Origin of the sequence: Agromyces hippuratus, assembly GCF_013410355.1 — a bacterium.
Classification (GTDB): domain Bacteria; phylum Actinomycetota; class Actinomycetes; order Actinomycetales; family Microbacteriaceae; genus Agromyces; species Agromyces hippuratus.
The window spans coordinates 112,534-170,204 of sequence record NZ_JACCFI010000001.1 but is presented as its reverse complement, the minus strand read 5'-3'; the positions used below and the strand labels follow the sequence as shown (position 1 = coordinate 170,204).

General features: G+C 70.4%; 49 protein-coding genes (2 of these 49 only partly in view). 10 read left to right on the top strand and 39 right to left on the bottom strand.

From position 1 onward, the window contains the following. On the bottom strand, positions 1–243 hold the 5' portion of the coding sequence (locus tag BJY17_RS00750; RefSeq protein WP_179549685.1) for an OsmC family protein. 240 nt of this gene lie to the left of the window's left edge; the window shows 243 of its 483 coding nt (coding positions 1–243); the start codon lies at positions 241–243; its stop codon lies beyond the left edge, outside the window. A gap of 82 nt (positions 244–325) precedes the next feature. Between BJY17_RS00750 and gabT the strand changes: the two genes are divergently transcribed. After that, positions 326–1,702, top strand: a complete 1,377-nt coding sequence (gabT, locus tag BJY17_RS00745) for a 4-aminobutyrate--2-oxoglutarate transaminase (RefSeq protein ID WP_179549684.1) — start codon at positions 326–328, stop codon at positions 1,700–1,702. A 5-nt stretch (positions 1,703–1,707) separates the two neighbouring features. Continuing rightward, positions 1,708–2,697, top strand: coding sequence for an asparaginase (locus BJY17_RS00740; protein ID WP_179549683.1), 990 nt, complete (start codon positions 1,708–1,710; stop codon positions 2,695–2,697). 121 nt (positions 2,698–2,818) lie between these two features. Here BJY17_RS00740 and BJY17_RS00735 read toward each other — a convergent pair whose 3' ends face one another. The 13 genes from BJY17_RS00735 to BJY17_RS00675 form a co-directional block, all read right to left on the bottom strand. Continuing rightward, entirely contained in the window at positions 2,819–3,634 is an 816-nt protein-coding gene (locus BJY17_RS00735; RefSeq protein WP_179552645.1) for an ABC transporter permease, read from the bottom strand. An 80-nt stretch (positions 3,635–3,714) separates the two neighbouring features. Continuing rightward, positions 3,715–4,626, bottom strand: a complete 912-nt coding sequence (locus BJY17_RS00730) for an ABC transporter permease (protein ID WP_179549682.1) — start codon at positions 4,624–4,626, stop codon at positions 3,715–3,717. A gap of 2 nt (positions 4,627–4,628) precedes the next feature. Beyond that, complete coding sequence (locus BJY17_RS00725; RefSeq protein WP_179549681.1) at positions 4,629–5,828, bottom strand: ABC transporter ATP-binding protein; 1,200 nt, start codon at positions 5,826–5,828, stop codon at positions 4,629–4,631. Between the two features lie 2 nt (positions 5,829–5,830). After that, entirely contained in the window at positions 5,831–7,045 is a 1,215-nt protein-coding gene (locus tag BJY17_RS00720) for an ABC transporter substrate-binding protein (protein ID WP_322789711.1), read from the bottom strand. Positions 7,046–7,194: 149 nt separating this feature from the next. Next, on the bottom strand, positions 7,195–10,206 hold the full coding sequence (locus BJY17_RS00715) for an FtsK/SpoIIIE domain-containing protein (RefSeq protein ID WP_179549680.1): 3,012 nt from the start codon (positions 10,204–10,206) through the stop codon (positions 7,195–7,197). Between the two features lie 119 nt (positions 10,207–10,325). Beyond that, positions 10,326–10,937, bottom strand: coding sequence for a zinc-ribbon domain-containing protein (locus tag BJY17_RS00710; protein WP_179549679.1), 612 nt, complete (start codon positions 10,935–10,937; stop codon positions 10,326–10,328). Then, positions 10,934–13,282 (bottom strand): transglutaminase family protein, encoded by a 2,349-nt coding sequence (locus BJY17_RS00705; RefSeq protein WP_179549678.1) that lies wholly within the window; start codon positions 13,280–13,282, stop codon positions 10,934–10,936. The genes BJY17_RS00710 and BJY17_RS00705 overlap by 4 nt, the downstream gene beginning before the upstream one ends. Continuing rightward, entirely contained in the window at positions 13,279–14,601 is a 1,323-nt protein-coding gene (locus BJY17_RS00700) for a DUF58 domain-containing protein (protein ID WP_322789710.1), read from the bottom strand. Before BJY17_RS00700 ends, BJY17_RS00705 begins: the two co-directional genes overlap by 4 nt. Next, positions 14,598–15,569 carry an AAA family ATPase gene (locus tag BJY17_RS00695; RefSeq protein WP_179549677.1) on the bottom strand — a complete coding sequence of 324 codons (972 nt, stop codon included), beginning with the start codon at positions 15,567–15,569 and terminating at the stop codon, positions 14,598–14,600. The genes BJY17_RS00700 and BJY17_RS00695 overlap by 4 nt, the downstream gene beginning before the upstream one ends. A 12-nt stretch (positions 15,570–15,581) precedes the next feature. Continuing rightward, positions 15,582–21,473, bottom strand: coding sequence for an Ig-like domain-containing protein (locus BJY17_RS00690; RefSeq protein WP_179549676.1), 5,892 nt, complete (start codon positions 21,471–21,473; stop codon positions 15,582–15,584). After that, positions 21,470–22,891 carry a serine/threonine-protein kinase gene (locus tag BJY17_RS00685; RefSeq protein WP_179549675.1) on the bottom strand — a complete coding sequence of 474 codons (1,422 nt, stop codon included), beginning with the start codon at positions 22,889–22,891 and terminating at the stop codon, positions 21,470–21,472. Before BJY17_RS00685 ends, BJY17_RS00690 begins: the two co-directional genes overlap by 4 nt. A gap of 133 nt (positions 22,892–23,024) precedes the next feature. Next, complete coding sequence (locus tag BJY17_RS00680) at positions 23,025–23,852, bottom strand: PP2C family protein-serine/threonine phosphatase (RefSeq protein ID WP_179549674.1); 828 nt, start codon at positions 23,850–23,852, stop codon at positions 23,025–23,027. Between the two features lie 25 nt (positions 23,853–23,877). Further along, positions 23,878–24,921, bottom strand: coding sequence for an FHA domain-containing protein (locus tag BJY17_RS00675; RefSeq protein ID WP_179549673.1), 1,044 nt, complete (start codon positions 24,919–24,921; stop codon positions 23,878–23,880). A gap of 235 nt (positions 24,922–25,156) precedes the next feature. Here BJY17_RS00675 and BJY17_RS00670 point away from each other — a divergent pair, with 235 nt between their 5' ends. Genes BJY17_RS00670 through BJY17_RS00660 form a run of 3 tightly spaced genes read left to right on the top strand, consistent with a single transcriptional unit; the run spans position 25,157 to position 28,511 of the window. Further along, on the top strand, positions 25,157–25,639 hold the full coding sequence (locus BJY17_RS00670; RefSeq protein WP_179549672.1) for an Lrp/AsnC family transcriptional regulator: 483 nt from the start codon (positions 25,157–25,159) through the stop codon (positions 25,637–25,639). Between the two features lie 32 nt (positions 25,640–25,671). After that, positions 25,672–27,060: an aspartate aminotransferase family protein gene (locus BJY17_RS00665; protein WP_376866301.1), complete on the top strand. Its 1,389-nt coding sequence runs from the start codon at positions 25,672–25,674 to the stop codon at positions 27,058–27,060. Positions 27,061–27,113: 53 nt separating this feature from the next. Further along, on the top strand, positions 27,114–28,511 hold the full coding sequence (locus BJY17_RS00660) for an NAD(P)/FAD-dependent oxidoreductase (protein ID WP_322789709.1): 1,398 nt from the start codon (positions 27,114–27,116) through the stop codon (positions 28,509–28,511). On the opposite strand, the gene BJY17_RS00655 is transcribed toward BJY17_RS00660, so the two are convergent. Beyond that, positions 28,498–29,643 (bottom strand): DUF4192 family protein, encoded by a 1,146-nt coding sequence (locus tag BJY17_RS00655; RefSeq protein ID WP_179549669.1) that lies wholly within the window; start codon positions 29,641–29,643, stop codon positions 28,498–28,500. The two genes, BJY17_RS00660 and BJY17_RS00655, sit on opposite strands and share 14 nt — an antisense overlap. 189 nt (positions 29,644–29,832) lie before the next feature. Here BJY17_RS00655 and BJY17_RS00650 point away from each other — a divergent pair, with 189 nt between their 5' ends. After that, positions 29,833–30,324 (top strand): methylated-DNA--[protein]-cysteine S-methyltransferase, encoded by a 492-nt coding sequence (locus tag BJY17_RS00650; RefSeq protein WP_179549668.1) that lies wholly within the window; start codon positions 29,833–29,835, stop codon positions 30,322–30,324. 5 nt (positions 30,325–30,329) lie between these two features. Next, positions 30,330–30,920 carry a DNA-3-methyladenine glycosylase I gene (locus tag BJY17_RS00645; RefSeq protein WP_179552642.1) on the top strand — a complete coding sequence of 197 codons (591 nt, stop codon included), beginning with the start codon at positions 30,330–30,332 and terminating at the stop codon, positions 30,918–30,920. A 24-nt stretch (positions 30,921–30,944) separates the two neighbouring features. Here BJY17_RS00645 and BJY17_RS00640 read toward each other — a convergent pair whose 3' ends face one another. From BJY17_RS00640 to BJY17_RS00570, 15 genes are all read right to left on the bottom strand, one after another. Next, complete coding sequence (locus BJY17_RS00640; protein WP_179549667.1) at positions 30,945–31,706, bottom strand: YaaA family protein; 762 nt, start codon at positions 31,704–31,706, stop codon at positions 30,945–30,947. Continuing rightward, positions 31,706–32,278 (bottom strand): AAA family ATPase, encoded by a 573-nt coding sequence (locus tag BJY17_RS00635; RefSeq protein ID WP_179549666.1) that lies wholly within the window; start codon positions 32,276–32,278, stop codon positions 31,706–31,708. Before BJY17_RS00635 ends, BJY17_RS00640 begins: the two co-directional genes overlap by 1 nt. A 10-nt stretch (positions 32,279–32,288) precedes the next feature. Then, entirely contained in the window at positions 32,289–32,549 is a 261-nt protein-coding gene (locus BJY17_RS00630; RefSeq protein ID WP_074261262.1) for a F0F1 ATP synthase subunit epsilon, read from the bottom strand. Positions 32,550–32,551: 2 nt separating this feature from the next. Next, on the bottom strand, positions 32,552–34,015 hold the full coding sequence (atpD, locus tag BJY17_RS00625; RefSeq protein ID WP_179549665.1) for a F0F1 ATP synthase subunit beta: 1,464 nt from the start codon (positions 34,013–34,015) through the stop codon (positions 32,552–32,554). A 23-nt stretch (positions 34,016–34,038) separates the two neighbouring features. Further along, a complete protein-coding gene (locus BJY17_RS00620) occupies positions 34,039–34,950 on the bottom strand; it encodes a F0F1 ATP synthase subunit gamma (RefSeq protein ID WP_179549664.1) in 912 nt (303 codons plus the stop codon). 94 nt (positions 34,951–35,044) lie between these two features. Further along, the gene (gene atpA, locus BJY17_RS00615; RefSeq protein WP_179549663.1) at positions 35,045–36,685 is read right to left on the bottom strand and encodes a F0F1 ATP synthase subunit alpha; all 1,641 of its coding nucleotides are present in this window, start codon (positions 36,683–36,685) and stop codon (positions 35,045–35,047) included. Positions 36,686–36,762: 77 nt separating this feature from the next. Then, entirely contained in the window at positions 36,763–37,557 is a 795-nt protein-coding gene (locus BJY17_RS00610) for a F0F1 ATP synthase subunit delta (protein WP_179549662.1), read from the bottom strand. A 3-nt stretch (positions 37,558–37,560) separates the two neighbouring features. After that, complete coding sequence (locus BJY17_RS00605; protein ID WP_179549661.1) at positions 37,561–38,124, bottom strand: F0F1 ATP synthase subunit B; 564 nt, start codon at positions 38,122–38,124, stop codon at positions 37,561–37,563. A gap of 28 nt (positions 38,125–38,152) precedes the next feature. Continuing rightward, positions 38,153–38,386, bottom strand: coding sequence for an ATP synthase F0 subunit C (atpE, locus tag BJY17_RS00600; RefSeq protein WP_022888426.1), 234 nt, complete (start codon positions 38,384–38,386; stop codon positions 38,153–38,155). A gap of 45 nt (positions 38,387–38,431) precedes the next feature. Continuing rightward, positions 38,432–39,211 carry a F0F1 ATP synthase subunit A gene (atpB, locus tag BJY17_RS00595; RefSeq protein WP_246303627.1) on the bottom strand — a complete coding sequence of 260 codons (780 nt, stop codon included), beginning with the start codon at positions 39,209–39,211 and terminating at the stop codon, positions 38,432–38,434. A gap of 181 nt (positions 39,212–39,392) precedes the next feature. Further along, positions 39,393–39,869, bottom strand: coding sequence for a hypothetical protein (locus BJY17_RS00590; protein WP_179549659.1), 477 nt, complete (start codon positions 39,867–39,869; stop codon positions 39,393–39,395). After that, the gene (locus BJY17_RS00585) at positions 39,866–41,167 is read right to left on the bottom strand and encodes an MraY family glycosyltransferase (RefSeq protein ID WP_179549658.1); all 1,302 of its coding nucleotides are present in this window, start codon (positions 41,165–41,167) and stop codon (positions 39,866–39,868) included. Before BJY17_RS00585 ends, BJY17_RS00590 begins: the two co-directional genes overlap by 4 nt. Beyond that, on the bottom strand, positions 41,164–41,958 hold the full coding sequence (locus BJY17_RS00580; protein ID WP_179549657.1) for an L-threonylcarbamoyladenylate synthase: 795 nt from the start codon (positions 41,956–41,958) through the stop codon (positions 41,164–41,166). Before BJY17_RS00580 ends, BJY17_RS00585 begins: the two co-directional genes overlap by 4 nt. 125 nt (positions 41,959–42,083) lie before the next feature. Continuing rightward, a complete protein-coding gene (locus BJY17_RS00575; protein WP_179549656.1) occupies positions 42,084–42,920 on the bottom strand; it encodes an ABC transporter permease in 837 nt (278 codons plus the stop codon). A gap of 5 nt (positions 42,921–42,925) precedes the next feature. Continuing rightward, positions 42,926–43,834 carry an ATP-binding cassette domain-containing protein gene (locus tag BJY17_RS00570; protein ID WP_322789708.1) on the bottom strand — a complete coding sequence of 303 codons (909 nt, stop codon included), beginning with the start codon at positions 43,832–43,834 and terminating at the stop codon, positions 42,926–42,928. 132 nt (positions 43,835–43,966) lie between these two features. Here BJY17_RS00570 and BJY17_RS00565 point away from each other — a divergent pair, with 132 nt between their 5' ends. After that, a complete protein-coding gene (locus tag BJY17_RS00565; protein WP_322789707.1) occupies positions 43,967–44,986 on the top strand; it encodes a TetR/AcrR family transcriptional regulator in 1,020 nt (339 codons plus the stop codon). 47 nt (positions 44,987–45,033) lie between these two features. On the opposite strand, the gene prmC is transcribed toward BJY17_RS00565, so the two are convergent. Next, entirely contained in the window at positions 45,034–45,918 is an 885-nt protein-coding gene (gene prmC, locus BJY17_RS00560; protein ID WP_179549654.1) for a peptide chain release factor N(5)-glutamine methyltransferase, read from the bottom strand. 86 nt (positions 45,919–46,004) lie between these two features. Between prmC and cysK the strand changes: the two genes are divergently transcribed. Together cysK and epsC are read left to right on the top strand one after the other, a co-directional pair. Beyond that, positions 46,005–46,940 (top strand): cysteine synthase A, encoded by a 936-nt coding sequence (gene cysK, locus BJY17_RS00555; protein ID WP_179549653.1) that lies wholly within the window; start codon positions 46,005–46,007, stop codon positions 46,938–46,940. An 86-nt stretch (positions 46,941–47,026) separates the two neighbouring features. Beyond that, a complete protein-coding gene (gene epsC, locus BJY17_RS00550) occupies positions 47,027–47,605 on the top strand; it encodes a serine O-acetyltransferase EpsC (protein ID WP_179549652.1) in 579 nt (192 codons plus the stop codon). A 98-nt stretch (positions 47,606–47,703) separates the two neighbouring features. On the opposite strand, the gene prfA is transcribed toward epsC, so the two are convergent. The 8 genes from prfA to BJY17_RS00510 all read right to left on the bottom strand — a co-directional run. Further along, complete coding sequence (gene prfA / locus BJY17_RS00545) at positions 47,704–48,780, bottom strand: peptide chain release factor 1 (protein WP_074261274.1); 1,077 nt, start codon at positions 48,778–48,780, stop codon at positions 47,704–47,706. 7 nt (positions 48,781–48,787) lie between these two features. Further along, the gene (gene rho / locus BJY17_RS00540) at positions 48,788–50,974 is read right to left on the bottom strand and encodes a transcription termination factor Rho (protein WP_179549651.1); all 2,187 of its coding nucleotides are present in this window, start codon (positions 50,972–50,974) and stop codon (positions 48,788–48,790) included. 429 nt (positions 50,975–51,403) lie between these two features. Further along, positions 51,404–52,372, bottom strand: a complete 969-nt coding sequence (gene thrB, locus BJY17_RS00535) for a homoserine kinase (RefSeq protein WP_179549650.1) — start codon at positions 52,370–52,372, stop codon at positions 51,404–51,406. Beyond that, complete coding sequence (thrC, locus tag BJY17_RS00530) at positions 52,369–53,469, bottom strand: threonine synthase (RefSeq protein WP_322789706.1); 1,101 nt, start codon at positions 53,467–53,469, stop codon at positions 52,369–52,371. Before thrC ends, thrB begins: the two co-directional genes overlap by 4 nt. Further along, positions 53,466–54,776, bottom strand: coding sequence for a homoserine dehydrogenase (locus BJY17_RS00525; RefSeq protein WP_179549649.1), 1,311 nt, complete (start codon positions 54,774–54,776; stop codon positions 53,466–53,468). Before BJY17_RS00525 ends, thrC begins: the two co-directional genes overlap by 4 nt. Continuing rightward, positions 54,773–56,197: a diaminopimelate decarboxylase gene (lysA, locus tag BJY17_RS00520; protein ID WP_179549648.1), complete on the bottom strand. Its 1,425-nt coding sequence runs from the start codon at positions 56,195–56,197 to the stop codon at positions 54,773–54,775. Before lysA ends, BJY17_RS00525 begins: the two co-directional genes overlap by 4 nt. Before the next feature lie 211 nt (positions 56,198–56,408). Further along, positions 56,409–57,458: an LmeA family phospholipid-binding protein gene (locus tag BJY17_RS00515; RefSeq protein ID WP_179549647.1), complete on the bottom strand. Its 1,050-nt coding sequence runs from the start codon at positions 57,456–57,458 to the stop codon at positions 56,409–56,411. A gap of 26 nt (positions 57,459–57,484) precedes the next feature. Next, a protein-coding gene (locus BJY17_RS00510; protein ID WP_179549646.1) for an arginine--tRNA ligase crosses the window boundary here: on the bottom strand, positions 57,485–57,671 show its 3' portion. It continues 1,487 nt past the right edge of the window; only the last 187 of its 1,674 coding nucleotides appear in the window; the start codon falls outside the window, past its right edge — the gene reads right to left on this strand; it ends in the stop codon at positions 57,485–57,487.

Genomic DNA, 57,671 nt, shown 5'->3' with positions numbered 1-57,671 from the left:
ATTCGTCGCGACGTGCAGGTACGAGAGCATGTGGCACTCGCCGAGCGCCGCGAGCAGCAGTTCCTCGGGGTTCCAGCGCTCACGGTCGCCGTGGAACGTGCGGTCGCTCGACCCGGCGATCTCGTGCAGCTTGCCGGGCGCTCGGACGACGTGCCGCCGGCCGTAGTCGCGGTAGCCCGAGGTGCCGGTCCCGCGGTCGCCCTGCCACTCGACCTCGATCTCGTACCGGTGTTCGCCGAGCATGCTTCCTCCGACCCTGCGCGCCACCCGCGCCATCCGATTCTGCCCGATGCCGGTCGTGACGCGGCGATAAGGTGGAGGCACCATGACTGATACCCGCATCGACGCCCAGACAGCCGCCGCCCCGGTCTACACCGTGCCGCAGGAGCGCAAGATCGTGACCGCCGTTCCCGGTCCGAAGTCGCAGGAGCTGCAGGCCCGACGATCGAAGGTCGTCTCGGCCGGTGTCTCGTCCGCCCTTCCCGTCTACATCGAGCGCGCGAACGGCGCCATCCTCGTCGACGTCGACGGCAACCAGTTCGTCGACTTCGGCGCCGGCATCGGCGTGACGACGATCGGCCACACCGAGCAGCGCGTCGTCGCCGCCGCGGCCGACCAGCTGCAGGACGTCATCCACACGCTCTTCACGATCACCCCCTACGAGGAGTACGTGCGCGTCGCCGAACTCCTCGCCGAGCACACCCCGGGCAACTGGGAGAAGAAGAGCGTGCTCGTCAACTCGGGCGCCGAGGCCGTCGAGAACGGCGTCAAGATCGCGCGAAAGCACACCGGCCGTCGTGCCGTCGCCGTGCTCGACCACGCCTACCACGGTCGCACCAACCTCACGATGGCGATGAACTACAAGGCGATGCCCTACGCGACCGGCTTCGGCCCGCTCGCCGGCGACGTCTACCACGCGCCGAACTCGTACCCCTACCGCGACGGGCTGTCGGGCGAAGACGCCGCGGCCCGCACGATCGCCTACCTCGAGAAGGTCGTCGGGGCGAGCGACCTCGCCTGCCTCGTCGTCGAGCCCATCCAGGGCGAGGGCGGCTTCATGGTTCCCGCCGACGGATTCCTGCCGACGCTGCAGACCTGGTGCACCGAGCACGGAGTCGTCATGATCGCCGACGAGATCCAGTCGGGCATGGCCCGCACCGGCCGCTACTACGCGAGCGAGCACTTCGGCTGGGAGCCCGACGTCGTGCTCTCGGCGAAGGGCATCGCCGGCGGGCTCCCCCTCGCCGCGGTCACCGGCCGCGCCGAGATCATGGACGCCTCGCAGCCCGGCGGGCTCGGCGGCACCTTCGGCGGCAACCCCGTCGCGTGCGCCGCGGCGATCGCCGTGTTCGAGTCGATCGAGGAGCACGACCTCCTCGCCGAGGGGCAGCGCATCGAGGCGACGTTCCGCGCCGGGCTCGAGAAGCTCGCCGCGCGCTACGACGTCATCGGCGAGATCCGCGGCAAGGGCGCGATGATCGCCATCGAGCTCGTGCAGCCGGGCACCGGCCAGACCACGAAGGCCCCGAACGCCGAGGCCGTCACCGCGATCGTGGCGTTCGCCGCGCAGCAGGGCGTGCTCTTCCTCAACGCCGGCACGTACGGCAACGTGCTCCGCTTCCTGCCGAGTCTGGCGGTGAGCGACGCGCTCATCGAAGACGGGCTCCGCGTGCTCGACGACGCCCTCGCCTCCCTCGGATAGTGCAGGTGGCCGGCACATTCTCAGTCACTGACTCCGTCGAACTCGCCGTGGTCGAGCGTAATGGTTTCATCGAGTCCCGGCACGCGGGTTCCGCCGTCGTGCTCTCCCCCGAAGGCGAGGTGCTGCGCGCTCTCGGCGACGTGGCCACCCCGATCTTCCCCCGGTCCTGCCTGAAGCCGTTTCAGGCCGTCGCCGTCATGACCTCGGGCGTCACGCTCCGAGGCGAAGACGCGGCCATCGCCACGGCGAGCCATTCGGGCACCGCAGCACACGTCGCCCTCGTGCGACGACTCCTCGAGCGGGAATCGCTCCCCGAGTCGGCGCTCGGCTGCCCGCCGGCGGCTCCGTCCGACCACACTGCGCGCGAACAGCTCATCCGCTCGGGCGGGGCGCGCGAGCGCGTGTACATGAACTGCTCGGGCAAGCACTCGGCGATGCTGCTCGCGTGCGTCGCCAACGAGTGGCCGCTCGAGGGCTACCTCGAAGTCGACCACCCGCTGCAGAAGCGCGTGCTCGACGTCATCGAGCGGTTCACCGGTGAGCGGCCGGCGGCGACCGCGGTCGATGGTTGCGGCGCGCCCGTGCACGCGATCAGCCTCACCGGTCTCGGTCGCGGCATCCAGAAGATCACCACCGCCGCCGCAGGCTCGCCGTTCGCCCTGTACCGCGAGGCCGCCGCGCTCACCGAGGCGGTTCGCGAGCACGCCTGGGCCGTCGGCGGCCCGGGCCAGCCCGATACCGTCGCGATCGAGCGGCTCGGCGTCTTCGCGAAGATCGGTGCCGAAGGCGTCATGGTCATGACTGCGCCCGACGGCACGACCGTCGCGCTCAAGGTGCTCGACGGCTCCGCACGCGCGTCGACGATCATCGCGCTCCGACTGCTCGCGCAGTCGCGGGCGATCGATCACGAGGCCATCGACGCGGTGCAGACCGAGCTCGATCTCTGGGTCATGGGCGGCGAACAACGCGTCGGCACGATCCGCGCCACCGTCTGAGTCCGAGCGGATGCGGTCCTCCTACGGCGTTCGCGCCGGCTGAGAACGTCACGACGACGGATGCCGCGGCGGGATCACTCCCGCCGCGGCATCCGATGCTCGCGCTCTCGATCGGTTCGGGTCAGCCGAGGTTCGCGAGCCGTTTCGCCCGCGCCGCACGCGAGACCTGAGCGACGATCACGAGCACCAGGGCGAAGAGGAACACCGCCGACGCGATGACGTTCGCCTCGGCCGGAATGCCGCGCGATGCCGAGATGTAGATGTACTTCGGGAACGTCGAGACGGCGCCCGAGTTGAAGTTCGTGATGATGAAGTCGTCGAAGCTGAGCGCGAACGACAGCAGCGCCGCCGCCACGATGCCGGGAAGCAGCAGCGGGAACGTCACTCTCCAGAACACCTGCGACGGCGAGCCGTAGAGGTCGCGGCCCGCCTCTTCGAGCGCCGGATCGAGGCTCGCGACACGCGCCTTGACCGTCACCACCACGAAGCTGATGCAGAACATCGTGTGCGCCAGGATGATCGTCGTCATGTCCTTCGCGACGCCGACCGCCAGGAACTGCGCCGCGAGGCCGGCACCGAGCACGACCTCGGGCGTCGCCATCGGCAGGAACAGCAGCAGGCTGATCGCGCCGCGGGCGCGGAACCGGTAGCGCACGAGGGCGATCGCGATCATCGTGCCGAGCGTCGTCGCGATGACCGTCGCGGCGATGCCGATGATGATGCTGTTGCCGAACGCCTCGCACACGGCGCCGCCCTCGACCGTGCAGACGTTCAGCCACTTGTCGAACGTGAACCCGCGCCAGGCGATGTTCGACTTGATCGAGTCGTTGAACGAGAACACGAAGGTGTAGGCGATCGGGATGAGCAGGAAGACGAACGCGATGATCGTGTAGGCCGGCAGCAGCCAGTCGCCGAGACCGAGTCGACGCCCGCGCACCCGCCCTCCGGGACGACGCGAATCGAGCTCCTGGCTCTCGCCGAGACCGCCGAGCACGGCCGCCGCCTGGACTTCTCCGCTCACAGCAGGTCCTCCGTTCCGGATCGCTTGACGTAGACGCCGACGAGCACGAGGATCGCGGCCATGAGGATGATCGAGAGCGCCGCGGCCGCCGGATAGTTCAGCAGCACGAGGAAGTTCGCCTCGATCACGTTGCCCATCATCTGCGTGTCGGGCCCGCCGAGGAAGTCGCGGCTCGCGTTCACGTAGTCGCCCGCGGCGGGAATGAACGTGAGCAGCGTTCCCGCGACGATGCCCGGCATCGACAGCGGAATGGTGACCTTGCGGAAGACCGTGAACGGATTCGCGTACAGGTCGCTGCCCGCTTCGAGGTAGCGCAGGTCGAGCCGCTCGAGCGTCGTGTACAGCGGCAGGGTCATGAACGGGATGAAGTTGTAGGTGAGACCGAAGATCACCGCGAACGGGGTGCCCGTGAAGTGCGCGTCGGGCGCCATGAGCGAGAGCGCCTTCAACGACGTGATGATGAACGACTCATCCGAGAGCAACTGCTTCCACGCGAGCGTGCGGAGCAGGAAGCTGATGAAGAACGGGGCGATCACGAGCACGAGCATGAGCCCTTGCAGCATCGGCCGTCTCCGCGCCTTCACCCCGATGAAGTACGCGAGCGGGTAGCTGAAGATCAGCGCGAACACCGTTGCCGCGAGCGCGTACCCGAAGGAGCGCACGATGTGCGGCCAGTAATCGCTCATCACGGTGACGTAGTTCTGCCAGTTGAACGCGTAGTCGTACTGGCCGATGTCGCCGAACTCGGTCGGCGCCTGCAACGAGGTGAGCAGGAGCGAGATGAGCGGCGTGACGAAGAACAGCACCAGGTAGAGCAGGCCCGGAAGCAGCAGGAACAGGGCGATCCTGCTGCGCTTCCTCGGCGCCTGCGGCACGACCTCTGCGGTCTGGAACGCGGCGAAGGCCATGGTCAGCCCTCCTCGAGCTCCGTGACGAGCTCCTCACGGCGCTGCGCGGCGATCGACGTCGTGTCGTCGTCGGCGGCGAACCGCGCCGAAGGCTCGGCCACGTCGTCGAGGCCGAAGCCGTGCTCGACCGGCCACGAGACCCACACCTCGACTCCTTCGCCCACGACGGGACCCGAACCGGTGTTCTGCGCGAACACGGTCACGGTTCCGGCGTCTGGGATCGCGACGATGTACTGCGTGCTCACGCCGGAGAACGACACGTCGATGACCCGACCGGGGCCGAGGACGTTGCGATCGGATGACGCGGCCGGCGCCTCCCGCAGCAGCGTGACCTTCTCGGGTCGGACGCCGACGGTGACACGGCCCTTGTGCCGCTGGGCCCGTGCAGCGGGCACGGTCACCCGTGCACCTGCGATGTCGACCGAGATCGCGGCATCCGTCGAGCCGGCGACGTTGCCCGTGAACAGGTTCGACTGGCCCAGGAAGTTGGCGACGAACGAGGTGCGCGGCAGCTCGTAGAGCTCGGCCGGGGCGCCCATCTGCTCGATCGCGCCCTTGTTCATGACCGCGACGGTGTCGGCCATGGTCATGGCCTCCTCCTGGTCGTGCGTGACGTGCAGGAAGGTGAGGCCGACCTCCTCCTGGATCGTCTTCAGCTCGAGCTGCATCTGACGGCGGAGCTTCAGGTCGAGCGCGCCGAGCGGCTCGTCGAGGAGGAGCAGCGCCGGGCGGTTGACGATGGCCCTCGCGAGGGCGACGCGCTGCTGCTGGCCGCCCGAGAGCTGCGCCGGGCGGCGCTGGGCGAGGTGATCGAGCTCGACGAGCCGGAGCGCTTCGTGCGCACGGCCGAGCGCGTCGCCGATGCGACGGCGCTTGAGCCCGAATGCGACGTTCTCGAGCACCGACATGTGCGGGAAGAGCGCGTAGCTCTGGAACACCGTGTTGACGGGGCGCTCGTGCGCCTTGGTGCCCGTGACGTCGCGGCCTCCGATGAGGATGCGTCCGCTCGTGGGCTCTTCGAGGCCGGCGACGAGGCGCAGCGTCGTCGTCTTGCCGCAGCCCGACGGGCCGAGCAGGGCGAAGAACGAACCGGCCGGGATCGTGAGATCGAGGTGTTCGATCGCGGTGAAGCCGGGGAATCGCTTCTGGATGCCGGCGAGTTCGAGGTCTGCGCCGCGTTCGGCGAACTCGCGTACCGACACGCTCACGCTCCCAGGAGGATGCTCTGGAACTGCGCCTGGTACTTCTGCTCCTCGGCACCGCTGAGCGATCGGAAGATGTGCGCGTTCGAGAGCGTCTCCTCGTTCGGGAAGATGAGCTGGTTCTCGGCGAGCTCGGGGTCGATCGCGATCGCGGCCTCCTTCGCGCCGGCGACCGGCGTGATGAAGTTCACCCACGCGGCGACCTCGGCGGCGACCTCTGGGTCGTAGTAGAAGTTCATGAGCGCCTCGGCGTTCGCCTTGCGCGGCGAGCCGATCGGCACGAGGAAGTTGTCGTTCCACAGCGTGCCGCCCGCGGTCGGGATCGCGAACTCCCACTTGTCGCCGGCCTCGGCGTTGATGACGGTGATGTCGCCCGACCAGCAGATCGCGGCGAGGGTGTCTTCGCTCTTCAGGTCTTCGAGGTAGGAGTTGCCCTTGATGTTGCGCACCTGACCGGACTCGACCTGTTCGCGGAGCACCTCGATCGCCGCGTCGAACTCGGGGTCGCCCCAGTCGCCGGCGATGTCGACGCCGTTCTGCTGCAGGATCAGCCCCATCGTGTCGCGCATCTCGGAGAGCACGCCGACGCGGCCCTTGAGTTCGGAGTTCCAGAGGTCGTCGACGGACTCGATGCCGCCGGGGATCGCCTCCTTGTTCCAGCAGATGCCGGCGAAGCCGCCCTGCCAGGGCAACGTGTGGGCCCGGCCCTTGTCGAAGTCGGGGTCGCGCAGCGCCGGGTTGAGGTTCACGATGTTCGGGATGTTGTCGTGGTTCAACTCCTGCGTGTAGCCGAAGCGGATCCAGCGAGCGGCCATCCAGTCGGTGAGCACGGCCGTGTCGGCGCCGATGTCCTTGCCGAGGGCCAGCTGGTCCTTCACCTTGCCGTAGTACGTGTTGTTGTCGTCGACGGCGACCTCGTAGTTGACCGCGATGCCGGTCTCTTCGGTGAACCGCTCGAGCGTGGGGTACGCGCCGCTGTCGTCTTCGTCGATGTAGGCGGCCCAGTTCGCCCAGTTGACGGTCTTGTCGGTCGCCGACGTGTCGGCCGCGGCTGTGGGCTTGGCCTGGCCTCCGCCCGTCGAGCACGCGGCGAGGGCCAGGGCAGTGGCCCCTGCACCCGCTCCGGCGAGCAGCGTGCGGCGATTCAACTGCAGCTGTCGGGCCTGGACGATCAGCGATCGCATCATCGGGTCCTGGGGCAGGGGGCGTCGATTCACGGGGGACTCCGTTTCGGGTTTGCAGCAGTGCAAGGGTGGGAAGATACTGCCACACTGCTGGGCGGAAATCACTCGATGATGTCCAAATCGTTAATTTCTGCGAACATCTCGTGCGGAATCAGCGCTTCTCGCCCGGTCCGGCGACCGATTCAGTGGTTGCGCTGGTTCGGCCAGATCGCGCGCCGCACACCCCGCCCCGGTTCGAGGAGCCAGCACTGCCCCGCTCCGTCGTCGAGCAGCGGCGGCAGCTCCCGCGACCGCACGAGCGCCCGGTATTCCCCCGCACCGCCGTGCACGATGAGCCCTGCCTCCTCGCGAAGTGCGGCCGTCAGCGACCAGCTCGCCGCCCATGCCTCGGAATCGCCCACGATCACCGGCGGTGACGCATCGAGCGGGTGCGCGGCGACGGCGGCCCTGACGGCGGACTCGCCGCCCGCGACGAGGAGGATCGCGGTGCGCCCGACCTCGGTGATCACCGCCGCGGCCGCTCGGGGTGCCGCAGCGACCACGGCATACGGGAGTTCGGGCCGCAGTCGGAGGGGCGGAACCGCGGGAGCGGCCGGTTCCGCGACCGGCGTCGCCTCGATCACCTGCACCCGGCGCCCGTGCCACTGGCCCGTGCCGGCACCATCGACCGCGCGCCAGAGCTCGCCGCGACCACCGGATTGCACGAGATCGGAGCGGGTCGCGTGGCGGAGCAGGAGCCGTGCTCCGAATGCCTCGCGCAGGCCGCCGCCGAGAGCGTGCAGGTCGGCCGCCGACGCCACGACCGCGACACCCCGGCCCCGGCCCTCCCTGACCAGGGACTCCACCATGGCGAACGCCGCGTGCCGGTACTCCTCGGGCCAGGCACGGAACCGGGTGTCGAGGTCGTCGAGCACGACGAGGGCAGGGGGTGCCGCGCCGCCGCGAACGGCCGCCTGTGCCGCGACGAGTCGATCCCAGACGGCACTCGACGGTCCCGCGAGCCCGAGTGCGCCCGAGGCGCTGTCGCCCGCCTGCCTCGGCTCGGCCACGACGCGTGCGGCCCCGCCCGACCCGATCGCGGCGCGTTCGATCGATGCCCGTTCGATCGCGGCCAGAGCCGTGCTGCGCCCGCTGCCGGGCATGCCGAGCACGAGGAGGCCGCCGTCACGTCGCGGCGCCCACCGCGCGAGGCTGCGACGCTGCCGCTCGGGCTCGTCGACGACGCCGAAGCCGATGCCCGCGCCGTCGGCTTCCTGCTCGATCATGCGATGCCCGGGCGCCGCGGCCGGCCGCGGCGCACCGAGGAGCCCGTGCACGGCATCGGGTGCGATTCGGCCCGGCAGCGGATCGAGCCACGTACGGCGGGCCCGGGGGAACCCGGCCGCGCGCTCGCCGACCTCGGCGATCGCGGCCGGCGTCGCGATGGCCGAATGGAAGAGCACGGGGCATCCGTCGCCCGGGTCGACGACGCCTCGCCCGGGCAGATCCGACGGGATCTCCGACGCCGATGCCGTGCCGACCACCGCCTCGCTGTCGGATCGCTGCAGCACGCGCAACGACACCCGGATCGGACAGTTGGCGGTGACCTGCTCGCGCACGACGCCGTTCGGCCGCTGCGAGGCCAGCACGAGGTGCACCCCGAGCGAACGGCCGCGTGCGGCGATGTCGCCGATGACGGCCCCGAGGTCGGGGAAGCGCTCGATCATCGCCTGGAACTCGTCGACGACGATCACGAGTCGCGCCAGGTCGACGCCGTCGTCGAGTCCGGCGATGTCCCGCGCGCCCGCCCGAGCGAGCACCGTCTCGCGATGCGTGAGCTCGGCGCGCAGGCTGAGCACGGCGCGCTCCGCCTCGGAGTCGTCGAGGTCGGTCACGATGCCGGTGACGTGCGGCAGGCCCCGTACCGGCTCGAACGCCGCCCCGCCCTTGAAGTCGACGAGGAGGAACGAGACCCGGGCGGGCGGGTGGGCGGCCGAGAGGGCGACGATCCATGCGAGCAGGAACTCGCTCTTGCCGCTGCCGGTCGTTCCGGCGACGAGCGCGTGCGGGCCGCGCCGTGCGAGGTCGAGTTCGAGGGCGCCGCCCGCAACCTGTCCGACGGTCACGGCGAGGCTCGATCGGTCGTGCACCGCATCGGGCCGACCCTGCAGTTCGCCGAGCTCCAGCCGTCGCGGAAGCTCGTTCGAGCGGTCGCCGAGCCCCGCCCGCTCGGCGACGGCCGCGAGCGAGTGCGCCCACCCGGCGGCCTCCGCGATGCCGAGGAGCGAGGGGGCGAGCTGCATCTCGGCGGTGCCCTGATGGCGCCGCACGACCGCCGCATCGGGCGCCCGCATCGTCACGATCGTGCCGAGACCGGGCGGCAGTTGCGACGCGGTACGCGCGACCGCGACGACCATGGCGGGCCGGCGCTCACCCTGCGGAGCGAGCGTCGTGGGCTCGAGCGGCCGATGCCTCCCGTCGGTGGGTTCGACGACGACCAGACCGGCGCGCGTGCGGCCCCCGCGATGCGGCAGCGCGTGCAGCCACTCCCAGTGGGCGCCCTCGGTGCCCTCCGCGACCTCGATCGCGAACCGTTGCGGATGCGCCTGATGCGCGAACTGCACGACACTCGCCCGAGCGGCGGCCCGAGCGAGGTGGAGTTCGCCCACGAACCCGACCCCGGCACCGGCGTCGACGGACATCGGCGCATCGTCGAGCCTGGCCGCCGCGAGCAGCACCTCGCGGTCGCCGGCGTCGACCGGTGCACCGTCGACCCGCAACGCGCTCGCAGCGGCACCTCGGCCGAGCACGAGCGTCGGAGGGGCCGCCTCGCGCCACGCCGGATGCTCCGGCCGATCGAGCAGTCGCCGCGACGACGGCGAACGCTGCCATGCCGCCGCCCGCTCGAGGTCGTGTCGCCGCCCGATCTCGGCAACGAGCTCGTCGAGCAGTCGTCGCCGTTCGGCCGACGCCCGTCGTCGCAGACGTCGCGCCGAACGACGCGCGTCGAGCATCGAGCCGATCGCCACGATCGGTCCGAGCACCGCGAACACGAGTGCGAACGGCGAACCCGTGATCGCCCACAGTGCGAGCGCGCCGACGACGGGCGCGAGCGATGCGATGAGTGGGAAGCCTGCACGGGCGGGATCGGCCGTCGCCGGCGGCAGCGCGAGCGGAGTGTCCAGTGAGACGGGTGCGATGTCGAATCGGTCCACCGTGCGATCCGATCATGCGAACGGCGGTGCATCGATCGCGGCAGCCGTTGGCGCTCATCACCGTTCGACGGTGCCCCTGTGGAGGACGAGTCGGCGGCGCGGATGGCGGCGGGAACGCCTCAGGAGACGACGAAGAACTGCTCGGCCAGCTCGACCCGGCTCCCCCGCGGCACGAGGTAGCGCCGACCGGGCTCGCAGCGCATCGCCCCGTCGTCGGGTCGCCGCACGATCGTGCCGTTGCCCGAGAACCGGTCGGCGACCCAGAGTGTGCCGTCGTGCTCCCCGAACTCGACGTGGGTCTTCGACACCGACAGCGAGCGGTCGGCGATCTGCACGAGATGGTCGAACACTTCACCCGGTTGCGGCAGCGGACGACGACCGATCAGGCCAGAGCCGAAGACGGTGCGCGTCTCGCCGGTGCTGAAGGTCAACACGAAGCGTGCCGCGACGGGGGCCGTGTGCAGCGGTTCGCGCAACGCCGGCGCCGCAGGGGCGAGGAGCTCGCCGCCCGAATCGTCGACCGAACCGATCGCGACCGCCGCGCGGAAGCCGTCGACCGGGATCGAGATCACCCCGCTGTTGCGCCGTGCAGGCCGTTCGATCACCGTCGTATCGCCGGGCCGAGGGTCGGGCCGTCGGCGGGATTCGGGCGTCGCACTCGTCGAGCTGCCGCATTCGCCGCAGAACATGGCCCCCTCGGGCAGCTCGGCGCCGCAGATCCGACACGTCACGAACGCCCTCCTCTCCGCGTCACAGCGTACCCTCCGAGCGAGGTGAGCGAGACCGCCGCCCGCAACCGCTCGCGCAACGACCGCGGCGCACCGAGCCGCTCCTGCAGCTCGTCGACCGAGTCCCAGACCAGGAGGTCGTCGCCCTCTGCAGGTCCGTCCGGCGCGAACACGGCACGGTCGACGACCGAGGCGAGCACGAGCGGCGCGAGACCGCCGACCGTCGCCGCCTGTTCGGCTCGCGTCGACATCGGCCGGATCGGATACCCGTAGTCGGCCGCCGAGTCGGCGAACTCCTGCCAGCCGCCCTCGATGCGCTCGACCGCGCTCGGCGCCTGCCGACGAAGCCTCCGCCGCCGCATCTTCGCGACGATGATCGCGAGGAACGGGCTCGCGATGACCGCGAGCACGCCGAGCACGATGCCCGAAACTCCGAGCACCGCGAGCAGGGTCTGCACCCAGGCATCTGCACGGTCGTCGGGCTCGTCGGGAGGCGTCTCGGGTTCGTTCGCCAGGTCGTCGACGGGCGTGCGCTCGGCCGGCGGGGGCAGCGCGGACTGCGGCCTCGACACGATCGTCGGCTGATCGGGTTCGCGAGCCGGGATCGGGCGCGGCTCGGGGTTCGGGTCGACGGTGATCCAGGCGCCGTCGGCGCGCTGCACCTCGATCCACGCCTGCTTGTCGCCGCTCACGAACCGGGTGACGCCGTCGGGCACCGGGTCGCTCTCGACATCCGATTCGCCCGGTTCCGTCGCGCCGGCGATCGCGGCGGCTTCTTCGGCTCCGCCGGGCAGATAGCCGACGACGACCCGCGCCGGGAATCCGATGCGACGCGCCATGAGTGCGGCGGCGACCGCGTACTGCTCTCCGTCTCCCACCATCGGCCGTTCGGTCGCGAGATCGTGGAGTCGATCGAGCGAGTGCCCCGATCGGCTCGTCACCTCGCCGAGACCGTGGCTCACGTAGCCGTTCGCGTGGAATCCCTCGATGAGCGCCTGCAGCCGCACGCCGGGCTCGCCGGACGAGGGCGCCCACTCATCGAGCAGTTGCGCGAGCTTCTCTGGCATCTCCGGCGCCGCCGGGAGCACGCTGCTGCCGGGGCTCAGCTCGGCGAGCTCTTCGGGGGCGACCGGCACCACCGAGGTCGCGGCGTACCGATCGCCGGACTGCAGCGGGCGCTGCACCGCGCCCGTGCTCGTCACCTCGTTGTAGAAGAACGACTCGGTGAGCAGCTCGGCGCGCGGTCCGCCGAACGTCATGCGTTCGAGGCGCCCCACCCCGGGCACCCACACATCGGCGTAGCCCTCGACCTCCACCTCGATCGCGGCCGGCTCGGTGTCGCCGCTCACGCCCGACTGGTCGAGCCGGTAGGGCACCCGTGTGAAGCGTCCAGACGCCGAAGCGGTGTCGGCGCCGCCGACCGTGTACACGATGCCGTCGTACGAATCGAGGGCAGCCATGCGCAGGCCCGCGCCCTCGGGGAGCCCACGGACGTCGAGCATCACGTCGTCCGCGACATCCTCGTCGAATGCGGCACGGAAACCGGCGAGCGGGCTGTCGTGCTGCCTCGGCTCGAACGGCGGCTGCAACTCGGCCCGCACGACGTTGCGGGGCGGCACCGGCAGGGCCACGGATGCCGCGGTCGCACCGACGACCGCGATGGCCACGAGCGCGGACGCGCCCAGCACGCGACGCGCATCGGTCAACGCCGCCTCGACCCGCCGCCCGCTCGTGATCGCACGCCGGTCGGCGATGGCGACTCGAACGAGCCAGGCGACGGCGGTGATCAGGAACGCGATGCCGGCCTCCACGGCGAGCGCCGAGTGCACGACCCCGAGGGCGATGCCCGCGATGAGGAGCACGGCGGGCGGCAGCGCGGCGGCAGCCGGTCTTCTGCTTCGCAGGGCGATCGAGATCGCGGCGGTGGCGGTGACGAGGCCCAGCAGGAACGGCGGCACGAGCAGCGCCTGATAGGACCCGACGGGGACCGAGATCGTGACGAGCTGCTTCCAGGAGAGAGCTGCGCCGGCCAGGAGTTCGACGATCCCGGACGGAGTCGGCAGGATGCCGCCGATCGCGGCACCGGGCACGGCGGCCGGCACGCCGAGCACGAGGTACGCGCCGAACACGGAGAGCACGATGATCCACGACGGCAGGCGGAATCGGGCCCCGATGACGCCGATCGCGACTCCGGCCGCGATGGCGACCGCCGCAGCGACGAGGAAGGCGGGACTCTCGTAGACGGGCCACCACGGCAGCATCGCCGCGGCCAGCATGGCGACGACGAGCACCCCGGTGACGAGGGTGGGCCCGAACCTGCGGGCGCCGGCGGGAACGCGGGCGGTCATGAGATCGACGCCGATCTCGCGAGCATCGCGCGCAGGTCCTCGAGGTAGCCGATGCCGAAGACGGTCAGGCCCGCGATCGTGCGCGCGTGCGCCTCGCCCTCGGGCGAGCACTGCACCGCGATGCTCTCGACCCCCGGCGGCAGCCGGGTCGCCGCGGCTCGCAGCGGTGCGACGCCGCGCGCGGTGCCGGTGACGATGAACGCGAGGGAGACACCGGCGAGCGTCTCGCTCGCGGCACGGGCCACGTCGGGGAGCATCACCGCGTCGGGGGTCGTCTCGACGAGGCACAGCGCGTCGAGGAGCCGGTCGCGGGAGACGGTCGGCAGCTCGCGCATGGCGCTGCGTCGTGCGCCGGCGCCGGGCTGCCTGCCCGAGACAACGAACGACACGGTGCGGGCGTCGCGGATCGCCCGCGCCCCGACGGATGCCGCGGCGCTGACGGCGAGCTCGAACTCGGCTTCGTCGACGTAGGCCCCCGGGTCCAGATCGAGCAGCACCATGAGGCGACTGCGCCGGGTCTCCTCGAACTGACGCACCATGAAGGTGCCGGTCTTGGCCGAGCTGCGCCAGTGGATGAAGCGGCGGTCGTCACCGGGCACGTACTCGCGCAGCGCGTGGAAGGCGATGTCGCTGGCCGTGAGGTCGCGCGTCGGCGTGCCCTCGAGATCGCGGATGAACCCGGTGCTGAGCGCGTTGATCGGCACGGTGCGCGGATGCACGTGCAGTTCGGCCGTCTCGGACCAGACGAACTCGCGCCGCATGAGGCCGATCGGGTCGGCCCGCACGGTACGCGCCGGACCGACCGGCACGACCCCCCGCCGCTCCGTGGGAATCGTGAACTGCTCATCGAAGACCCCGCCTCGCGGCAGCCCGGGAAGGACCCGTTCGACGATGCGGCGACCGACAGGAAGCTCGAGCTGAACGCCGCCGAACCGACGACGACCGGGATTGGCGGCGATCAGTCGCGCCTCGGCCGGCTCGCCGACGACCACTCGCGGCGATGGGAGCACGAGTTGGATGGTGCCGGCTCCGCGGCCGATCAGCCAGACGGATGCCGCGGCCACGAGCGCGACGAGGCCCCACCCGAGCGCGATGAGCTCGAGCCATCCCCAGGTGTAGCCGCCGGCGAGCGCGAGCACCGCGACGACGATGACCGACCAGCCGATCGGGGTCACGACTCCCTGCACCAGTCGGCCGGCGCGGGCGAGCGCCGCACCGGCACGACGGCCGGCCACGACGGCGCGCCCGATCACGACCGCGAGCAGGCCCTCTCGTCTGGCTTCCTCGGGGATCGTCGTTCGGGTCTGGGTGAGTGTCACACGGCTTGCCTGGTCGAGGGGGGCGGTGTCTCGATCAACACCTGGGCGATCATGTTCGATGCGGTGACGCCGTCGAACTCCGCCTCGGGGTCGAGGATCAACCGGTGCGCGAGCACCGGCTCGGCGAGGGCCTTGACGTCGTCGGGCACCACGTAGTGACGGCCCCGACCCGCTGCGTGGGTCTTCGCCGCGCGGATCAACGCGAGCGCGCCGCGAACGCTGACGCCGAGGCGCACCTCGCGAGCGGTGCGCGTGGCGTCGACGATTCGCGAGACGTAGTCGTGGATCGTGGGGTCGACGTACACCGTGCGTGCGACCGCGGCCATCTCGACGACCTCCGCCGCCGCGAGCTGCGAGCCGACGCGGTGCTCGTGAGCGCGCTGGTCGGCGCCCTCGAGGATGCGGATGGTCGAGGCGTGGTCGGGGTAGCCGATGGAGGTGCGCATCAGGAATCGGTCGAGCTGCGCCTCGGGGAGCCGGTACGTGCCGGCCTGCTCGACAGGGTTCTGCGTCGCGATCACCATGAACGGATGCCCCACGGGGTGGGTCTGCCCGTCGACGGTGACCTGGCCCTCCTCCATGACCTCGAGGAGCGCCGACTGCGTCTTCGGGCTCGCCCGGTTGATCTCGTCGGCGAGCACGATGTTCGCGAACACCGGGCCGGGGTGGAACTCGAACACGCCGGAACGCTGGTCGTACACCGTGACGCCCGTGATGTCGCCGGGCAACAGGTCGGGGGTGAACTGCACGCGATTGCTCGAGCCGTCGATCGACTGGGCCATCGCCCGGGCGAGTGAGGTCTTGCCCGTGCCCGGCACGTCGTCGAGCAGCAGATGACCTTCGCTGAGGAGTGCTGTGAAGGCGAGCCTGATGACCCGGTTCTTGCCGAGCAGCACCTCCTCGACCGCGCCGACGAGTCGATCGAGCGTCGCGGCGAACCGCGCGGCCTCCTCGGGGGTCATGGTCATCTCGGCTCCTTCTCAGCGGTTCTGGTAGCGGACGACGACGTCCGCGATCTCAACATCCAACCAGACGCGGTCGCCCGGTTTGGCCTCGGGGACCTGGCAGCTCGTGGGGGTCTGCGCCGACTTGCCGTTGCGGTCGCCGTCGACGCCGCAGGTGAACGCCACCGGAAGTCCGGAGTTCTCGGGCGCCGACGTCCACGACCAGGTCTTCGTGCTCTCGTTCCAGGCCCGGCTCGGCAGCGCGAACGTCAGCGACGGGCGGGCGTCGGCCGGCAGCACGTCCGACCACGGACCGCAGCTGCCCCAGATCGAGCAGCTCCGCACCTGGAACCGCACCGTTTCACCGAACGGCCTGGCGAAGAGGTCCTGCGCCCACCCTGAACCGTCGAAGCTCTGCTGCGTGCCGGGGATCTGGGTGCCGTTGCCGTCGACCGCGACGATGTCGTATCGCCAGGCTCCGGGAGAGACGTCCGAGATGAAGCGGTCGTAGGTGTCGGCGGTGCGCATCTCCATGCGACTGTCGACCCTCCGGATGGCGTCGGGCGCGGGCCGCACCACGGTGCCGACCACCTCCGTATTCGCGCACGCGGCCCGGTTGTAGCCCCAGACGAGGAACGAGTATTTCGTCGACTCCGTCGCCGTCCCCGAGAACTGCACGCTGGTCGTGCCCGGGCCGACGTGCACGACCTCGGCGACGGTTCCGCCGCCCGACGGCGCGACGACGGTGCCGGGGGCGGGACTGGTGACCGAGCACGCCTGCGCCCCGGCGGGCACCCCGGAGGCCCCGTCGACGAGGCGTTGCACGAAGTACCCGCCGATCGGGTCCCCGTTTCCGCCGAACGCGTCCCAGGCGACGGTGACGGTGCCGGCCGCCGCATCGCCGCTGACGGAGATCGCGCCGGCGATCGGCGGCCCGAACGGCGTGCCGCTGGCGCCCGCCTGGGTCCAGACCGCGAGCGCCGGGAAGGCCTGGTTCCTGGCACTGATCGTGATCGGCACCTGGCTTCCGTTCTCGAGCGGCTGCGAGTCCGTGGAGCAGACGGTCGCCGTGCACACCGCCGCCGCGGAGACCTCGGTCGAGACGCCGGCGACGGTGACCACGTACGATCCGATGGCGCTTCCGGATCCCGCGGGTACCGGTGCCCACTCGAGGCGGAGATACCCGTCGCGCGGGAGTGCGCGCACTCCGGTGGGCGGCGGGGGGACGACGTCCGACCAGATCGGGCCCGGTGCGTCGACCGGGTCGGAGAGGCCGATCCCGTTCCTCGCCCGGATCCGCACGTGCACGGCCTCGGCCTGCCCGTTGCCGGGCGTCACGACCGTGCAGGTCGTCGCGGCGCACTCCGACGAGCTCGCCACCTCGCCCGTGCCCGCGTCGACGAGCTGGATCTCGTAGCCCGTGATCGGAGAGTTGTTGAAGGCGCCCGCCCCGAACACGACGTCGAGGCTGCGATCTCCGAAGCCCGTGACCCGAGCGCCGGTGACGGCATCGGGTCGGTCCTGCACCGAGATCGTCACGAGGCCCCAGGCGTTGCGTGCCGCATCGCCGGTCGCGTCGGCCACCTCGTACTGCACCGTCGAGTTCACCGGAGCCGCTCCCGGCGCGACCGTCACCTCGAGTCGCGACCGGTCCTCGCTCGGCTCGATGGAGACACCGCTCGGGAGGCTGTCCGCGTCGATGCCGCGGACATCGACGACGCGGAGCGGCACGTCGGGGAACGGGTTGGTCGGCCCGTCGTTGGCGAGCACGTCGATCGTCGTCGTCCGTCCGCGCTGCACGATCGCGGTATCGGCCGCGGGCCTGGCGATCGGCTTCGTCGACGGCACCACGCGCAGCTCGATGCGCCCGGGCTTGCCGTCGCCCGAGTCGTCGGCGACGCCGATCGCGACCGTCCGGGACGTCTTGGACGCCGATGCCTCAGCCTCGATCGTGAGGTCGGAGCCGTCGAGCGAGAAGCGGAACCCCTCCGTCGGCGGCGGCAGCAGCCGGTAGACGAGTTCACCCTGGGCGGCCGGGTACGGGTAGTTCGTGAGCTTCAGGAGGTCGATCTCCTTCGACTCCCCGGGCTCGAAGTCGATGACGCCGCCCGTGAACACCGGCGGCTGATCCTCGGTCGGCAGCACGTCGATCGGAATCACGATGGTCCCGGTGCGCGCAGAGGGGTCGGCGGCCGACTCCCCGTCGGTGACGGTGAACGAGAGCGACGCCGGGCCGAAGTAACCCTCTTCGCTGCGGTACCGCAGGGTGACCGGGTCGACGACCAGGTCGGCGCCGTCGCTGTGCGAAGCCCGCACGGTCGCGGCATCCGTGATCTTCACCGGGCGGCCCGACGCGGCGATGACGAAGTCGTCGAGATCGAGCGTCACCTCGTCTCCGCTCACCACGACGACGTCGGGAGCATCGGTTCGAAGCTGCGGCAGCGCATCGTCGCGCCCGGGCACCCAGATGAACGCGTAGGAGACGATCGAGGGGTCTTCGGGGTGGGCCACCGAGAACGGGATGACGCGCCGCCGGTCTTCGATCTGGACCCGGATGCTTCCGTCGCGGCGCACCTCGGCACCCCGGTCGTAGCCCTCGACGAGTCCGACGACGACATCGTCGACGTCGGCGTCGGCGAGGAAGACGTTGCGCAGCACCGGGACGTCCACGACGTCCTCGTCGAGGATGTCGCTCAGCGTGAGCACGGTGTCGGATGCCTCGGGGCGTGCGAGCGGGGCGTCCTCGCGCGCCGTGATCTTGAGGAAGGTCGACGCGCGGCCGAGCTGCTCGTTCTCGATGGTGTAGGTGAAGCCGTATTCCCCTTCGCCCGGAGGGAGCTCGACCTCGATGCGATCGTCGACGATCTCGGCGACGGCATCGCCCTCGGTCGCAGTGACGTCCTTCAGCGTCAGCGCACCGCCGTCGGGGTCGGAGTCGTTCTCGAGGACGCGAACGGCGACGGTGCGGCCCGGCCGCACCTCGACGACGTCGTTGACCGCCGTCGGGCGGCGGGCTCCGTCGAGTCGCGGTGCGATGCCGACCCTGACGGTGCCCACGGCTCGGGCGCCGAGCGCGTCGACGACCTCGTACTCGAAGGTGTCGGTGCCTGCGGAGTACTCCCCCGCCTCGTACTCGAGCCAGTCGGCCCCGTGGGCGGTGACATTGCCGAGGTCGGGGGTGCCGCCCTGGCCGAGCAGCTGCACGCTGTCGCCCTCGGGGTCGGATCCGCCGAGCGGCACGGGGATCCGCACCGTCTCTCCCGAGAGCACCCTGGCGGTGACGGTCGCCGGCACCGGCGGGGTGTTGGTGTCGGGGTCGGCCTCGCGCACCGACATCTGCACCGTCGCAGTGGCCCACTGACCGTCGGGGCCGGTCACGCGGTAGACCGCCTCGTACTCCCCCGGCTCGTCGGGAGCGAAGTAGCGGAGCCGGTCTCCGGCGGCGAAGAGGAGGCCCGCCTTCGGCGCCTGGTCGAGCACCGGCTCGAGCGTGATCGGCAATGCGTCGGGATGCTCGTCATTGGCCAGCACCGCGATGTCGACCACGTCGCCGGTGCGTGCCGAGATCTTGTCGGGCACGGCGACGGGCGACTGCGGGGACTCGAGCTGCGGCACCTCGACGACCGTCACCTCGCCCACCGCTTCGGCGAGGCCGTTGCTGACCCGGTAGCCGAACACGCTCGATCCGGTCGCGAGTGGACCGGTGAGGGTGACGCGCAGGATGCGGTGGTCGACGACCTCGACCTGCACCTCCGCCTCCGCCTTCGGCTCGCCGAGACCGGTGAGGATCAGCACGCCGCCGGTAGGGTCGATGTCCGTGGCGAGCACGTCGACATCGACGGGCTGGCCGCCCCTGATGAACACCGTGTGCGGAACCGTGATGGGCGTGGTGTCGCGCTCGGGCGGAGCGGAGACGTCGACCCGGACTCGACCCGTCGTCGTCGAGATGCCGTCGGTCACGGTGTACTCGAGCGAATGCGTCCGCACGGCCGAGCTCGAGAATCGGAAGGTCCCGCCGTCGAAGTCGGGCGTCAGCTGCGCGTCGGGCTTCGCGGGCACGGCGGTCAACTGCACCTGGCCCGAGCCGCCCCGCACGTGCCGCAGCGGGTCGATGCGCACCTCCTGCCCCGCGGTCGCGAGCACGACGAACGGGTCGGCGATGAGTTGCACACTGCCGGGTGCGCGAACGCCGATGCCGAGCACGCCGACGGCGGTGTCGCGCCCGTCGGACACCTCGAGCGAGACGGTCCGGTCGGCTCCGGCGCCGCCCTTCTCGTCGAACACGACCACGCCGTCGGCCGTCGACGACAGCGAGTCGGGTTCGGCCGCTGTGGCGCGCCTGAGGAAGAACGGGTCGCCGTCGGGGTCGACCCAGTCGCCGAGCACCGCCGTGCTGACGCGGCCCCCCGCCTGCACGAGGGTCTTGGTCGGCCGTCGCTGTTCGGGCGGCGAGTTCTCTTCGGCGTCGCGCACGGTCACGCTCACCGTGGCGTGGGCGGTGCCGCCGAAGCCGTCGTCGACCGTGTAGCCGAAGGTGATGACACCGGATGCCTCGTCGCCGAGCACGAGCTGCAATTGCTGATTGTCGGCGATGCGGTCGAGGGTGACGCCAGCCGGCAGTTCGCCGTCGACGGCATCGACGACCATGGCGTCGCCGTTGGCGTCGTAGTCGTTCAGCAGCACCGGCAGTTGCGTCGTCCGCCCCGGGCGCGCGCCGAACTCGTCGTCGGCCGCGACCGGCGGCACCTGGCTCTTCTCGATCGTCGGCGGCGTCTCGGGGTCGTTCTGCTCGATCGTCTCCTCGTCGCGCTCGATCTCGAGGAGCGCCTCCCAGTTGTCGATGAGGCCGAACTCGGCGCCGACGGCCCAGGTCTTGCCGGTGCGCCGTTCGTTGAGCACGAGGGTGGCGCCGTTGGCGAGGTAGGTGTAGTCACCGCTCGAGGTCGCCGAGGGCAGTCCGACGGGGTCCTCGTCGCCGCCCGCCGTGCAGGACCGCCACACGGCCCCCCTGGCCCACGCCGCGTAGAGGCATCCGTCGTGCACGTACGGCGCAGCCGGCAGTCCGAGCCCCTCGTCGACGCGGGTGCGCGGCTCGTCGCCGTCGAGACCGACGGTGATGAGGCCTTGGCGGGTGGCGATCGCGACGACGTCGCCGCTGCTCGACGGGCGTTGGAGCACCGGGGAATCGTTGGCGGCGATGAGCGCCGAGAGATCGACCGGACCTCGATCGAGGTGGAGCGTCCGGGTGCCCTCGTCGAACACGGCCCAGCGGTCGGCGACCGACGTGATCTGCACCTCGGCGTCGCGAGCGACCGCCCCGGCCTGCCAGCGGGTGCGCACGGTCTCGGCCTCGGCGGCGTCGACCCGTGCGACGTCACCGGTCGACGGCGTGTAGGCGAAGAGGGTGCCGTCGGGGTCGACCGACGTCACCGATCCGGTGCCGAACGCGAGCATCGGCTCGGTGTCGGCGTCGAACTGCGCGAACCGGTCGACGGGCGTCGTCCAGACGTCGCCGTCGGAGGTGAGGACGACCTGCGAACCGGCGAGGGCGAGCGTCGCGTCGTCGGGAGGGACCGCGACGGTCTCGGTGAGGCTCGAGGTCGTCGCATCGACGATCCGCACGGTCGCCCGCGCACGATCGAGCGCGAGCACGGTGGCGCCCTGCTGCACGATCTCCGTGCCGGTCGAGCCCGTCTCGACGACCGAATTCAGTTCGAGCAGCGCCGTGTTCGCACGGCCGATGGCCTGGTACTCGTTGCTGCTGACCCACACGGCGGCATCGCCGAGATCGACCCGTTGGGCGGCGTACCCGCCGGACGCGATCGCGACGCCCGCGACGAGTGCGACCACGGCGGTGGTCGCCGCGGCGGTGACGGCAGCGGATCGCGGCTTGGGGAGTCGCGTCAGGTCGGGAAGCCGGAGCATCATGCACCCGCACCCAGGTCGACGGACACCTCGACGCAGCGCTCGGCGCTGGAGGCGCCCGACTTTCCGTCGCGCACGACCCGCACGCTCGCGCAGACCCGGTCGCCGTCTTCGGCCGGCACGGTCACCCGCGCCTCTCGCTGCAACGGCAGGGTCTCGCCGTCGACGGTCACGACGTACGCATCGGAGCTCTGGAGCCCCGGGTCGTTCCAGGAGAAGGTCACGGTCTCACCCGCATCGACGCCCTGCACGTCGGTCACGACGGGGATCGACCTGGTGCCCTGGATCACGAAGTACGCGCCGGCGCCGACGAGCGCGATCAGCAGCACCGAGACGAGGGAGATGCCCCACGCGAGGCGAGCCGACGTCGGCGGGGTCGTGCGGATGCGGCTCGTGCCGAGGTCACGAGGGCGGGAGTCCGCCTCCGACCGGGTGGAGCCGAGGGCCCCGCTCCGCGCGCGCCGCCGTCGCGGTGCGCCGTCGCCGATGCCGTGGGCCCCGCTGATGCGGGTCTGCTCGTCGACGTCGACGGCGGTCGCGAGCGCCCAGTCGTCCATCGCGACCTCGAGCGGCGTCTGGGAGAGCCCGAGCTCCTCCTCGACCGACTGCAGGTCGCGGACGAACTCGAGCGCACTCGACTGCCGGCTCGACGGCCGACGCGACATCGAACGCGCGAGCACCTGCTCGAGGCTCTTCGGCACGTCGGGGCGCCCGGTGGGCGTGTACTTCGCCTTGTCGATCCGACCCATGAGCGCGCCGGATCCGTTGTCGCCGCCCGGCGTCTCGAACGGACTGCGACCGGCGAGGAGCGAGTAGACGGTGGCGCCGAGCGACCAGACCTCGCTCGCGACACTGCCCGACACCTCGTCGTGCAGCACCTCGGGCGCCGACCACGGGATCGACAGGCCGACCGCGTCGGACGACTCGGCCTCGCCGAGTGTCGCCGCGATGCCGAAGTCGGAGAGCACGGGGTGACCGTACGCGGTGGTGAGGATGTTCGACGGCTTGATGTCCCGGTGCAGCACGCCCTGCCGATGCGCCGTCTCGACCGCACTCGCGATGCGCACGCCGACGGCGAGCACCTCGGCCAGCGGCAGCTGCACGGCACGGTAGCGCTGTCCGAGCGAGGCGGAGCAGTACTCCATCACCAGGTACGGCCGGCCGTCGGCCGCGACGCTGGCCTGGTAGACCGTGAGGATCGACGGGTGGGAGGAGAGCTGGGCCATGAGGTTCGCCTCGGCCTGGAACATCTGCCGCAGGTCGTCGTTGACGACCTCGGCGAGCAGCACCTTCACCGCGACGAGGCGTCGCGGCATGTTCTGCTCGTAGAGGAAGACGTCGGCGAATCCGCCCGACCCGAGCACGCGGATGAACGCGAAACCCGGCAGGTTCGGAGGCGTGGACGGCAGTCGTCGAGACACGATCCTCCTGCCTGCTCTGGGTCGGTGGGACGCCGCCCGGTGGCCGGTGGCGCCCGGTGCCCATCATTGTATCCGCGGGCGACGGATGCCTCGTGGTGCTGTGCACATCACGAGGGCCGGCTGCGAGCCGGGATCAGCGGTGCGCCGGCTCGACCTCGCCCGACGGCTGCGCGCCCGCGGGGCGCACGACCTTCAGGACGTCGATCACGATCGCCGTGACGTTGTCGCGTCCTCCGTTGCCCAGCGCAGCCTCGAGCAGCTGGTGCGCGGCCTTCTCGGCCTTCGCATTGGCGACGAGGAAGTGGCGGATGCCATAGGTCGTGAGCTCCTTCGTGAGCCCGTCGGAGCAGACGAGGAGCCGCATGCCTGGCTCGACGGCGATCGCGCGATAGTCGGGGATCGGTGCCTCGTGGAAGCCGACGGCACGCGTGATCACGTTCGAGTGCGGGTGCGTGTCGGCCTCTTCGCGCGTGATCTGCCCCGCGTCGACGAGTTCCTGCACGATCGAGTGGTCGACCGTCAACTGCTCGAGCACGCCGCCCACCAGTCGGTAGACGCGCGAATCGCCGATGTTGAACACGATCCAGGCCGGCTCGTCGGCGATCGCCCCGATCGCGGCACCGGTGACCGTCGTGCCGCTGCCCTCGTCGGTGACTCCGGCGCCGCGGCCCATGTCCTGCACTGCGAGGCGGAGCGCGTGGTCGATCTCGGGCGTGCCGACGAGGGCCTTGCCGCCGTGCTCGGCGAGCCGGGTGACGACCGCGGCGCTCGCGAAGTCGCCCGCGGCGTGACCGCCCATGCCGTCGGCCACGGCGAAGATCGGCGCCTGGGCGACGAAGCTGTCTTCGTTCACCTCGCGGCGCAGTCCGGTGTCGGTGACCGCTGCCCAGGCGAGGGTGACCTCGGTGCCGTCGGGCAGCGTGATCCGATGGCGGGCGTTGCCATTGCCGATCTGGGTCACCTGTGAAGCCTGCTGTCTGTTCGGGTCATGCGCCGGGGGAACCCTGGGCGAGGAGGATCTCGATGATCGTATCGTCTCCGAGATCGAGACGGGTGCCGGGAAGCACCACGACCGACTCTCCCGCACGGAGCCGACGTGTGCCGGACGCCGTGCGGAGCACGGTGCCGTTGGTCGAGTGCAGGTCGGTCGCGACGAGTCGGGTGCCGACGACGCGCAGCTCGAGGTGGGTGCCCGAGACGATCGCGGCCGGCGATTCGACCGTGAGGAGTTCGGGCGGCATGCCGCTGCCGGCGATGCGCGGAGGCAGTGGCTTCCGACCGATGAGCACGGGTGCCGTGACCGTCACGGGCCGGCCGTCGCCGATGCGGAAGCGAGGGCCGTTCGGCGCTGGATCCGCTGCGGCGGCTGTCGGAGACGCGGGCGAGTCGGTCGGCGTGGTGCCGGTGGCATCCGGGACGCGCCGCACCTGCCGCGGGGTGATGACCGTGTCGGCGACGGATGCCGCGAGATCCGCCTCCCGCTGGCGGGGCGCGAGCAACGTGTCGGCGTCGAGCCAGGGCGTGGGAGCAGGGGCATCCGCCGGCCCCGCCGCCGACCACTCGACCGAGGAGGCTCGCAGGCTCGCCCGTCGAGGCACCACCGGCTCGCCCGCGGTCTGCTCGCGTTCGAGCGGCGTCGCAGCGTCGGTGATGCGCAGCGCCACCACGTCGTCGAAGTCGGCGAGGTGCCACGGGCGGATGCCGCGTGCATCGAACCTGCGGCTGCCGCCCGGTGAGGCGAGGTCGACGACCGCGTCGCCGCGAACGACGACGGTCACGCTCGTCGCCTCCGCCTCCGCCTCCGCCCACCAGACGAGACCGAACGACTCCACCGGGTCGACGCGGCCCGACGGCACCAGCCCGACGAGCGCCTCGAGCACGAGTCGGCCGTCGCTCGCCGCTTCGGAGAGTGCGCTCAGCACCGCTTCGGGAGCGGGTGCGGCGAGCGCCGCGATGAACCGGTCTCCCACGATCACGTCCCACGCGGGTGCACCGGCCGACGCCGAACTCGAGACAGCGCCTGAGACCATGCGGACATTCTGGCACCGTGCGGGCCGGCGCACGAGGGTCGTGCGCAGGTCCGTCCTCCCTGGTTCGTGGGTGCCGGATTCCGGGCCGCGCCGGGGCCGGGCCGATGCCGGGCCGTGTCGACGCCCTCCGTGATCCGTAGTCGAACCACACGAATCGCTGTGGATTCAGTCGATTTCGCACCGGTATTCAACGGAATCGCTTGCATGGGGCATCCGCCACTGTCACAATCGTGGCATGACGAACAACGGGCGTTCCTCGCAGTCCCGACCCGTGCAGCTCGACGAGGTCTCGAAGGCGATCATCGAGCAGCTGCAGGCCGATGGACGGCGTTCGTACGCCGATGTCGGAAAGGCCGTCGGCCTGTCGGAGGCCGCCGTGCGCCAGCGCGTGCAGCGGCTCACCGAGTCGGGCGTCATGCAGATCGTGGCCGTGACCGACCCGATGCAGCTCGGCTTCACCACGCAGGCGATGATCGGCATCCGCACGGCGGGTGACACCCGCGTGCTCGCCGCTCGCCTCGCCGAGATCCCCGAGATCGACTACGTCGTACTCACCGCCGGCAGCTTCGACGTGATGGCCGAGGTCGTCTGCGAGAACGACGACGAGCTGCTCGAACTCCTGAACACGCGCATCCGCGTGATCGAGGGCGTGCAGTCGACCGAGACGTTCGTCTACCTGAAGCTCCAGAAGCAGTTCTACAACTGGGGCACCCGCTGATTCGGCGGGTGCTCATCGAGAAAGGGATGGCAATGACCGACACGGTCTACGACAACGACGCGCTGCAGCAGAAGGCGAAGGATCATCTCTGGATGCACTTCTCCCGGCAGTCCACCATGGAGACGTCGGGAGTGCCGATCATCACCCGCGGTCAGGGCCACCACATCTACGACGTCCAGGGCCGGGAGTACTTCGACGGGCTGGCCGGCCTCTTCGTCGTGAACGCCGGCCACGGGCGCGCGCGGCTCGCCGAGGTCGCCGCCAAGCAGGCGGAGCAGCTCGCCTTCTTCCCGATCTGGTCGTACGCCCACCCCTCGGCGATCGAGCTCGCCGACCGCCTTGCGGGCTACGCGCCCGCCGACCTCAACCGGGTCTTCTTCTCGACGGGCGGCGGAGAAGCCGTCGAGACGGCCTTCAAGCTCGCCAAGTACTACTGGAAGCTCCAGGGCCGGCCGACGAAGCACAAGGTGATCTCCCGCTCGGTCGCCTACCACGGCACCCCGCAGGGCGCCCTCGCGATCACGGGCATCCCCGGCATGAAGGAGATGTTCGAGCCGGTCACCCCCGGCGGGTTCCGCGTGCCGAACACGAACTTCTACCGCGCCGCCGAGATGGGCGCCCCGGCCGACGACCTCGAAGCCTTCGGCCTCTGGGCCGCGAACCGCATCGAGGAGATGATCCTCTTCGAGGGCCCCGAGACGGTCGCCGCCGTGTTCCTCGAGCCGGTGCAGAACTCCGGCGGCTGCTTCCCGCCGCCCCCCGGCTACTTCAAGCGCGTGCGCGAGATCTGCGACCAGTACGACGTGCTCCTCGTGTCCGACGAGGTCATCTGCGCGTTCGGCCGTCTCGGCCACATGTTCGCATGCGACGCCTACGGCTACGTGCCCGACATGATCACGTGCGCGAAGGCGATGACCTCGGGCTACTCCCCCATCGGCGCGACGATCGTCTCCGAGAAGATCTACGCCCCGTTCGCCGAGGGCAACACGTCGTTCTACCACGGCTACACGTTCGGCGGGCACCCGGTCTCGGCCGCGGTGGCACTCGAGAACCTCGACATCTTCGAGGAGGAGAAGCTGAACGAACGGGTTCTCGAGAACTCGCCGCTGTTCCGCGCCGAGCTCGAGAAGCTGCTCGACCTGCCGATCGTCGGCGACGTGCGCGGCGACGGCTACTTCTTCGGCATCGAGCTCGTGAAGGACAAGGAGACGCGCGAGACCTTCGACGACGACGAGTCCGAGCGCCTGCTCCGCGGCTTCCTCTCGAAGGCGCTCTTCGACGCGGGTCTCTACTGCCGCGCCGACGACCGCGGCGACCCCGTGATCCAGCTGGCACCGCCGCTCACCATCGGCCCGGCGGAGTTCGCCGAGATCGAGCAGAAGCTGCGCGGTGTGCTGACCGAAGCCTCCAACCGGCTCTGATGGCGGGGGCTCGCCCGACGGTGACGGACGCCTCACCGGATTCGTCCCGTCGGGTGAGCTTCTGGCTCGATGACCTGGTCGCGCGCGGGCTCGACGACCTCCGCCCGCGCGCGGCCCTCGCCTCGAGCGCCCGGTTCGACGTCTGCCTGATCGGCGGTGGACTCACGGCACTCTGGACCGCATACGCCCTGGCGAAGGCGGATCCGACCTTGCGCATCGCCGTGCTCGAGCGCGAGTTCTCGGGGTTCGGAGCCTCGGGCCGCAACGGCGGCTGGTGCTCGGCGCTGTTCCCCCAGTCGGCCGCGTCGATCGAGCGCGATCACGGCTACGACCAGGCGATCGCGATGCGCCGTGCGATGCTCGACACGGTCGACGAGGTCGGCCGTGTCACGGCGCGCGAGGGCATCGACTGCGACTTCGTGAAGGGCGGCACGGTCACCTTCGCACGGAGCGATGCCCAGCGCGAACTCGCCGTCGCCGAGGTCGACGACGCACGCCGGTTCGGGGTCGACGCGCTCGAGTACTGGGACCGGCACCGCGTCGAGGAGAGGTTCGGTGCGACCGGTCTCGACGGCCGTGCGCCCGACGCGGTCTTCGATCCGTCGTGCGCACGGGTGCACCCGGCGAAACTCGTGCGCGGCCTCGCCCGTGTCGTCGAGGAGCTCGGCGTCTCGCTGTTCGATCAGACCGAGGTCGTCGACTGGTCGGCGGGCCGGGTGCGGTTCCGCGCGCTCGACGGCAGCGATGCCGAGGGCACGGTCTCGGCACGACACGTGATCGTCGCGACCGAGGGGTACGGTGCGAGCCTGCCGCGTGTGCGCCGGCGCATCCTCCCCCTGTACTCCCTCATGATCGCGACCGAACCGCTCCCCGACGAGGTCTGGGACGAGATCGGGCTCGCGCACGGCACGACGTTCAGCGATTTCCGCCATCTGCTCGTGTACGGACAGCGCACCGCCGACAACCGGTTCGCCTTCGGTGGTCGGGGCGCGAGCTACCACTGGGGCAGCGCGCTGGATCCCGCGTTCGAACACGTGGAGACCGTCTTCCACCGACTGCGCACCGCGCTGTTCGAGCTCTTCCCCGCGATCGACGGCACCCGCATCACCCACCGATGGGGCGGACCACTCGGCGTCGCACGCGATTGGAACGCGACCGCGAGCTACAACCCGAAGACCGGAGTGGGCTTCGCCGGCGCGTACGTCGGCGACGGCCTCTCGACCACGAATCTCGCCGGTCGGACCATGGCCGACCTCGTGCGCGGCGTGCAGAGCGACCTGACCGCCCTCCCTTGGGTGAATCACCGATCGCCGCTGTGGGAGCCCGAGCCGCTGCGGTACCTGGGTGCGAACCTCGGCGTGCTCGGCATGCGATTCTCCGACGCGGAGGAGCGCCTCACCGGCCGGTCGTCGCTGCTCGCCCGTGCCGTCGGCGGGCTCACCGGCCACTGAACGCCCATTCGGGCAGCGTGCCACTGCCGACGAGGACGCCGAGCAGGCCCGCCATCGAGTGACCGGGATCGATCTCCACGGCCCGATCGAGGTACGCCCCGGCCGCCGACCCCCTGCCGAGCGACCACGCGAGCCATGCGGCAATGCAGAGCGGGCCGACGCGATGCGTCGTCGGGGCGTTCGCGACCAGCTGCCGCAGCAGCGCGAGCGCCCGCTCGACCCGACGCGCATCCGGGCGCAGCTGCGACCGGCCGACCATGAGCCGGGAGAGCATCTCGCTGACTTCGGCGGTCGTACCGGTCGCCGACTCGCGCACGACGAGGGCCTCGATCGTCTCGTCGAGCTCGGCCGCCCGCTCGGCCGTGGCGACCGCGTCATCGTGCGCCGCCTCGCCGATCAGCGCGCCGAACCCGATCTGGAGCATCATGGCGTCGCGCACGGCGGGAAGGGACGCGAGGTGCAGGAACCACGCGAGCCTGAGCGGCGGATGCGTGCCGTCGCGCACGAGCAGCGTCTCGACGAGCCCGACCGGATCGGCATTCCCGCCCAGCCGCCGCAGCGCGTCTGCACGACCGTCGCCGGTGAGCTGCGCGAGCGATTCGGCGAGTCGAGCGGCGACCTCGGGCTCGGGCTCCGGCAGGTCCGCGCTCGCGGCCGGCGACGAGGCCACGACCTCCCCCTCCGCCGCGGCGAGACGCAGCACGGGGCTCTCGTCGATGAGCGCGAGCGGATGCCCCGTGGTCGGTGTCGCCGGATCGAGCAGCGACCCCCATCCGTCGGATGCCCGGCACAGCGCATCGCGCACGAGGAATCCGGCCTCCTCGGCGCGGGCGGTGAGCATCCCGAGCAGTGGTCGCTCCGGCATCCCCCGGCCCGCGCCGAATCGAGCCTCGGTGTACACGATCGGCACGACGGCGTCGACGCCGCGCATACGGCAGAGCGTGCCGACGATCACGGCTGCGAGCGGTGCGCGATCGCGCGCCCGTCGTGGGAGGTCGTACCGAAGCACGCCGGCCGTGCGGTTCCCGCTGAACGCCACGCAGACGAGCGAGCGCTGCGGCTGGAACCCGGCCAGCGCCGGGACGAGGGCGAGGAAGTCGTGCGCCGCTTCGGCGCGGATGATGGTCGTCATGCGCCGAGCCTCGCCCGGAGCGGCGCTCCGAGTGGCGCCGGTGTCGGGTCCGTGGCCGGTCGAGGCGAGATCGCCGCTGTGGAGGACGGGTCGTGCCGACTCCTCCTCCACAACACGCGATCCGGGGTCGGGTTCCGCGATGTCCGATTTCCGCGAGCGGGTGTCGGACGCCGAGGTTACGCTCGGAACATGACGAACGTGTACCTCATCCGCCTCGACAGCCCGATCGGGCGTCTCGAACTCGTCGCCGACGACGAGGCCGTCACGAGTCTCTCCATCGAGAGCGGCGGCGTGCTCCCCCACGACGACGCTCCCGAGCGCCCCAACGACGTGCTCCGCGCGGCCCGCGAACAGCTCGACGAGTACTTCGCGGGGCAGCGCCTCGACTTCGACGTTCCGGTGCGACTCACCGGCACCCCGTTCCAGCAGGCCGTCTGGGCCGAGCTCGAGCGACTGCGCTGGGGTGAGGCCACCTCGTACGGCGCACTCGCGGCTGCTGTCGGCAAGCCAGGGTCCGCCCGGGCCATCGGCGGCGCCGTCGGCGCGAACCCCGTGCCGATCATCGTGGGCTGCCACCGCGTGCTCGCGAGCGATGGTCGCATCACCGGGTACTCCGGCGGCGAGGGCGTTCCCACGAAGCTCTGGCTGCTCGGCCACGAGCAGATCGGCTTCGCCGCGTGAGTGTCATCCCCCGGCCCGAGATCATCGTCGGCGACGACGGACTCGCCCGGTGCGGGTGGGGCGCATCCGACCCCGAGTACCGCCGGTACCACGACGAGGAGTGGGGCACGCCGCAGCACGATCCGGTGCGGCTCTTCGAGAAGGTCTGCCTCGAGGGATTCCAGGCCGGCCTGTCGTGGATCACGATCCTTCGGCGCCGTCCGGCATTCCGCGAGGTCTTCCATGGATTCGATGCCGAACGTGTCGCCGCCATGAGCGACGACGACGTCTCACGCCTGCTCGGCGATGAGCGCATCATCCGTCACCGCGGCAAGATCGAGGCGACGATCCAGAACGCCCGTGCCACGCTCGGGCTCGATCAGCCCATCGACGAGCTGCTGTGGAGTTTCGCGCCCGCGCGGCGCGAGGTGGCACCGGTCACCTTCGCCGAGGTGCCGGCGACGACGCCGGAGTCCGCGGCGATGAGCAAAGAGTTGCGCCGTCGCGGATTCCGCTTCGTCGGGCCGACGACGATGTACGCGCTCATGCAGGCGGCCGGCATGGTCGACGACCACCTCGCCGCGTGCCACCGATCGGCGGGTGCCGCCGCCGCGTGAGGCCTTCCGAGGCAGCGGGCCCGGTCAGGCGACGAGTTCGAGTTCGCGAACGCCCGCGCCGACTCGCTCTGAGCTGAGCGAGAGCGAGAAGCCGGCCTCGTGCGCCCAGTCGATCAGCTCCTCGATCGAGGCGAGCTGCGGCTGCGCGGTCAGCACGGCGCGGGTGAAGAGCCCCTTCGCGCGCTTGTTGAAGTGGTTCAGCGCGCGCTTCCGGCCGGCACCGTCGACGGAGACGACTCGTACGAACGCCGCTTCGGCGTGCGCGGGAACGGGTCCGAGTTCGACGTACGCCTCGGAGCGGAGATCGAGCAGCAGACCGCCGGCCGCCTCGAGTGCGGCCGTGATCGGTGCTCGCCACAGCGCTTTCATCCGCACGCCCGGCGGGCGGGAATCGTGCGACAGCCGGTACGCGGGAATCGAGTCCATCGCCCCGAGCAGACCGAACAGTGCGGAGTGCACGACCACGTGGTCCGCGGCGTAGGTGCGAGCGTCGACGTCGAGCGTCGGGGCATCGAGCGCGTCGAAGAGCACGCCCGTGTACCGGTCGAGCACGGACATCGTGGGTGAATCGAGCAGGTGCCGATTCCGCTCGACCTCGTGCGCCTGCCGAGGTCCGAGCTTCAACGCCCGCATCATCTCGGCGGGGTCGTGCGCGAGCGCGACGACGGCTGCGGTGGTCTCAGCCCGAATCGGGGTGAGGGAGCCGAACGAGAGTGCGCCCAGATCGAGCGCGACGTCGACGCCGCCGTCGCGTTTGGTCTCGGACGGCGGAAGCAGCAGCCGCACTACGAGCCGATGAAGGCGAGTGCGGCCTCGACGTTCGACCCGAGCGACTCGATGCTGTCGATCGTCACTCGCGGCAGCGCCGACGACGGGCCGGTCCAGGCCGCGTACCCCTCGAGGCTCTGCTCGACGGCCCGCCAGGTGGTCTCCTCGAGGTGCGGGAGCTTGCGCTCGCGCTTCTCGAGTCGGGCGCGGTGCAACTCCTCATCGGAGCACACGACCTCGATCACCCGCAGGCGCACGTCGGCACGCTCCGCGAGGTCCCGCCACTGCAGGCGTGCGGCCTCGCCCGCGTTGACCGCGTCGACGATCACCGTGCGGCCGGAGTCGAGCTCCTTCTCGGCGATCTCTTCGGCCACGAGGTATGCCGCGAGACCGGTCGGTTGGTCGGCGTCGATGCCGGCCCGCAGGATCGCAGACTCGATCGGGTCGACCGACACGACCGTGGCGCCGAGGCGGGCGCCGACGATCTCTCCGATCGTCGACTTTCCCGCACCCGGCAACCCGGCCATGACGATGAGCTGGGTGACACTCAGGTCACCGAACTGGCGTTCGATCGGCTGCTCCCCCTGCATCCGTTACTCCTCAGACGAGTTCAGCGCGGGACGCGACGACCTGCACCGCGTTCGCCTGCACCGACAGGAATCCATCTTCGGCGTTGGCGGTGATCTTCTCACCGCCGGGCAGGGTGACCCGCACCTCGCCGCCGGCGAGGATCGCGAGCATCGGCTCGTGACCCGGCAGAATGCCGATCTCGCCTTCGACGGTGCGCGCCACCACCATGGTCGCCTCGCCCGACCAGACCTGCTGGTCGGCCGAGACGACGCTCACGTTGAGGCTGGCCATGCTCAGCCGTTCTCCTTCTGGATCTGAGCCCACTTCTCTTCGACGTCGGAGATGCCACCGACGTTGAAGAAGGCCTGCTCGGCCACGTGGTCGAACTCGCCCTTGGCGATCGCGTCGAACGACTCGATCGTGTCCTTGAGCGGAACGGTCGACCCCTCGACACCGGTGAACTTCTTCGCCATGTAGGTGTTCTGCGAGAGGAACTGCTCGATACGGCGCGCACGCGACACCGTGATCTTGTCTTCCTCGGAGAGCTCGTCGACACCGAGGATGGCGATGATCTCCTGCAGTTCCTTGTTCTTCTGGAGGATCTGCTTGACCGTGGTGGCGACGCGGTAGTGGTCCTCGCCCAGGTAACGGGGGTCGAGGATGCGCGACGTCGAGGTCAGCGGGTCGACGGCCGGGTAGAGACCCTTCGACGCGATCGCGCGGGAGAGCACGGTCGTGGCGTCGAGGTGCGCGAACGTCGTTGCCGGGGCCGGGTCGGTGTAGTCGTCGGCGGGGACGTAGATCGCCTGCAGCGAGGTGATCGAGTGTCCACGCGTCGAGGTGATGCGCTCCTGCAGAACGCCCATCTCGTCGGCGAGGTTCGGCTGGTATCCCACGGCCGACGGCATGCGGCCGAGGAGCGTCGAGACCTCGGAACCGGCCTGCGTGAAGCGGAAGATGTTGTCGATGAAGAGCAGCACGTCCTGCTTCTGCACATCGCGGAAGTACTCCGCCATGGTCAGGGCCGACAGCGCCACGCGAAGACGCGTTCCCGGCGGCTCGTCCATCTGGCCGAAGACGAGGGCGGTCTTGTCGAAGACGCCCGCCTCCTCCATCTCGTGGATGAGGTCGTTGCCCTCACGGGTGCGCTCGCCGACACCGGCGAACACCGACACACCACCGTGGTCCTGCGCGACGCGCTGGATCATCTCCTGGATGAGGACGGTCTTGCCGACACCTGCACCACCGAAGAGGCCGATCTTTCCACCCTGCACGTACGGCGTGAGGAGGTCGATGACCTTGATGCCGGTCTCGAACATCGAGGTCTTCGACTCGAGCTGGTCGAAGGCCGGAGCCTTGCGGTGGATCGGCCAGCGCTCGGTGATCTCGATCTGCTCGCCGGGCTCTGCGTTCAGCACCTCGCCGATGACGTTGAAGACCTTGCCCTTGGTGACGTCGCCGACGGGCACCGAGATCGATGCGCCGGTGTCGGAGACCTCCTGGCCGCGGACGAGGCCATCGGTCGGGTTCAGGGCGATCGCGCGGACCAGGTCGTCACCGAGGTGCTGTGCGACCTCGAGGGTCAGCACCGTGGTGTTGCCGTCGATCGTGATCTCGGTCTTCAGCGCGTTGTAGATCGGGGGGATCGAGTCGTGCGGGAACTCGATGTCGACGACGGGGCCGGTGACCCGGGCGACGCGGCCGACGGCGCCGGCCACAGGCGCGGCCGCGGCCGAGGCGGTAGCGGTGTCAGTCATGTGTTCTCTCTCTTCGTAAGGGGCTACTTGGCGGACGACAGCGCGTCAGCGCCGCCCACGATCTCGGAAATCTGCTGGGTGATCTCGGACTGGCGCGCGTTGTTCGCCAGACGCGTGTAGTCGGTGATGAGCTTGTCGGCGTTGTCGCTGGCCGACTTCATCGCCTTCTGCGTCGCGGCGTGCTTGGCCGCCGACGACTGCAGCATCGCGTTGTAGATGCGGCTCTCGATGTAGACCGGCAGGAGTCCGTCGAGGACGGTCTCCGCGTCGGGCTCGAACTCGTAGAGCGGGAAGACCTCGTGCTTCGTCGAGGAGGCTTCGGGGGCCTCATCGCTCTCGACGACCTCGAGCGGGAGCAGGCGGGTGACCACCGGAACCTGCGTGATGCGGCTCACGAAGCGGTTGTAGACGATGTGGATCTCGTCGACGCCGCCGTCGCCCGCGTCCCGAAGGAACGCCTCAAGCACCGCGTCGGCGATCTCCTTCGCCGTGTCGAAGTCGGGGTTGTCGGTGCCGCCGATCCAGCTGCGCTCGAAGGCGCGGTGCCGGAAGTTGAAGTAGCCGACGGACTTGCGGCCGACGAGGAAGTACTCGACCGACTTGCCCTGGCTCTTCAGGAGCTCGGTGAGCTCCTCTGCTTCGCGCAGCACCTGCGAGTTGAAGGCGCCGGCGAGGCCGCGGTCCGACGTGAAGATCACGATCGCGGCGCGATCGATGCGCTCCGGCTCGGTCGTCAGCACGTGAGCCACGTTCGAGTAGCTCGCAACGGCCGAGACTGCCCGAGTGATGGCGGTCGAATACGGCTCCGACGCCGCAACGCGCGCCTGAGCCTTCTGGATCCGCGAGGCGGAGATGAGCTCCATCGCCCGCGTGATCTTCTTGGTCGTCTGGGCAGATTTGATCTTCTGCCGGTAGACCCGAAGCTGCGCTCCCATGTTTCTCCTGTGTCCTGTCTTCCTGGTACTGAGGCTCTCGACTCGACCCCGTGAGGTCAGTTCCCGTCGAGAGCCTCAGGGAACCTCGGAATGACTAGCGGCGACCCTTGACGATCTTCTCCTGGACGACCTCTTCTTCAGCGATCGCCTCGAACTGCTCGGACCCGACCGAGGCGAGCGGCTTGCCCTCGCCGGTCTGGAACTCGAGCTTGAACGTGTCGACTGCCGCAGCGAGTTCGGCCGCGGTCTCGTCGGAGAGCACGTTGGTCTCGCGCAGCGAGTTGAGCACCTCGGTGTTGCGGGCGAGGAAGTCGTGCAGCTCGCTCTCGAAACGGAGGATGTCTTCGACGGGAACCTCGTCGAGCTTGCCGTTGGTGCCGGCCCAGATCGAGACGACCTGCTTCTCGACCGACATCGGCGAGTACTGCGGCTGCTTGAGCAGCTCGGTGAGGCGTGCGCCTCGGGCGAGCTGACGGCGGCTGGCGGCGTCGAGGTCGGATGCGAACATCGCGAAGGCCTCGAGCGAGCGGTACTGCGCGAGCTCGAGCTTCAGCGTGCCGGAGACCTTCTTGATCGACTTGACCTGTGCGTCACCGCCGACTCGGGAGACCGAGATGCCGACGTCGACAGCGGGGCGCTGGTTCGAGTTGAACAGGTCGGACTGGAGGAAGATCTGGCCGTCGGTGATCGAGATCACGTTGGTCGGGATGTACGCCGAGACGTCGTTGGCCTTGGTCTCGATGATCGGCAGGCCCGTCATCGAGCCGGCGCCGAGCTCGTCGGAGAGCTTCGCGCAACGCTCGAGCAGACGCGAGTGCAGGTAGAAGACGTCACCGGGGTACGCCTCGCGTCCCGGCGGACGACGCAGCAGCAGCGACACGGCGCGGTAGGCCTCAGCCTGCTTCGACAGGTCGTCGAAGATGATGAGGACGTGCTTGGAGTCGTACATCCAGTGCTGGCCGATGGCCGAGCCGGTGTAGGGAGCGAGGTACTTGAAGCCGGCCGGGTCGGAGGCGGGAGCCGCGACGATGGTCGTGTACTCCATGGCTCCCGCGTCTTCGAGGGCGCCCTTCACCGAGGCGATGGTCGAGCCCTTCTGGCCGACGGCGACGTAGATGCAGCGAACCTGCTTCGACGGGTCGCCCGTCTCCCAGTTGGCCTTCTGGTTGATGATCGTGTCGATCGCGATGGCCGTCTTGCCGGTCTGGCGGTCGCCGATGATGAGCTGACGCTGGCCGCGGCCGACGGGGATCATCGCGTCGATGGCCTTGATGCCGGTCTGAAGCGGCTCGTGCACCGACTTGCGCTGCATGACGCCCGGCGCCTGCAGCTCGAGGGCACGACGGCCCTCGATGCCGGTGATCTCGCCGAGACCGTCGATCGGGTGGCCGAGCGGGTCGACGACACGACCGAGGTAGCCCTCGCCGACGGGGACGGAGAGGACCTCGCCGGTGCGGGTCACCTCCATGCCCTCTTCGATGCCGGTGAACTCGCCGAGCACGACGACGCCGATCTCGTCTTCGTCGAGGTTCTGCGCGAGACCGAGCGTGCCGTCCGCGAAGCGGATCAGCTCGTTCGCCATGACCGAGGGAAGACCTTCGACGTGCGCGATGCCGTCGCCGGCGTCGGTGACGTACCCGACCTCGGTCTTCTCCGCCTGTCCCGGCTCGTACGACGAGACGAACTCCGAGAGAGCCGAACGGATCTCGTCGGGGCTGATGGTGAGTTCTGCCATTGTCTTTTCCCTTTTTCTGTACCGGTTGTACAGCTACTGGTGTGTCACGGCGCGAGCGCCGGTCGTTTCAACCGGCGTCAGCCGGCAAGCTTCTGCCGCAGCGAACTGAGGCGCGAGGCGACGCTGCCGTCGATGACGTCGTCGCCGATCTGCACGCGGATCCCGCCGAGCACGGCGGGATCGACGATGGTGTCGAAGCGGACACGGCGGCCCGCCTGGACCGCGAGGCCCTGCTCGAGCCGGCCCAGCTGGGCGGCGGTGAGCGGAACGGCACTCGTGACCGTCGCGATGTCGAATCCGCGCTGGTCTGCGACGACGGATGCCCCGTGGCGGAGCAGCTCGCCGATGCGGCGGCCGCGAGGCTGCTGCACGAGGTGCCGCACGATGACGACGGTCTGCGGTGATGCCTTGCCCTCGAGGAGCCGGTCGACGATCTGCGTCTTGGCGACGGTCTCGCCGAGCTTCGACCCGAGCGCGAGCTCGAGCTCGGCGTCGCTCGCGACCGCCCGCTCGAACGCGAGCAGCTCGGCATCGAGATCGACGTCGTCGGGAGCGGAGTCCGCGGCGACGCGGATGCCGATCTCCTCGATGCCGGCGAGGAAGTCGTCGCCCGACGACCACCGGCGCGAAGCCGCGCTCACGAGGAGCGAGGCGGCCTCGGCCGGGATGCGGGCGCCGAACACGGCCTCGACGAGCGCGCGCTTCTGCGCGACGTCGGCCTCGGTGTCGATGAGAGCCGTGCGCAGGTGCGCGGACTCGCCGATGACTCGGCCTGCGGCGAGGAGGGCCTCGGCAACCGGAAGGTCGGTTCGGCCGAGCTCCGCGAGCGCGGCCTTCGAGCCGGCCAGGGCCTCTCTCGTAGCGCTACCCATGGACTACTTCTTCCCTCCGGCGGTGGCCTCGGAGGCCTCCAGTTCGGCGAGGAAGCGGTCGACGACCGCGGTCGCCTTCGCGTCGTCGGAGAGCGACTCGCCGATGACCCCGGAAGCGAGGTCGATGGCCAGCGTGCCCACCTCGGAGCGGAGCGTGACGAGTGCCGTCTGGCGCTCCGCCTCGATCTGCGCCTGTGCGCTCGCGGTCACGCGAGCAGCCTCGACGGTGGCGGCGTCCTTCGCCTCGGCGACGATCTTCTTGCCGTCGTCGCGAGCCGTCTCGCGGATGCGACCGGCTTCGGTGCGCGCGTCGGCGAGCTGGGCGGTGTACTCCTCGAGTGCCGCCTCGGCCTTGCGCTGCGCCTCGTCGGCCTTCGCGATGTTGCCCTCGATCGCCTCGCCCCGCTCATCGAGCAGCTTCTGCACGCGCGGAAGCACGTACTTCCAGAAGAAGATGAGGATGATGACGAAGCAGACCGACGACCAGATGATGTCGTACCACTCCGGAATCACCGGGCTGTGGGTCTCGCCACCCTCGGTTGCAGCGCTCAGTACTGCTTGAAGCACGTTGGCCTCCTCAGTTGGGGCGGGTGGATCAGACGAAGATGAAGTAGGTGGCGATGCCGATGAAGGCGAGCGCCTCGGTGAAGGCGATACCGATCCACATCAGGACCTGGAGGCGGCCGGCCAGCTCGGGCTGGCGGGCGACGCCCTCGATCGTCTTGCCGACGACGATGCCGACGCCGATGGCCGGGCCGATGGCGGCGAGGCCGTAGCCGACCGTCGCGATGTTGCCGTTGATCTCAGCGAGAACGGTGGTTGCGTCCACGTTGGGTTTCCTTTCCTAGGGAATGTTCTGGGCGGATGCCCGGGCTCAGTGCTCTTCTGCGACCGCGAGCTGGATGTAGACCGCGGTGAGAAGTGCGAAGACGTACGCCTGCAGGACGGCGACGAGGACCTCGAACAGTGTGAACGCGAGGCCGAAGGCCAGCGTTCCGACGCCGAGCAGGGTCCACCAGCCGCTCATCTGCACGACGAAGAACTGCGTCGCCGCGAAGAAGAGCACCAGCAGGAGGTGGCCGACGATCATGTTCATCATGAGTCGGAGCGTGAGGGTGATCGGGCGGATGATGAACGTCGAGATGAACTCGATCGGCGTGACGATGATGTACACCGGCCACGGCACACCCGAGGGGAAGAGCGAGTTCTTGAAGAAGTTCTTGGGGCTCTTCTTGACACCCGCGTAGATGAACGTGATGTACGCGACGATCGCGAGCACGAGCGGCACGCCGATGACGGAGGTGCCGGCGATGTTCAGGAACGGGATGACGCCTGTCAGGTTCATGAACAGGATCATGAAGAACATGGTCGTCAGGATCGGCAGGAACCGCTTGCCGTCCTTCTTGCCGAGCAGGTCGTCGGCGATGTTGACGCGCACCATGTCGAGACCCATCTCGACGAGGCTCTGGAAGCGCCCGGGCACGACGCTCATGCGACGGGTGCCCAGCCAAAACACGAGCAGCAGCGCGATGACCGCGACGTAGCGGACGAGGATGATGCGGTTGATCTCGAAGGGGGTGTCTTCGAAGAGCAGCGGCCCAGGGAAGAATTCGTCGATCGACGGCCCGTGGAAGCCACCATCGTCGGTTGACATCGGAACCAGCAGGTTCAGAGCGTTAGCTAGCAGCGCTTTCTCCTGTTTCGGGGCGTGGAGCTCGGCTCTCGCGGCGACGAACATGGACCTCGGCAGCCCGTGCGCGAGCAGGGCAGAACCGTGGGGGGATCCCCATTACTCTAGCAATACTTCGGGCTGCCGACGAATCGCCGAGACGGCCTCAGTCTTCGGTCGGCGCCTTCGGCAGTTCGACGTCGCTGACGTACGGCAGGCGCGACTTCGCGACGACGACGACGTCGACGACGAGCGACGCGAGCACGCCCGCGACGAGGCTGAGGAAGAGCGCCGTCGTGTTCAGCCACTCGGCGTCGCGCAGCACCACGACGAGCACGATGAAGACGATGAACTTCAGGATCCAGCCGCCGAGCACGATGCCGAAGAACGCCCCGACGAAGAGGTCGCTCGAGGCGAACCGGTTGGCCGCGAGGATGCTCGCCGCCGTGATGCCCATGAAGACCACGGCCATGAGCGTGCCGATCAGGGCGCCCAGGAGGCCCGGCACGCCGGCGAGCACGTAGCCGAGGATCGCGCCGACGACGAGGATCACCCCGGCGAGCACACCGCCCCAGACGAGCGCCCTCCGCAGGACGGGGTTCGAGGTCGGCGTGCGGTCGGCTTCGGGTCGTGCGTCGTTCATCGTGCTCCAGTTTCGGGGTCCCCGGATTCTACCGAGCCGTCCTGAGCGGACGCCGGGCGGTTCACGTCGGGTGCAGCGGATGCCTCGACGCCCGCGAGCTCGTCGAGCCCCGCGACATCCGCTTCGGGGATCTCATCGACGGCCACCGCCTCGGCGGCGACGGTGAGGCGCTTGCGGCGGCCGAGCGGGGCGAGCGTGATCACGGCGCAGATGACGAAGCCGATGAACAGCGCGAGGAGCGCCCAGAGGGAGGAGATCTTGAAGTAGACCGGGAAGACGTAGGTGAGGAGGCATCCGATCGATGCCACCGCGGTCCAGCCGTAGAGGATCAGCACCGCGTGGAGGTGCGAGTGCCCCATGTCGAGCAGTCGGTGGTGGAGGTGCTTGCGGTCGGCCGAGAACGGCGACTTTCCGGCCCGCAGGCGCCGCATGACCGCGAGCCCGAAGTCGAGCAGCGGGATGACGAGCACCGCGAACGGCAGCAGGATCGGGATGAACGCCGCCACGAACTGGTTGAGGCCGACGCCCGTCGGGTTCAGCTGGCCGGTGACCGCGACCGCGGAGGTGGCCATGAGGAGCCCGATGAGGAGGGCGCCCGCATCGCCCATGAAGAGCTTCGCGGGGTGCCAGTTGAGCGGCAGGAACCCGGCGCACGCGCCGACCAGGATGATGGCCACGAGCGAGGCGAGGTTGAAGTAGTTCGTCGGCGACGTCTGCTGCACGAGCAGGTACGAGTAGAGGAAGAACACGCCGTTCGCGATGAGGGCGACGCCGGCGACGAGCCCGTCGAGCCCGTCGATGAAGTTCACGGCGTTCATGACGAGCACGATGACGAAGACGGTGATGATCGCGAACATCCACGACGAGCCGACCGTGATGCCGCCGATCGGCAGCGACACGATCGAGACGCCCTGCCAGGTGATGAGCCCGGCGGCGAGGAACTGGGCGGCGAGCTTCGTCGTCCAGTCGAGGTCCCAGATGTCGTCGGCGACGCCGACGATCACGATGAGGAGCGCGGCGCCCAGGATCGCGAGGATCTGGCCCGGATTCTGGAAGACGATCGCGATGTTCGAGAACCGCGAGGAGCCGAGGGTCGAGACGAACGCCGCCGCGCCGAAGGCGATGAGGATGCCGACGAACATCGCGACGCCGCCGAGGCGCGGCGTCGGCCGCGTGTGCACGTCGCGCTCGCGGATCTTCGGGTAGAGCTTGTACTTCAGGCTCAGCTTCCAGACGATGATCGATCCGCCGAAGGTGACGAGTGCCGTCAGCAGGGCGATGGCCAGGAAGAGGGTCATGAGGCGGCAGCGTCCCCGTCGTCGGCGGAGGTCGCGGGCTCAGGCGCGGGCTCGGGCTCAGGCGCGGTCTCGGGCGCGGGCTCACCCTCGGCCGCGCGCTCGGGCTCGAGGAGGTCCTCCCCCACGACGGCCGCGATGCGCTCGCGCGAGATCACTCCGGCGCGCACGATGCGGAGCCGCCCGCCTTCGCGGGCGAGGCCCGTCGCGTCGACGATGGTCGAGGAGGTGTCGCCCTCGCGCTCGCCGATGGCCTCGTACGACCCGCCGGCCGGGCCGCCGTCGAGGTAGACGCTCACCGAGTCGCCGAGCATGTCGGAGGCATCCGTCGCCGTGGTGGCGGAGGGCTCGCCCGAGAGGTTCGCCGACGACACCGCGAGCGGGCCCGTCTCGGCGAGGAGTTCGAGGGCGATGGGGTTCGCCGGCATTCGCAGCGCGACCGTGCCGCGCGTCTCCCCGAGATCCCACTGCAGCGACGGCTGCGCGTGGAGGATCACGGTCAGCCCCCCGGGCCAGAACTCGCCGACGAGCTCGCGCACGGCGGGCGGCACCTCGCTCGCGAGGGCGTCGAGGGTCGGGACGCCCGGGATGAGCACGGGGGGCGGCGACGTGCGGTCGCGCCCCTTCGCATCGAGCAGCCGGGAGACGGCATTCGGGGCGAACGCGTCGGCGGCGATCCCGTAGACGGTGTCGGTGGGGATGACGACCAGCTCGCCGCGCCCGATGGCGCTTCGAGCGAGGCGCATGCCGGTGAGGAGCTCTGAGTCGACCGAACAGTCGTAGATGGCAGTCATGACCTGCCGATTCTAGACCAGCACTCCGGTGCGGAACCGCGACGGGCAGCGGCGCCGTCCTGAGCCTGTCGAAGGGATGCCGCGGCGCAGACGTGCGCCGCGGCATCCGCTGCCGTTCGACGAGGTCAGCGCCGACCGGCCCTGCGGCGGAAGAGCCACCCGCCCCAGACGACCGAGACCACGACGATGCCGACGCACCAGCCGATCGCCCACCAGGCCGAGTCGCCGATCGGCGTGCCCATGAGCAGGCCGCGGATCGTCTCGATGACCGGGGTGATCGGCTGGTTCTCGGCGATCCACTGCAGCCACTCGGGCATCGTCTCGACGGGCACGAACGCGCTCGAGAGGTAGGGCAGGAACAGCAGGATGAAGCCGTAGCCGCTCGCCGCCTCGGGGCTCGACGCCGCGAGGCCGATCGCCGCGAACAGGTAGGTGATCGCGAGGATGTAAAGCGCCACGAGGCCGAACACGGCGAGCCATTCGAGCGGGGTCGCGCTCGGCCGGAATCCGACGAGGAGCGCCACCGCGATGACGACGCCCGTCGCCACGAGGTTTCTGGCGAGGCTCGCCACGACATGGCCGGTGGTGACGGCACCGCTCCGCAGCGGCATCGTGCGGAACCGGTCGATGATGCCCGTCGTCATGTCGCGGGAGACCGAGATCGCCGTCGACGAGGCGCCGAATCCCGCGCAGAGCAGGATGATGCCGGGCACGACGTAGTCGACGTAGCCGCCCGACGGGTCGATCGCGTTGCCGAAGATGAAGGTGAACATCAGCATGAGCATCGTCGGCAGCAGCACCGCCATGAGCATGGCGTCGATGTCGCGCACCGAGTGGCGGAAGCTGCGGGCGATGAACGTCGACTCGGCCGTGAACGGGCCGAGCTTCGCTCGGGCGGGGGCGGGGGCGATGCCGGCGCTCTGGGCTGTCGCGGCGGAGGTCGTGGTCGTCAGGGTCGTCATTTCGGTCACTTCGATTCGATGAGCTCGGGGGCGGATGTCGCAGCGCCCGCGGTGATCGCGAGGAACACGTCATCGAGGCTCGGACGGCGGATGGACACCTGCGACCCCTCGACGGCTGCGGCCGGCGAGTGGTCGAGCAGGTCGATGGCGGCGCGGAGTCCGTGCACGCTGCCGTCGGTCGGCAGTTCGAGCAGCAGCTCGCCGTCGACGCCGCGGAGCTCGACGACGTCGCCGCCGATGCGCGCCTTCAGCTCGTCGGCGGTGCCCTCCGCGGCGATGCGGCCCCGGTCGAGCACGGCGATTCGGTCGGCGAGCCGGTCGGCCTCCTCGAGGTACTGCGTCGTCAGGAAGACCGTCGTGCCCGCCTTGGTGAGCGAGCGGATCACGTTCCAGAGCTCCTGGCGGCTGCGCGTGTCGAGGCCCGTGGTCGGCTCATCGAGGAACAGGATCGGCACGTCGACGACGAGGCTGAGGGCGAGGTCGAGACGTCGGCGCATGCCGCCCGAGTAGGTGCCGAGGCGTCGGCGCGCGGCATCCGTCAGATCGAATCGTTCGAGCAGTTCGGCGGCGCGGTCCCGTGCCTGCTGGCGGCCGAGTCCCGAGAGCCGGCCCATCATGACGAGGTTCTCGGTGCCGGTGAGCACCTCGTCGACGGCGGCGGACTGCCCGGTGAGGGCGATGCGCTGCTTCACCTCCTCGGGCGACGCTGCGACGTCGAAACCCGCGACCCGCGCGATGCCGGCATCGGGCTTCACGAGCGTCGTCAGGATGTTGATGGTGGTCGTCTTGCCGGCGCCGTTCGGGCCGAGCAGGGCGAACACCGAGCCCGCGGGCACGCTGAGGTCGAGGCCGGCGAGCACGTCGGTCGCCCCGAACCGCTTGCGGAGCCCGTGGGTGGCGATCGCGACTGACACGGATCTCTCCTGTTCTCTCGTCTGCGCCTGCACTCCTGTGCGTATGGCGCAAACTGTTTATGTGATGCACTGTTGTTTAAGTAATACACAGTTCTAGACTGTCGTCAACACCTTCTCGAGAACGGACCCCCTGTGAGCCCTGAGCGTGTGAGCCCCGAGCGACGCGATCCCGAACTCCCCCGAGGTGTGGCCCTCGCCTGGGGCGTCGCGGCGAACCCGCAACGCGGGCCCAAGCGGGAGCTCTCGATCGAGCGCATCGTCGACGCCGCCATCGAGATCGCCGACGCCGAGGGGATCGGGGCGGTGTCGATGAGCCGGGTCGCCGCGTCGCTCGGCTTCACGACGATGTCGCTCTACCGGTACGTGACCAGCAAAGACGACCTGATCCTGCTCATGCAGGAGGGTGCGGCCACGCCGCCCGTGCCCGACGAGACGGTCGAACGCGGCTGGCGCGCCGGCGTCACGGCGTGGGTGCTCGCGATGCGCGCCGCCTACCGCGAGCACCCCTGGCTCGTCGACATCCCGATCTCGGGTGCGCCGATCACGCCCAACAGCCTGCTCATCGTCGACTGGTTCCTGCGAGAGGTGCGCGCACTCCCCCTCAGCGACGGCGAGAAGATGTCGACCCTGCTGCTGCTCACGAGCTACGCGCGCGCCACCGGCGCACAGGAACGCGACATCGGTGCCGCAGCAGCAGCAGCGGCAGACCCGGCGGATGTCACGGGGGCGAACTACTTCGAGGCGCTCGCCGAGCTCGTGACCCCCGAACGGTTCCCGTACCTGAGCCCGTTGCTCGCCGCCGGCGGATACGTGGCGGAGCCCGGCGCGGAGCCCCATCCCGACGACGCCGACGACGACTTCTCGTTCGGCCTCGAACGCATCCTCGACGGCATCGAGTACCACGTGGGCCGGGTCGAGTCGGGCGACAGCGCCGGCGACATCGCGGCGGAGCCCCTGCCTCCGGCACTCGAGCTGCCCCGCGACAAGCAGGTGCGCGAGGCGGCGAAGGCCCGACGCGAAGCCGAGAAGGCGCTGCGCGAGGCGCAGAAGCGCGAACGCGAGGCGATCAAGCACGCCCTCGAACGAGAGAAGCACGCGCTCGAGCGGGAGAAGCTCGCTCGGGAGAAGGCGGAGCGGGCGAAGAAGGAGTAGCGCTCCGGCGCTCAGCCCTCAGCGGGCGGTGCGCACCGCCCGGGCGCTCAGCGCACGGCCGAGGTGGCCCGATCGCGGGTCGTGAGGTCGCGATGGTGCGCGATCGCCCGCCAGCCGTCGGCCGCGAGGATCTCGGCGATCGCCGCCGACTGCTCCTCGCCGTGCTCGATCACGAGCGCGCCGCCCGGACGCAGCAGCGCGAGCGCGCGTCGGGAGAGCACTCGAACCACATCGAGGCCGTCGGCGCCGCCGTAGAGCGCCAGCTCGGGGTCGTGGAGGCGCACCTCGGGGTCGCGCGGCATGTCGCGGAGCGGCACGTACGGCGGGTTCGAGACCACGACCGCCACCCGGCCGTCGAGTTCGGGCAGGGCATCGGCGAGGTCGCCGAAGACCAGCTCGAGATTCGGGGCGGCCACCTCGGCGACGTTGCGCCGCGTCCACACGAACGCCTCGGGCGACTTCTCGACCGCCCACACCCTCGCGTGCGGCACCTCGGTCGCGAGCGCGAGCGCGATGGCGCCGCTGCCCGTGCCGAGGTCGACGCCGATCGGCTCGGGCTCCGCCGCGGAGGCGAGCGCGTCGATCGCGAGCTGGGCGACCTGTTCGGTCTCGGGTCGCGGCACGAAGACGCCGGGGCCGACCTGGAGGTCGAGGTTGCGGAACGCCGCACGGCCCGTGATGTGCTGCAGCGGCTCGCGCAGGGCACGACGCGCGACGAGCGAGGCGAGTGCCGCGGCATCCGCTTCGCCGACCTCGGCGCCGACCACAATGCGCGCCTGCACGGCGCCGCGCGAGAGGCCGAGCACGTGTCCGATCAGGAGGTCGGCATCGACCTCGGGATCGGGGACGCCGGCGGAGGCGAGCGTCGACACCGTCTCGTCTCTGATCTCGCGCAGGGATCGCGCTCGGGCGTCGGGGGTCGTCGTATCCACGCAATGGAATGTAACGCACTCGCCTCCACGGGAGCCGAAGCCTAGGCTGAGGCCGTCGTCCACCACCTGACCCGAGAGGCAAGCCCATGGCGCAGATCTACGAGAACATCACCGAGGTCGTCGGTCGCACTCCGCTCGTGCGCCTCAACCGGCTGACCGAGGGCGCCGGTGCGACGGTGCTCGCCAAGCTCGAGTTCTACAACCCCGCCGCGAGCGTCAAGGACCGCATCGGCGTCGCCATCATCGACGCGGCCGAGAAGTCGGGCGAACTGACCCCGGGCGGCACCATCGTCGAGGGCACGAGCGGCAACACCGGCATCGCGCTCGCCCTCGTCGGCGCTGCACGCGGCTACCGCGTGATCCTCACCATGCCCGAGACGATGAGCGTCGAGCGTCGCGTGCTGCTGCGCGCCTACGGCGCCGAGATCGTGCTCACCCCGGGCTCCGAGGGAATGAAGGGCGCGGTCGCGAAGGCCAACGAGATCGTGGAGGCCACGCCCGGCGCGATCCTCGCCCGCCAGTTCGAGAACGAGGCGAACCCGGCGATCCACTACGCGACCACCGGCCCCGAGATCTGGGCCGACACCGACGGCGGCGTCGACATCCTCGTCTCCGGCATCGGCACGGGCGGCACCATCACGGGCGCCGGCCGCTACCTCAAGGAGCAGAAGCCGGCGCTCACGGTCGTCGCCGTCGAGCCGGCCGACTCCCCCATCCTCACGCAGGGCACCCCCGGTCCCCACAAGATCCAGGGCCTCGGCGCCAACTTCGTGCCGGACGTGCTCGACCGCGAGATCTACGACGAGGTGATCGACGTCGCCACGAGCGACGCCATCGCGACCGCACGCGCCCTGGCGACCGACGAGGCCATCCTCGGCGGCATCTCCTCGGGCGCAGCCGTCTGGGCCGCCCTCGGGGTCGCGAAGCGCCCCGAGAACGACGGCAAGACCATCGTCGTCATCGTGCCCGACTTCGGTGAGCGGTACGTCTCGACCGTGCTCTACGAAGACCTGCGCGACTGAGCGACCGCGAGCGCCCGGCGCAACGTCGATTCGTTGCCCGGGCGCTCGGTGCATGCGATCGACGTACGGACTGATTGACTATCCACGTGACCTTCTTCCGAGCACTCCGCGAGGACATCGCGACGGCGCGCGCGCACGACCCCGCCTCCCGCGGAAGCCTCGAGGTGTTCCTCGCGTACTCCGGCCTGCACGCCATCTGGGGCTACCGACTCGCCCATGCGCTCTGGCGCAGCGGACTGCGCCTGCCAGCTCGCCTCGTCTCGCAGCTCGTGCGCTTCCTCACCGGCGTCGAGATCCACCCCGGCGCCACCATCGGTCGCCGGTTCTTCATCGACCACGGCATGGGCGTCGTCATCGGCGAGACGGCCGTCATCGGCGACGACGTGATGCTCTACCACGGCGTCACCCTCGGCGGGAAGGCCGCCCGCGGCGCCGACCGCGGGGCGAAGCGGCATCCGACGCTCGACGACGGGGTGACCGTCGGCGCCGGTGCGAAGGTGCTCGGCGACATCACGATCGGCGCGTGGAGCGCGATCGGCGCGAACGCCGTCGTCACCAAGGACGCCCCGGCGCACTCGCTCGTCGTCGGCATCCCCGCGACGTTCAAACCGCTCTCGCACGAGACGGCCGACGCCGCACGCGGCATCCACGACTGGCACATCTGACGTCGACCGAGTGCCTGAGCGCTCGGCCGGCGACCGCACCCGAACGAACGGATGCCCCGGACACTCGAGGTGTCCGGGGCATCCGTCTCGTCGCTGCGCTACTGGTCGCCGAGGTGAGCCAGTCGAGCCTCCTCGTCGGCCTGGATGGCCGACTCGATGATCGGTTCGAGCGCGCCGTTCATGACCTGGTCGAGGTTGTAGGCCTTGTACCCGGTGCGGTGATCGGCGATGCGGTTCTCGGGGAAGTTGTAGGTGCGGATGCGCTCCGAGCGGTCCATGGAGCGGATCTGCGACTTGCGGGCGTCCGACGCCGCGGCCGCGATCTCCTCCTGCTGACGCGCGAGGATGCGGGCGCGGAGCACGCGCATCGCGGCCTCGCGGTTCTGCAGCTGCGACTTCTCGTTCTGCATCGACACCACGATGCCCGTGGGCAGGTGGGTGATGCGCACTGCGGAGTCGGTGGTGTTGACCGACTGGCCGCCGGGGCCCGACGAGCGGTAGACGTCGATCTTCAGGTCGTTCTGGTTGATGTCGACCTCTTCGGGCTCATCGACCTCGGGGAAGACGAGCACGCCCGTCGTCGAGGTGTGGATGCGCCCCTGCGTCTCGGTGACGGGCACGCGCTGCACGCGGTGCACGCCGCCCTCGTACTTGAGGTGCGCCCAGACGCCCTGCGACGGGTCGGTCGCGTTCGACTTGATCGCGACCTGCACGTCCTTGTAGCCGCCGAGGTCGGACTCGTTCTGATCGAGGAGCTCGATCTTCCAGCCCTTCGACTGCGCGTACTGCATGTACATGCGGAGCAGGTCACCGGCGAAGAGGGCGCTCTCGGCGCCGCCCTCACCGCCCTTGATCTCCATGATCACGTCACGGCCGTCGTCGGGGTCGCGCGGGATCAGGAGTCGGCGGAGCCGCTCCTGAGCCGTCGCGAGACCCTCTTCGAGCGCGGGCACCTCATCGGCGAACGCCTCGTCCTCCTTCGCGAGTTCACGCGCGGCGGCGAGGTCGTCTTGCGCCTCGAGCCACGCCGAGTGCGCGGAGACGATCCGGCTCAGCTCGGCGTAGCGCCGGTTGACCTTCTTCGCCCGCGCGGCATCGGCGTGGAGCGCCGGGTCGGCGAGCTCCTCTTGCAGCTTCGCGTGCTCGGCGAGCAGGCTCTGGACGGACTCGAACACGGATGCCTCAGCGGTGGTCGGTCTCGTGCCCGTGCGAGTTGCCGTGACCGGTGGCGACCGGCATCGACTTCTGCATGAGCATGAGGAACTCGACGTTCGACTGCGTCTCCTTCAGACGACCGAGCACGGCTTCGAGCGCCTGCTGCTGCTCGAGGCCGGCGAGGGCGCGGCGCAGCTTCCAGGTGATCTTGACCTCGTCGGCCGAGAGCAGCATCTCTTCGCGGCGCGTGGACGACGCGTTGACGTCGACCGCCGGGAAGATGCGCTTGTCGGCGAGCTGACGCGAGAGACGCAGCTCGGAGTTGCCGGTGCCCTTGAACTCCTCGAAGATCGCCTCGTCCATCTTCGACCCGGTCTCGACGAGCGCCGTGGCGAGGATGGTCAGCGAGCCGCCGTTCTCGATGTTGCGCGCAGCGCCGAAGAAGCGCTTCGGCGGGTACAGCGCCGAGGCGTCGACACCGCCCGAGAGGATGCGACCGGATGCCGGTGCGGCCAGGTTGTACGCACGGCCGAGGCGCGTGATCGAGTCGAGCAGCACGACGACGTCGTGACCGAGCTCGACGAGGCGCTTCGCGCGCTCGATGGCGAGCTCGGCGACCGTCGTGTGGTCTTCGGCCGGACGGTCGAACGTCGAGGCGATGACCTCGCCCTTCACCGTGCGCTGCATGTCGGTGACCTCTTCGGGGCGCTCGTCGACGAGCACGACCATGAGGTGGACCTCGGGGTTGTTGATCGAGATCGCGTTGGCGATCTGCTGCAGCACGATCGTCTTGCCGGCCTTCGGAGGCGCGACGATGAGGCCGCGCTGGCCCTTGCCGATCGGTGCGACGAGGTCGATGATGCGCTGCGTGAGCTTGGTGGGCTCGGTCTCGAGGCGCAGGCGCTCCTGCGGGTAGAGCGGGGTGAGGCTCTGGAACTCGACACGGGCCGCAGCCTCGTCGGTCGTCTGACCGTTGATCGAGTCGACCTTCACGAGCGCGTTGTACTTCTGACGGCTGTTCGAGTCGTTGTCGCGCGGCTGCTTGATGGCGCCGACGACCGCGTCGCCCTTGCGCAGGTTGTACTTCTTCACCTGGCCGAGCGAGACGTAGACGTCGCTCGGGCCCGGGAGGTAGCCGGTCGTGCGCACGAACGCGTAGTTGTCGAGCACGTCGAGGATGCCCGCGATGGGGATCAGCACGTCGTCGTCGAGGATCTCGGGCTCGAGCTCGTCGCCCATGCCCTGGCCACGACGCTTGCGGTCGCGGTAGCGGTTGCGACGGCCGCCTTCGCCGTCGAGCTGTGCCTGGCCGTCACGCGCCTGGCCGTCACGGGTCTGGCCATCGCGAGCCTGCCCGTCACGTGCCTGGTTGTCGCGAGCCTGGTTGTCGCGAGCCTGGCCGTCACGGCCACGACCCTCGCCCTGCTGCTTGGACTTGTCGGCGTCGCCGCCCTGGCGGGGCTCGCCGGAACGGCCGCCCTGCTCGTCGCCCTTGCGGGCCTGCTCGCCGTTCTGGCGGTCGTTCTGACGACCGCCCTGGCGCTCGCCCTGCTTCTGCTCGGTCTTCTGGGCGTCGTCGCCGCGCTCGGCACGGTCGCCGCGCTCGCCACCGCGACGACCGCGGTTGCGGCTGCGGCCCTGACGGGGCTCTTCGGAGGCTGCGGCGTCGCCCTCGCCTTCGGCGGGCTTGGGGCCGCGTGCGCCCTCACCGGTCGCCGCGGCGAGCTCTTCGCGCACCGCGGCACGTGCCGCCTCGCGGGCGTCGTCGGTCTCGGTCGCCGGGGCGGCGTCGGGCACGAGGCCGACACCCGCGCCGCCGGCGTTGACGTGCTGCACGGCGGAGGTGGTCGCGCTCGTGGCACGACGCGGCTGACGGCGCTGACGTGCCGGTGCGGCGGCGGCGGCGGGCGCTTCGGCCGCCATGTCGGGGGCTGCGGTCTCTGCGGGAGCCTCGGTCGCAGCGGGCACGTCGAGTTCGACGGGAGCGGGCTGCTCGGCCACCGGGGCCTCGAAGGGCTCAGCCGGTGCGGCGTCGCCACCGCCGGCCGCCGAGGCCTGGTGCTCGGAGATCAACTCCACGAGTTCTCCTTTTCGGCGCTTCGATCCGCCCGCGAGGCCGAGGGATGCGGCGAGCTCCTGGAGCTCGGCGACCTTCATGGTGGACAGGCGGGCGGTGTTGGCCACGCGGTCGGCGTGGTCGGTTCCGTTGGTCACTGGGTATGTTCCTTTCCCCTGTCGCAAGAGTTGCGGATTCAGGAGAGCTGATCGCTGGCACGAGCGATGCCGGTGCGCACGAAGGCGCAGACACGCGCGAGAGCGAAAGCAATAGATTGCCGGGAATTGCACGAGCGAGCTGGGACGCGAACAGTGCGCCACCTGCCGGGTGCGTGGTCAGTCTACCATCACCGGACCGTTCGTCCCGCCACGCGACGCGCCTGTGGAGAGGATGCCGCGTGGCGATGTTCGCCGTGCGTTCAGCGCTCTGCCGCAGTGGGCGGTGTCACCACGAGCGGAGGCTGCCGCCTTGCGCTCTCCGGTCTCCCGCGAGGGGCGGCGTCACCATGAAGGGTCTGCCGCAGACGCTTCGCGGCGCTGGAGCGCCGCGGAAGCTGGGGCTGCCGCCTTTCGCGACGGTCCAGACCGCTACGCGTTCTGAACCGTCGCGCCCTTGAAGTCGACGGCGAGCGGCAGGGCCTGCCAGGCGGTGTCAGCGGTGGCCTCGACGAGGGCGATGGCGGCGGCGCGTTCGCTCGGGTCGCTCGCGAGCACGAGGATCGACGGCCCGGCACCGGAGACGACCGCCGGATGCCCCGCCTCGCGGAGCACTCGGATGAGCCGATCGGTCTCGGGCATGGCTGCGGCACGGTAGTGCTGGTGCAGCTTGTCCTCGGTGGCCTGGAAGAGCAGCTCGGGGCTCTGGATGAGCGCGGCGACGAGCAGCGCCGAGCGCGAGACGTTGAACACCGCGTCTTCGTGCGGCACCGACTCGGGCTGCAGCGAACGGGCCAGCGCCGTCGACATCTCGTGCTCGGGCACGAGCACGAGCGGCGAGACGCCGCGGTGCACCATGAGCTTCTTGTGTCGCGGGCCCTCGGGCGTCACCCACGCGATCGTCAGCCCGCCGAAGAGGGCGGGGGCCACGTTGTCGGGGTGCCCCTCGAGCTCGGTGGCGAGATCGAGCAGCTCGTCGGCGCTGAAGTCGACGATGCCCTCGAGCAGCCCCTTCGCGGCGACGACGCCGGCGACGATCGCGGCGCCCGACGAGCCGAGGCCCCGGCCGTGCGGGATGACGTTGTGCGCCACGAGCCTGAGCGCCGGCATCGGCACGCCCGCGCGGGCGAAGGTGTGGGCGATCGCCCGTACCACGAGGTGCGACTCGTCGAGCGGCACCTCGCCCTCGCCGACGCCGTGCACCTCGATCTCGAGCCCAGGGGCGTCCTGCACCGAGGCATCCGGCACCGAGACCTCGAGCTCGTCGTACCTGGCCAGCGCGAGCCCGAGCGTGTCGAAGCCGGGGCCGAGGTTCGCCGAGGTCGCCGGCACCTTGACGATGACGTGGCGGCCGTTCAGCGACGTCGCGACGTCGCCGGAGGCGGCGACCGCAGCGCTCATGAGCCGAGTCCGAGCACCGAGGCGATCTGCGCCGTGTCGACCGGCACGATCGTCGGCTGCACGTCGGAGCCGTCGGCGGTGCGGAGCGCCCACTGCGGGTCCTTCAGGCCGTGGCCGGTGACGGTGAGCACGACCCGCGCGCCGGCCGGGATGACGCCGGCGGCCGAGCGCTCGAGGAGGCCCGCGACCGAGATGGCCGACGCGGGCTCGACGAAGATGCCGACCTCTGCCGAGAGGATGCGCTGCGCCTCGAGGATCTTGTCGTCGTCGATCGCGCCGAAGTAGCCGTCGGTCTCGTCGCGCGCCTGCAGGGCGAGCTCCCACGATGCCGGGTTGCCGATGCGGATGGCGCTCGCGATGGTGTCGGGGTCCTTCACCGGCTCGCCGCGCACGATCGGCGCGGAGCCCGAGGCCTGGAAGCCGAACATCCGCGGCATGCGCGTGGCGTTGCCCGCGGCGATGTCTTCACGGTAGCCGCGCGTGTACGCGGTGTAGTTGCCGGCGTTGCCGACGGGGATGAAGTGGAAGTCGGGCGCGTCGCCGAGCACCTCGACGACCTCGAACGCGGCGGTCTTCTGCCCTTCGATGCGGTCGTTGTTGACCGAGTTCACGAGGTGCACCGGGTAGTTCGCCGCGAGGTCGCGGGCGATGTCGAGGCAGTCGTCGAAGTTGCCCTGCACCTGCAGGAGCTCGGCGTTGTGCGCGATGGCCTGGCTGAGCTTGCCCATCGCGATCTTGCCCTCGGGCACGAGCACCGCGGCCTTGATGCCGGCGTGCGTGGCGTAGGCGGCGGCCGACGCGGAGGTGTTGCCGGTCGACGCGCAGATGACGACCTTGGCGCCGTGCTCCACGGCCTTCGTGACTGCCATGGTCATGCCGCGGTCCTTGAAGGAGCCCGTGGGGTTCATGCCCTCGAACTTCACCCAGACGTCGGCGCCGGTGCGGGCCGAGAGCGCGGGCGCCGGCAGGAGCGGCGTGCCGCCCTCGCCGAGCGTGACGACCGGGGTCGCGTCGGTGACGTCGAGCCGGTCGGCGTACTCGCGGATGACTCCGCGCCATTGACGCGAGTTGGCCTTGGGGGTGATGGGGGTGTTCACACTGCTCCTTCGACTCGGAGGACGGACGCGACGGATGCGACGACGGGGCTCTGAGCGAGGGCGGCGACGGTCTCGGCGAGCGCGGACTCCTTCGCCTCGTGCGTCCCGATGACCAGCGTAGCCCGCTCGGAGCCCTCGCTGACGGTCTGCTGCAACTGCTCGACGGAGACGCCGTGGTCGGCGAACGTGTGGGCGATCTGCTCGAGCACGCCCGGTTCGTCGGCCACCTCGAGCGTGATGGCGTAGCGCGTGGTGATGCGGCCGATCTCGAGCACGGGCAGCGCCGCGTGCGTCGACTCGGCCGTGCCCGGGCCGCCGATGACATGGCGGCGGGCGATCGCGACGAGGTCGCCGAGCACGGCGGAGGCGGTCTGCACTCCCCCGGCTCCGGCACCGTAGAACATGAGGGGCCCGGCAGCGGAAGCCTCGACGAACACGGCGTTGTTCGCGCCGTGCACGGCGGCGAGCGGGTGGCTGCGCGGCACGAGCGCCGGGTAGACCCGCGCCGAGACGCCCTCTTCGCCGGTCTCGGCGTCGGTCAGCCGTTCGCAGATGGCGAGGAGCTTCACGACGTAGCCCGCGCGTCGCGCGGAGTCGACCTGCTCGGCCGAGACGCCGGTGATGCCCTCGCGGTGCACGGCCTCGACGGGAACGCTCGTGTGGAACGCGAGGCTCGCGAGGATCGCGGCCTTCTGCGCCGCGTCGTAGCCGCCGATGTCGGCGGTCGGATCGGCCTCGGCGTAGCCCAGCTCCGTCGCCGACGCGAGGGCGTCCTCGAGCGAGGCGCCCGTCTGGTCCATGCGGTCGAGGATGAAGTTCGTGGTGCCGTTCACGATGCCGAGGATGCGGTCGACGCGGTCGCCCGCGAGGCTGTCGCGCAGCGGCCGGATGATCGGGATGGCACCGGCGACGGCCGCCTCGTAGGAGAGCTGCGCGCCCACCTGCTCCGCGGCGGCGAAGAGCTCGGGTCCGTGGTTGGCAAGCAGCGCCTTGTTGCCCGTGACGACGTCGGCGCCCGACGCGATCGCCTGCAGCACGAGTGTGCGGGCGGGCTCGATGCCGCCCATGAGCTCGATCACGATGTCGGAGCCGAGGATGAGCGCGTCGGCGTCGGTCGTCAGGAGCTCCCGCGGCAGCTCGGCGTCGCGCTTGGCGTCGACGTCGCGCACGGCGATGCCGACGAGCTCGATGCGGGCGCCGATGCGCTGGGCGAGCTCGTCGGAGTGCTCGAGCAGGAGGCGTGCCACCTGGGAGCCGACGGAGCCCGCTCCGAGCAGGCCCACTCGGATGGAGCGGTACTCGATCATGCAGGGTTCCCTTCGATGGCGCGGTCGTACCCGGCGGATGCCTCGAGCCCGGCGTCCCGGGCGAGCAGCTGCGCCTCGGTCTCGCCGTGCACGATGACGCGCGCCACGCCGTCGCGCACTGCGACGACCGGCGGCCGGGGCACGTGGTTGTAGTTCGAGGCGAGCGACCAGCAGTAGGCGCCGGTGGCCGGCACGGCGAGCAGGTCGCCCGGTGCGACGTCGCCCGGCAGGTACTCGGCGTCGACGACGATGTCGCCGGACTCGCAGTGCTTGCCCGCGACCCGCACGAGGGCGGGCGCCGCGTCGGAGGCGCGCGAGGCGATGCGGGCCGAGTACTCGGCCCCGTAGAGCGCGGTGCGCGCGTTGTCGCTCATGCCGCCGTCGACGGAGACGTAGTGACGCACGCCGCCCTCGATCGGCACGGGCTTGATCGTGCCGACCGTGTAGAGCGTGACGCCCGCGGGGCCGATGATCGAACGGCCGGGCTCGAAGGCGAGCTTCGGCACGGGCACGCCGTGCTCGCGGCATCCGTTCGCGACGGCCGCGACGATGCCCCGCGCGATCTCCTCGATCGGGGCGGGCTCGTCGACGGCGGTGTAGGCGATGCCGAAGCCGCCGCCCAGGTTCAGTTCGGGAACGGGGGCGGCCTGCGAGAGCTCCGCGTGCACGGCGAGCAGTCGCTCGGCCGACTCGGCGAAGCCCGCGGCGTCGAAGATCTGCGAGCCGATGTGGCAGTGCAGGCCGAGGAACTCGAGCGAGGCGTGCGAGCGGATTCGGGCGCCGAGTTCGACGGCGCGGGCGAGCGGCACACCGAACTTCTGGTCTTCGTGCGCGGTCGCGAGGAACTCGTGCGTCGAGGCGTGCACGCCGCTGTTGACGCGGAGCCGCACGGGCTGCACCCGGCCGGCGCGCGCCGCGGCATCCGCGACCCGATCGATCTCGATCTCGCTGTCGATGACGATCACGCCGACGCCCACGGCGACGCCGCGCTCGATCTCGGCGAGCGACTTGTTGTTGCCGTGGAAGCCGATGCGGGCAGGGTCGGCGCCCGCTGCGAGCGCGACGGCGAGTTCGCCGCCGGTGCACACGTCGACCGCGAGGCCCTCGTCGGTCACCCAGCGCACGATCGCCCCGGAGAGGAACGCCTTGCCGGCGTAATAGACGGTCACAGTCGTGCCGATGGATGCCGCGGCGTCGTCGAACGCCCGCTTCGTGCGGGCGGCCCGTGCCCGTGCCTCGGCCTCGTCGACGACGTAGAGCGGAGTGCCGAACTCTGCGGCGAGCGAGGCCGCGTCGCGGCCGGCGATCACGAGCCGGCCGGCCTCATCGCGCGCGGCGGTCGACGGCCAGACGAGCGGCGCGAGCGCGTTGGCGTCGTCGGGCACGCCGAGCTGACCGGGGGCGGGTGCGGTGGATGCCACGGGGGAACCTCACGGACGAAAGACGATTGCATGGATCGCTCGCGGCGAGCGAACCCGGATCGGTTCCTGAAGCCTGCTGTGCGCGTCGACCTTGTGGGTCGGCGTACCGCGAGTCTACCGAGGCGTGCATGCCGAGCCGAATCGGCCCGTCGCGCGCCCCGCACGGCGGAGCCGGGAGTCGGCTCCGCGGCGCGGCGGTGCCGGGCGGGGTCTACCCGCACGTGCCCTTCTGCTCGAGGCTCGCGGAGTCGAGCACGAGACCGTCGGCCTGGAGCCGGATCGCGGCGGCACCGGGCGCCACCGCGATCGACTCGAGCTGCACGCCCTCGGGCAGCCGGTCGGCGATGCAGATCTCGAGCGGGTCGCCGCCGAGGAGGCGCTCGATGACACCCGACACGTCGATCGACGCGCCGACCGCGCCCACCTCGACGCCTTCGGGTTCGAGCAGCACCGAGTCTCCTGCTGCGACGGGGGTGGCCGTCACCTGGTACGTGATCGGCAGGCCGAAGATCTCGATGCGCCCCTCGTAGCCGACGGTGCCGTCGCCGAGGGTGAGCCCGGTCTCGACGCCGGCGACGGTGATGAGCTGGTTGATCGAGTCGGCGTCGGCCGTGATCGTCGCCGTCAGCTGGTCGACGGGGGTCTCGAGATCGACCGGCAAGCCCTCGGCGACGACGGAGACGGCGATGGGTGCGCCCTCGACGGTCATCTCGGGCGCGTCGAGTTCGACGTGCTGCATCGTTCCCGAGAGGTACTGGCCGATCACCGAGAACCCGCCGATCGCCACGGTGACGTCGCCCTCGACGCCGTCGGGCAGGTTGGCCTCGATCTCCTCGGCGACCCGCTGCTCGGCGATGCCGCGCGCGACGATGTCGGCCACGACGACGAGCGCCACGACCACCGCCAGCACGATGCCGACGACGATCCAGATGCGGGCGGCGCGTCCGAGCCGCCGGCGTTCGCGGGGCTCGTCGGCATCGGTCGGACGCGTGGTGGCGGTGGCACCGGCGGCCGCGGCGGACGCGCCGGCGGCGGCACCCGCGGCCGTATACGGTTCGATCACCTCGGTCGGCTGCTCGTCCGAGGCATCCGTCTCGATGACCAGGGTGTCGCCCGACCCGTCGTCGCCGGTCTCGACGACCGCCGTCGGCTGCGCCTCGCCGGTCTCGTCGGTCTCGCCGGTCTCGTCGGTGCCGACCGGCTCGACCGGCCCGGTCGTCTCGGCCTCGCCCGCGCCGTGCTCGTCGCCGTGCTTCGCCATGGGGGCCTCCGGATCGGGGTGGTGGGTCACATGCGTTCGGGTGCCGACACGCCGAGCAGCTCGAGGCCGTTGCGGATGACCTGGCCCGTCGCGTCGTTCAGCCAGAGCCTCGTGCGGTGCAGCTCGCCGATCGGCTCCTCGCCGAGCGGGAGCACCCGGCAGTTGTCGTACCAGCGATGGTAGAGCCCTGCCAGCTCCTCGATGTAGCGAGCG

Excerpts from the sequence above, each read along its gene's own strand:
- gabT (WP_179549684.1), top strand. The coding sequence starts at position 326 with ATGACTGATACCCGCATCGACGCCCAGACAGCCGCCGCCCCGGTCTAC.
- BJY17_RS00730 (WP_179549682.1), bottom strand. The coding sequence starts at position 4,626 with ATGGCCTTCGCCGCGTTCCAGACCGCAGAGGTCGTGCCGCAGGCGCCG.
- BJY17_RS00705 (WP_179549678.1), bottom strand. The coding sequence starts at position 13,282 with ATGACCGCCCGCGTTCCCGCCGGCGCCCGCAGGTTCGGGCCCACCCTC.
- BJY17_RS00695 (WP_179549677.1), bottom strand. The coding sequence starts at position 15,569 with ATGACCATGACCCCCGAGGAGGCCGCGCGGTTCGCCGCGACGCTCGAT.
- BJY17_RS00690 (WP_179549676.1), bottom strand. The coding sequence starts at position 21,473 with ATGATGCTCCGGCTTCCCGACCTGACGCGACTCCCCAAGCCGCGATCC.
- BJY17_RS00675 (WP_179549673.1), bottom strand. The coding sequence starts at position 24,921 with ATGGTCTCAGGCGCTGTCTCGAGTTCGGCGTCGGCCGGTGCACCCGCG.
- BJY17_RS00670 (WP_179549672.1), top strand. The coding sequence starts at position 25,157 with ATGACGAACAACGGGCGTTCCTCGCAGTCCCGACCCGTGCAGCTCGAC.
- BJY17_RS00665 (WP_376866301.1), top strand. The coding sequence starts at position 25,672 with ATGACCGACACGGTCTACGACAACGACGCGCTGCAGCAGAAGGCGAAG.
- BJY17_RS00655 (WP_179549669.1), bottom strand. The coding sequence starts at position 29,643 with ATGACGACCATCATCCGCGCCGAAGCGGCGCACGACTTCCTCGCCCTC.
- BJY17_RS00650 (WP_179549668.1), top strand. The coding sequence starts at position 29,833 with ATGACGAACGTGTACCTCATCCGCCTCGACAGCCCGATCGGGCGTCTC.
- BJY17_RS00635 (WP_179549666.1), bottom strand. The coding sequence starts at position 32,278 with ATGCAGGGGGAGCAGCCGATCGAACGCCAGTTCGGTGACCTGAGTGTC.
- BJY17_RS00630 (WP_074261262.1), bottom strand. The coding sequence starts at position 32,549 with ATGGCCAGCCTCAACGTGAGCGTCGTCTCGGCCGACCAGCAGGTCTGG.
- atpD (WP_179549665.1), bottom strand. The coding sequence starts at position 34,015 with ATGACTGACACCGCTACCGCCTCGGCCGCGGCCGCGCCTGTGGCCGGC.
- BJY17_RS00620 (WP_179549664.1), bottom strand. The coding sequence starts at position 34,950 with ATGGGAGCGCAGCTTCGGGTCTACCGGCAGAAGATCAAATCTGCCCAG.
- atpA (WP_179549663.1), bottom strand. The coding sequence starts at position 36,685 with ATGGCAGAACTCACCATCAGCCCCGACGAGATCCGTTCGGCTCTCTCG.
- BJY17_RS00610 (WP_179549662.1), bottom strand. The coding sequence starts at position 37,557 with ATGGGTAGCGCTACGAGAGAGGCCCTGGCCGGCTCGAAGGCCGCGCTC.
- atpB (WP_246303627.1), bottom strand. The coding sequence starts at position 39,211 with ATGTCAACCGACGATGGTGGCTTCCACGGGCCGTCGATCGACGAATTC.
- BJY17_RS00590 (WP_179549659.1), bottom strand. The coding sequence starts at position 39,869 with ATGAACGACGCACGACCCGAAGCCGACCGCACGCCGACCTCGAACCCC.
- BJY17_RS00585 (WP_179549658.1), bottom strand. The coding sequence starts at position 41,167 with ATGACCCTCTTCCTGGCCATCGCCCTGCTGACGGCACTCGTCACCTTC.
- BJY17_RS00580 (WP_179549657.1), bottom strand. The coding sequence starts at position 41,958 with ATGACTGCCATCTACGACTGTTCGGTCGACTCAGAGCTCCTCACCGGC.
- BJY17_RS00575 (WP_179549656.1), bottom strand. The coding sequence starts at position 42,920 with ATGACGACCCTGACGACCACGACCTCCGCCGCGACAGCCCAGAGCGCC.
- cysK (WP_179549653.1), top strand. The coding sequence starts at position 46,005 with ATGGCGCAGATCTACGAGAACATCACCGAGGTCGTCGGTCGCACTCCG.
- thrB (WP_179549650.1), bottom strand. The coding sequence starts at position 52,372 with ATGAGCGCTGCGGTCGCCGCCTCCGGCGACGTCGCGACGTCGCTGAAC.
- BJY17_RS00525 (WP_179549649.1), bottom strand. The coding sequence starts at position 54,776 with ATGATCGAGTACCGCTCCATCCGAGTGGGCCTGCTCGGAGCGGGCTCC.
- BJY17_RS00515 (WP_179549647.1), bottom strand. The coding sequence starts at position 57,458 with ATGGCGAAGCACGGCGACGAGCACGGCGCGGGCGAGGCCGAGACGACC.